The 57671-nt window shown below is 36.9% G+C and carries 52 protein-coding genes and 1 riboswitch (2 of these 53 running past the window's edge); of the genes, 27 read left to right on the top strand and 25 right to left on the bottom strand.

The window, feature by feature from the left end:
- Window positions 1-421, bottom strand: partial view of a UDP-glucose dehydrogenase family protein gene (locus MKO96_RS18020; RefSeq protein ID WP_240588273.1) — the 5' end (the start) only. The gene continues 950 nt to the left of window position 1, outside the view; 421 of the gene's 1371 nt are visible here — the first part of the coding sequence; it begins with the start codon at window positions 419-421; the stop codon falls past the left edge of the window.
- 589 nt (window positions 422-1010) lie between these two features.
- Here MKO96_RS18020 and MKO96_RS18015 point away from each other — a divergent pair.
- The 3 genes from MKO96_RS18015 to MKO96_RS18005 all read left to right on the top strand — a co-directional run bounded on the left by MKO96_RS18015 (window position 1011) and on the right by MKO96_RS18005 (window position 5809).
- A complete protein-coding gene (locus tag MKO96_RS18015) occupies window positions 1011-2084 on the top strand; it encodes a glycosyltransferase family 4 protein (protein WP_000378314.1) in 1074 nt (357 codons plus the stop codon).
- 207 nt (window positions 2085-2291) lie between these two features.
- Window positions 2292-3029 carry a polysaccharide deacetylase family protein gene (locus tag MKO96_RS18010; protein ID WP_087983137.1) on the top strand — a complete coding sequence of 246 codons (738 nt, stop codon included), beginning with the start codon at window positions 2292-2294 and terminating at the stop codon, window positions 3027-3029.
- 104 nt (window positions 3030-3133) lie between these two features.
- Window positions 3134-5809, top strand: a complete 2676-nt coding sequence (locus MKO96_RS18005) for a sigma-54-dependent transcriptional regulator (RefSeq protein WP_240588272.1) — start codon at window positions 3134-3136, stop codon at window positions 5807-5809.
- Window positions 5810-5909: 100 nt separating this feature from the next.
- On the opposite strand, the gene exsM is transcribed toward MKO96_RS18005, so the two are convergent.
- Complete coding sequence (gene exsM, locus MKO96_RS18000; RefSeq protein ID WP_240588271.1) at window positions 5910-6323, bottom strand: exosporium regulatory protein ExsM; 414 nt, start codon at window positions 6321-6323, stop codon at window positions 5910-5912.
- A 190-nt stretch (window positions 6324-6513) separates the two neighbouring features.
- Between exsM and MKO96_RS17995 the strand changes: the two genes are divergently transcribed.
- Window positions 6514-7695 (top strand): chromate transporter, encoded by a 1182-nt coding sequence (locus MKO96_RS17995; RefSeq protein WP_240588270.1) that lies wholly within the window; start codon window positions 6514-6516, stop codon window positions 7693-7695.
- Window positions 7696-7735: 40 nt separating this feature from the next.
- Here the strand turns inward: MKO96_RS17995 and chbG are convergent, their stop codons facing one another.
- The 5 genes from chbG to MKO96_RS17970 form a co-directional block, all read right to left on the bottom strand.
- Window positions 7736-8440, bottom strand: a complete 705-nt coding sequence (chbG, locus tag MKO96_RS17990; RefSeq protein ID WP_240588269.1) for a chitin disaccharide deacetylase — start codon at window positions 8438-8440, stop codon at window positions 7736-7738.
- Window positions 8441-8488: 48 nt separating this feature from the next.
- Window positions 8489-9814, bottom strand: a complete 1326-nt coding sequence (gene celF, locus MKO96_RS17985) for a 6-phospho-beta-glucosidase (protein WP_240588268.1) — start codon at window positions 9812-9814, stop codon at window positions 8489-8491.
- 3 nt (window positions 9815-9817) lie between these two features.
- Window positions 9818-10141 (bottom strand): PTS lactose/cellobiose transporter subunit IIA, encoded by a 324-nt coding sequence (locus MKO96_RS17980; protein ID WP_000989050.1) that lies wholly within the window; start codon window positions 10139-10141, stop codon window positions 9818-9820.
- Window positions 10142-10324: 183 nt separating this feature from the next.
- Window positions 10325-11632 (bottom strand): PTS cellobiose transporter subunit IIC, encoded by a 1308-nt coding sequence (gene celB / locus MKO96_RS17975; protein WP_240588267.1) that lies wholly within the window; start codon window positions 11630-11632, stop codon window positions 10325-10327.
- A 16-nt stretch (window positions 11633-11648) separates the two neighbouring features.
- On the bottom strand, window positions 11649-11951 hold the full coding sequence (locus MKO96_RS17970) for a PTS sugar transporter subunit IIB (RefSeq protein WP_001023569.1): 303 nt from the start codon (window positions 11949-11951) through the stop codon (window positions 11649-11651).
- Between the two features lie 426 nt (window positions 11952-12377).
- Here MKO96_RS17970 and MKO96_RS17965 point away from each other — a divergent pair, with 426 nt between their 5' ends.
- Complete coding sequence (locus MKO96_RS17965) at window positions 12378-13553, top strand: polyamine aminopropyltransferase (protein ID WP_240588266.1); 1176 nt, start codon at window positions 12378-12380, stop codon at window positions 13551-13553.
- Between the two features lie 18 nt (window positions 13554-13571).
- The gene (gene speD, locus MKO96_RS17960; RefSeq protein ID WP_240588265.1) at window positions 13572-13943 is read left to right on the top strand and encodes an adenosylmethionine decarboxylase; all 372 of its coding nucleotides are present in this window, start codon (window positions 13572-13574) and stop codon (window positions 13941-13943) included.
- 104 nt (window positions 13944-14047) lie between these two features.
- Here the strand turns inward: speD and MKO96_RS17955 are convergent, their stop codons facing one another.
- The 4 genes from MKO96_RS17955 to MKO96_RS17940 all read right to left on the bottom strand — a co-directional run bounded on the left by MKO96_RS17955 (window position 14048) and on the right by MKO96_RS17940 (window position 16122).
- Window positions 14048-14101 (bottom strand): hypothetical protein, encoded by a 54-nt coding sequence (locus MKO96_RS17955; RefSeq protein ID WP_240588383.1) that lies wholly within the window; start codon window positions 14099-14101, stop codon window positions 14048-14050.
- 75 nt (window positions 14102-14176) lie between these two features.
- A complete protein-coding gene (locus tag MKO96_RS17950; RefSeq protein ID WP_240588264.1) occupies window positions 14177-14494 on the bottom strand; it encodes a PTS sugar transporter subunit IIA in 318 nt (105 codons plus the stop codon).
- A 9-nt stretch (window positions 14495-14503) separates the two neighbouring features.
- Window positions 14504-15805 carry a PTS cellobiose transporter subunit IIC gene (gene celB, locus MKO96_RS17945; protein ID WP_240588263.1) on the bottom strand — a complete coding sequence of 434 codons (1302 nt, stop codon included), beginning with the start codon at window positions 15803-15805 and terminating at the stop codon, window positions 14504-14506.
- 14 nt (window positions 15806-15819) lie between these two features.
- A complete protein-coding gene (locus MKO96_RS17940) occupies window positions 15820-16122 on the bottom strand; it encodes a PTS sugar transporter subunit IIB (protein WP_240588262.1) in 303 nt (100 codons plus the stop codon).
- Window positions 16123-16344: 222 nt separating this feature from the next.
- Here MKO96_RS17940 and MKO96_RS17935 point away from each other — a divergent pair, with 222 nt between their 5' ends.
- The 3 genes from MKO96_RS17935 (at window position 16345) to MKO96_RS17925 (ending at window position 19327) form a co-directional block, all read left to right on the top strand.
- Window positions 16345-17562: a dicarboxylate/amino acid:cation symporter gene (locus MKO96_RS17935; protein ID WP_240588261.1), complete on the top strand. Its 1218-nt coding sequence runs from the start codon at window positions 16345-16347 to the stop codon at window positions 17560-17562.
- Window positions 17563-17746: 184 nt separating this feature from the next.
- Window positions 17747-18904: an acyltransferase gene (locus MKO96_RS17930; protein WP_240588260.1), complete on the top strand. Its 1158-nt coding sequence runs from the start codon at window positions 17747-17749 to the stop codon at window positions 18902-18904.
- 42 nt (window positions 18905-18946) lie between these two features.
- On the top strand, window positions 18947-19327 hold the full coding sequence (locus tag MKO96_RS17925) for a VOC family protein (protein WP_048542560.1): 381 nt from the start codon (window positions 18947-18949) through the stop codon (window positions 19325-19327).
- A gap of 39 nt (window positions 19328-19366) precedes the next feature.
- Here the strand turns inward: MKO96_RS17925 and MKO96_RS17920 are convergent, their stop codons facing one another.
- Window positions 19367-21367 carry a YhgE/Pip family protein gene (locus MKO96_RS17920; RefSeq protein WP_240588259.1) on the bottom strand — a complete coding sequence of 667 codons (2001 nt, stop codon included), beginning with the start codon at window positions 21365-21367 and terminating at the stop codon, window positions 19367-19369.
- 135 nt (window positions 21368-21502) lie between these two features.
- On the opposite strand from MKO96_RS17920, the gene MKO96_RS17915 reads away from it, so the two are divergent.
- A complete protein-coding gene (locus MKO96_RS17915; protein ID WP_240588258.1) occupies window positions 21503-22387 on the top strand; it encodes a LysR family transcriptional regulator in 885 nt (294 codons plus the stop codon).
- Between the two features lie 55 nt (window positions 22388-22442).
- Here the strand turns inward: MKO96_RS17915 and MKO96_RS17910 are convergent, their stop codons facing one another.
- Both MKO96_RS17910 and MKO96_RS17905 read right to left on the bottom strand, forming a co-directional pair.
- A complete protein-coding gene (locus MKO96_RS17910; protein ID WP_240588257.1) occupies window positions 22443-23528 on the bottom strand; it encodes a transcriptional regulator in 1086 nt (361 codons plus the stop codon).
- A gap of 91 nt (window positions 23529-23619) precedes the next feature.
- The gene (locus tag MKO96_RS17905; protein ID WP_000283173.1) at window positions 23620-23769 is read right to left on the bottom strand and encodes a hypothetical protein; all 150 of its coding nucleotides are present in this window, start codon (window positions 23767-23769) and stop codon (window positions 23620-23622) included.
- A 254-nt stretch (window positions 23770-24023) separates the two neighbouring features.
- On the opposite strand from MKO96_RS17905, the gene cydA reads away from it, so the two are divergent.
- From cydA to MKO96_RS17890, 3 genes are all read left to right on the top strand, one after another.
- Window positions 24024-25379 (top strand): cytochrome ubiquinol oxidase subunit I, encoded by a 1356-nt coding sequence (gene cydA, locus MKO96_RS17900; protein ID WP_240588256.1) that lies wholly within the window; start codon window positions 24024-24026, stop codon window positions 25377-25379.
- A complete protein-coding gene (locus MKO96_RS17895) occupies window positions 25372-26397 on the top strand; it encodes a cytochrome d ubiquinol oxidase subunit II (RefSeq protein ID WP_000544166.1) in 1026 nt (341 codons plus the stop codon). Before cydA ends, MKO96_RS17895 begins: the two co-directional genes overlap by 8 nt.
- Before the next feature lie 413 nt (window positions 26398-26810).
- On the top strand, window positions 26811-28169 hold the full coding sequence (locus MKO96_RS17890) for an arsenic transporter (RefSeq protein WP_240588255.1): 1359 nt from the start codon (window positions 26811-26813) through the stop codon (window positions 28167-28169).
- 101 nt (window positions 28170-28270) lie between these two features.
- On the opposite strand, the gene thiC is transcribed toward MKO96_RS17890, so the two are convergent.
- Window positions 28271-30031, bottom strand: a complete 1761-nt coding sequence (gene thiC / locus MKO96_RS17885; protein WP_240588254.1) for a phosphomethylpyrimidine synthase ThiC — start codon at window positions 30029-30031, stop codon at window positions 28271-28273.
- A 112-nt stretch (window positions 30032-30143) separates the two neighbouring features.
- Window positions 30144-30259: riboswitch (TPP riboswitch) on the bottom strand.
- Between the two features lie 71 nt (window positions 30260-30330).
- The gene (lldP, locus tag MKO96_RS17880) at window positions 30331-31992 is read right to left on the bottom strand and encodes an L-lactate permease (RefSeq protein WP_087983176.1); all 1662 of its coding nucleotides are present in this window, start codon (window positions 31990-31992) and stop codon (window positions 30331-30333) included.
- 284 nt (window positions 31993-32276) lie between these two features.
- Between lldP and MKO96_RS17875 the strand changes: the two genes are divergently transcribed.
- On the top strand, window positions 32277-32594 hold the full coding sequence (locus MKO96_RS17875; protein ID WP_240588253.1) for a magnetosome magnetite crystal formation protein family: 318 nt from the start codon (window positions 32277-32279) through the stop codon (window positions 32592-32594).
- Window positions 32595-32725: 131 nt separating this feature from the next.
- On the opposite strand, the gene MKO96_RS17870 is transcribed toward MKO96_RS17875, so the two are convergent.
- Window positions 32726-33217, bottom strand: coding sequence for a metal-binding protein (locus MKO96_RS17870; protein WP_087983181.1), 492 nt, complete (start codon window positions 33215-33217; stop codon window positions 32726-32728).
- Window positions 33218-33267: 50 nt separating this feature from the next.
- Window positions 33268-33633, bottom strand: a complete 366-nt coding sequence (locus MKO96_RS17865; protein WP_000435500.1) for a YkvA family protein — start codon at window positions 33631-33633, stop codon at window positions 33268-33270.
- Between the two features lie 545 nt (window positions 33634-34178).
- Between MKO96_RS17865 and MKO96_RS17860 the strand changes: the two genes are divergently transcribed.
- The 6 genes from MKO96_RS17860 (at window position 34179) to MKO96_RS17835 (ending at window position 43338) form a co-directional block, all read left to right on the top strand.
- The gene (locus MKO96_RS17860) at window positions 34179-36107 is read left to right on the top strand and encodes an LTA synthase family protein (RefSeq protein ID WP_240588252.1); all 1929 of its coding nucleotides are present in this window, start codon (window positions 34179-34181) and stop codon (window positions 36105-36107) included.
- A 504-nt stretch (window positions 36108-36611) separates the two neighbouring features.
- On the top strand, window positions 36612-37496 hold the full coding sequence (locus MKO96_RS17855; RefSeq protein ID WP_240588251.1) for a D-amino-acid transaminase: 885 nt from the start codon (window positions 36612-36614) through the stop codon (window positions 37494-37496).
- 210 nt (window positions 37497-37706) lie between these two features.
- Window positions 37707-39467 carry a C40 family peptidase gene (locus MKO96_RS17850; RefSeq protein WP_240588250.1) on the top strand — a complete coding sequence of 587 codons (1761 nt, stop codon included), beginning with the start codon at window positions 37707-37709 and terminating at the stop codon, window positions 39465-39467.
- 346 nt (window positions 39468-39813) lie between these two features.
- Window positions 39814-41025, top strand: coding sequence for a NupC/NupG family nucleoside CNT transporter (locus MKO96_RS17845; RefSeq protein WP_240588249.1), 1212 nt, complete (start codon window positions 39814-39816; stop codon window positions 41023-41025).
- Window positions 41026-41284: 259 nt separating this feature from the next.
- Window positions 41285-42040 (top strand): GGDEF domain-containing protein, encoded by a 756-nt coding sequence (locus MKO96_RS17840; RefSeq protein ID WP_240588248.1) that lies wholly within the window; start codon window positions 41285-41287, stop codon window positions 42038-42040.
- On the top strand, window positions 42037-43338 hold the full coding sequence (locus MKO96_RS17835) for a glycosyltransferase family 2 protein (RefSeq protein WP_240588247.1): 1302 nt from the start codon (window positions 42037-42039) through the stop codon (window positions 43336-43338). The genes MKO96_RS17840 and MKO96_RS17835 overlap by 4 nt, the downstream gene beginning before the upstream one ends.
- A gap of 193 nt (window positions 43339-43531) precedes the next feature.
- On the opposite strand, the gene MKO96_RS29410 is transcribed toward MKO96_RS17835, so the two are convergent.
- On the bottom strand, window positions 43532-43666 hold the full coding sequence (locus tag MKO96_RS29410) for a hypothetical protein (protein WP_000833067.1): 135 nt from the start codon (window positions 43664-43666) through the stop codon (window positions 43532-43534).
- A 284-nt stretch (window positions 43667-43950) separates the two neighbouring features.
- Window positions 43951-45465 carry a glycine betaine transporter OpuD gene (gene opuD, locus MKO96_RS17830; RefSeq protein ID WP_240588246.1) on the bottom strand — a complete coding sequence of 505 codons (1515 nt, stop codon included), beginning with the start codon at window positions 45463-45465 and terminating at the stop codon, window positions 43951-43953.
- A 664-nt stretch (window positions 45466-46129) separates the two neighbouring features.
- Between opuD and MKO96_RS17825 the strand changes: the two genes are divergently transcribed.
- Window positions 46130-47008: a cell wall-binding protein EntA gene (locus MKO96_RS17825; RefSeq protein WP_240588245.1), complete on the top strand. Its 879-nt coding sequence runs from the start codon at window positions 46130-46132 to the stop codon at window positions 47006-47008.
- Between the two features lie 79 nt (window positions 47009-47087).
- The gene (locus tag MKO96_RS17820; RefSeq protein ID WP_240588244.1) at window positions 47088-47390 is read left to right on the top strand and encodes a DUF3910 family protein; all 303 of its coding nucleotides are present in this window, start codon (window positions 47088-47090) and stop codon (window positions 47388-47390) included.
- Between the two features lie 99 nt (window positions 47391-47489).
- Here the strand turns inward: MKO96_RS17820 and MKO96_RS17815 are convergent, their stop codons facing one another.
- From MKO96_RS17815 to MKO96_RS17805, 3 genes are read right to left on the bottom strand one after another with little or no spacing between them, the layout of a single operon-like run.
- Window positions 47490-48869, bottom strand: a complete 1380-nt coding sequence (locus MKO96_RS17815; protein ID WP_240588243.1) for a zinc ribbon domain-containing protein — start codon at window positions 48867-48869, stop codon at window positions 47490-47492.
- Window positions 48870-48882: 13 nt separating this feature from the next.
- Complete coding sequence (locus tag MKO96_RS17810) at window positions 48883-50436, bottom strand: hypothetical protein (RefSeq protein ID WP_240588242.1); 1554 nt, start codon at window positions 50434-50436, stop codon at window positions 48883-48885.
- A gap of 5 nt (window positions 50437-50441) precedes the next feature.
- Window positions 50442-50930, bottom strand: coding sequence for a zinc ribbon domain-containing protein (locus MKO96_RS17805; protein WP_087983208.1), 489 nt, complete (start codon window positions 50928-50930; stop codon window positions 50442-50444).
- A 158-nt stretch (window positions 50931-51088) separates the two neighbouring features.
- On the opposite strand from MKO96_RS17805, the gene MKO96_RS17800 reads away from it, so the two are divergent.
- Together MKO96_RS17800 and MKO96_RS17795 are read left to right on the top strand one after the other, a co-directional pair.
- Window positions 51089-52708: an SWIM zinc finger family protein gene (locus MKO96_RS17800; RefSeq protein WP_240588241.1), complete on the top strand. Its 1620-nt coding sequence runs from the start codon at window positions 51089-51091 to the stop codon at window positions 52706-52708.
- On the top strand, window positions 52692-55448 hold the full coding sequence (locus MKO96_RS17795) for a DEAD/DEAH box helicase (protein ID WP_087983211.1): 2757 nt from the start codon (window positions 52692-52694) through the stop codon (window positions 55446-55448). The genes MKO96_RS17800 and MKO96_RS17795 overlap by 17 nt, the downstream gene beginning before the upstream one ends.
- Window positions 55449-55472: 24 nt before the next feature.
- Here the strand turns inward: MKO96_RS17795 and MKO96_RS17790 are convergent, their stop codons facing one another.
- Entirely contained in the window at window positions 55473-55958 is a 486-nt protein-coding gene (locus tag MKO96_RS17790) for a VanZ family protein (protein WP_087983213.1), read from the bottom strand.
- A 110-nt stretch (window positions 55959-56068) separates the two neighbouring features.
- Here MKO96_RS17790 and MKO96_RS17785 point away from each other — a divergent pair, with 110 nt between their 5' ends.
- Window positions 56069-56293, top strand: coding sequence for a DUF1659 domain-containing protein (locus tag MKO96_RS17785; RefSeq protein ID WP_137051161.1), 225 nt, complete (start codon window positions 56069-56071; stop codon window positions 56291-56293).
- A gap of 103 nt (window positions 56294-56396) precedes the next feature.
- Complete coding sequence (locus tag MKO96_RS17780) at window positions 56397-56612, top strand: DUF2922 domain-containing protein (protein ID WP_240588240.1); 216 nt, start codon at window positions 56397-56399, stop codon at window positions 56610-56612.
- Between the two features lie 19 nt (window positions 56613-56631).
- Here the strand turns inward: MKO96_RS17780 and MKO96_RS17775 are convergent, their stop codons facing one another.
- The gene (locus MKO96_RS17775) at window positions 56632-57030 is read right to left on the bottom strand and encodes a DUF4359 domain-containing protein (protein ID WP_000731403.1); all 399 of its coding nucleotides are present in this window, start codon (window positions 57028-57030) and stop codon (window positions 56632-56634) included.
- Between the two features lie 194 nt (window positions 57031-57224).
- On the opposite strand from MKO96_RS17775, the gene MKO96_RS17770 reads away from it, so the two are divergent.
- Window positions 57225-57671, top strand: partial view of a competence protein ComK gene (locus MKO96_RS17770; protein WP_001001399.1) — the 5' portion only. The gene runs 60 nt beyond the window's last position; only the first 447 of its 507 coding nucleotides appear in the window; it begins with the start codon at window positions 57225-57227; its stop codon lies off the right edge, out of view.

Here is a 57671-nt window from a genome sequence, read left to right as displayed (position 1 = left end):
TACCTACAGGAACCGTACTTTTCGTAACGACAATAATGTCATTCGTCGCATATGTTCCAATATCGTCACAAGCACTTCGAATATATGTTAAATCCGCTGTCCCATCTAATAAAGATGGCGTTCCAACTGCAATAAATATAAATTCTGCATCGTAAAATGCTTTTACTCTACTTGTTGTAAAAGTTAAACAATCATTCTCACATGCATCATTTATTAATTCATATAAACCCGCTTCATAAATAGGCAGATCTCCTTGCTTTATTCGTTCAATTTTCTCATCATTTATATCAAAACATGTGACTGAATGGCCTAACATTGCCAATCCTACTCCTGTAATTAATCCAACGTATCCGGTACCTATTATCGTAATTTTCATTTCCTTTTCGCACAGGAATATACAATAGAAAATATACGAATACATAGAATTCTCCCTGTGCTTCCCCCTCTCACATTAAAAATGAGAAAACTCTTTTACTTCTTTATTATATGAATTACTTTTCCCATTCTTTTTTAAGTTTTTGTAAAATTACATGTAAGAATATAAAATGAAACTTTATTCAGTAAGGGTCGTCCATCATCGACTAATTATTAGTTAAACCAATCAGGCTTTTACAGGAATTAAGATCCCCACCTAACTTCTTTTCTCCAACTGAATTTTGAGGTGTGAACCTTACTGCCCGTTCATGCGGATAAATTCCCACATTTTAACACGAAACTTACTCATTTCTACGTGTAACACTTATAATACTGAAATAAAAGTATTCACTATCGAAGAAAAAGAGAAAATGTCATATTCCAAAGCCCAATACGATTAACCTTCTCAAATGATTCAACATTCTGTATACAATTGTCATATATTCTATCCGCTTCCATTTACCACACAAAGAAAAAAAGATTGAATTCTAATCTTTTTGTGATACCATATGTTATGAGCCTGTAAATAAACATCATAATTTTCAGATAAATATATTAAAAAAAATTACGTTAGACTATAAAAGGGTGGGGTATTAATGGACTCACAAGTGATTTATGCCATCTTGGCATCTTTCATCACTGTACTCGTCGTTACTCCTTTAGTTATTAAGTTAGCTTTTAAAATAGGAGCAACAGATAAGCCAAACGCTCGTAAAGTGCATCAAAAGATTATGCCTCGTCTTGGCGGGTTAGCGATATTTATTGGTGTAGCTGTAGGATTTGTTGTCGGCGGCTTATACGAACAAAGAATGTTATCGATAACGCTAGGTGCGATTATCATTGTAATCATCGGTATTTTAGATGATATGTACGAGTTATCTGCGAAGGTAAAATTCGGTGGACAACTACTAGTTGCCATGATGATTGTAAAAAGCGGATTATTAGTGCAAGTATTATATATCCCAATCCTCGGGGATACTGAACTTGGATGGCTTGCCTATCCAATTACAGTATTTTGGATTGTAGGTATTACAAATGCAATCAACTTAATTGATGGCTTAGATGGGTTATCTGCTGGTATTTCATCTATCGTACTTGCAACGCTAGCATATATGGCCTTCACTAGCCCATGGGGCACTGGAGCCGCTATTATCTTACCACTAGCATTAATTACATTAGCAAGTACAATTGGATTTTTATTCTACAACTTCCATCCAGCAAAAATTTTCATGGGAGATACAGGCGCACTATTTTTAGGATACTGTATTTCTGTTATATCGTTACTTGGATTATACAAAAGTGTAACGTTATTCAGCTTTATCGTTCCAGTTATCATTTTAGGCGTACCTGTATTTGATACGACATTTGCAATTATCCGTCGTATCGTAAATAAAAAACCTATTTCAGCACCAGATAAATCGCATTTACATCACCGTTTACTTGCAATGGGCTTCTCTCATCGTAAAACGGTACTAATTATATACGCATTTGGTATTTTCTTTAGTGTAAATGCAATCATTTTCTCTAGTGCGACATTATGGTTATCCATTATTCTTCTTTTCGTTTTAATCTTCTTTACAGAAATCATTGCTGAAGTAATTGGGCTTGTACATGAACGTTACAAACCACTTATTTCCTTTTATAAAAAAGTGAAAAAACGCGAAGACTAATTGTAGTATAGCCTTTACAATTATGAAATATTCAAATAGCATCCTCTTATAAGAAAGAGGATGCTATTTTTTATTTTTTATTCCTCATTTCATATTTCCAAAATATAGTTTGTTTGAGAGTCCCACTATTGGAGAAAGATATACATAATAAGAAAAGGATTATATTTTCTTTTTTACATCTTGATTGTCAAACTGAGGGTGAATGTTATGATCAAGCGAGTATTTCAATACATTATTTTATTTTTAACGATTACTATGTACGCGTCATCTCATGCAGGAGCAACTACAATGACCCCTGCTGAACATCATCCAAATACTGAAACTACCTCTCCTATCAAAAAAATCGCGTACTTAACATTTGATGACGGACCAAACAAATATACTACGCAAATTTTAAACATCTTAAAAGAAAAGAACGGAAAAGCAACTTTCTTTGTTATTGGTGGAAAAGTGCCCCATTATAAAAAAACAATGCAACGATTAATTAAAGAAGGACATTATATCGGACTTCACAGTATGTCACACGATGTAAAACGCCTTTACACTGGCGATCCATCCGCTTTAATTACAGAGATGGAACAAACACAAAATATTGTTCAGCAAGTTACAAAATTAAATACACATCTCGTCCGTGTCCCGTATGGTAGCATGCCTTACTTAAAAAAGAATTACCGTGATGCACTTGTATCCGCCCAGTATAAAATGTGGGATTGGACAATCGATACATATGACTGGAAAAGCTATGACAATCCTTCTGCCATACTAGAAAGAGTACGTAATCAGAGCGATGAACAAGTCGAAGTGATTTTAATGCATGATTCGAGTGTAACTGTACAAATACTGCCTAAAGTAATTGATTACTTACAGTCACAAGGATACAAACTTCTTCCCTATAATCCATCTTCTCACCTCGAAGTGAACTTTTGGAAAGACACAAGATTGTAACAGCTTTAGTGCCTATTTGCTAAAGCTGTTTTATTTTTCTCTTCCCACCCTTCCCATTTTTGTGTAAAATTTTAAATAGTGATGAAGTTTCGAGGTGAATAGAAATGAAACGAATAGATCTCATTTTTAACGCAATACAAGAAGGCAATTATATAGAAGGTGTAACCGCATCAGAACTCGCTACCCTTCTACAACTAGATCGTGCCAATGTAAGTAGCGACTTAAACAAACTTGTAAAAGATAAACGTTTATTAAAAACAAATACGCGTCCTGTTCATTTTTATATAGAAACGAACGCTTCGTTGGAAACGCATTCAAAGGAAATGACTTCATTAGATACATTTGCAATTGAAAATACAAGCCTTAAAATCGCAATCGAAAAAGCGAAAGCTTCTATTCTCTATCCTCCAAACGGTATGCATACTTTACTGCTAGGAGAAACAGGAGTCGGAAAATCTATGTTCGCTTCTTTAATGCACGAATATGCAATTGAAGTTGAACAGCTTCCTAAAAATGCACCATTTATCGTCTTTAACTGTGCCGATTACGCAAATAATCCACAGCTACTACTGGGGCAGTTATTTGGGATTAAAAAAGGAGCTTATACAGGGGCAAGTGATCAAAAAGGGTTAATTGAAAAAGCACATGAAGGGATTCTTTTCTTAGATGAAGTACATCGCCTTCCTCCAGAGGGACAAGAAATGCTTTTCACCTTTATTGACCGCGGGGTATACCGCCGCCTTGGAGAAACAGAAAACGAGCGTAAAGCACAAGTATTAATCATTACTGCAACAACAGAAGAACCAAATTCATTTTTATTAAAAACATTTACAAGACGTATACCAATGACTGTTACGCTGCCACCACTTCGTGAGCGTACACATAAAGAACGATTTGCTTTACTGCAACTATTTTTCACAAATGAAGCAATCCGTCTGCGAAAGGAAATTCACGTTAGTCCGAATGCAATGCGCGCTTTCGTCTTTTACAATTGTCCCAATAACATCGGGCAATTAAAAACGGATGTACAAATTGCCTGTGCGAAAGCCTATTCTGACTTTGTGACAAAGAAACGTGATTCTGTCTATGTTTCAAGTACAGATTTACCTTGGTATATGAAAGAAGGGCTATTCATTGAAAGAAAGAGCCGTCATCTATATCAAATACCAAATGAAACATTTATATTTACAGGTGATGAAGGTTGGAGTAATCATAAAATAGAGAATGAAAAACGGTCTTCTATTTACGATTATATTGATTATAAATACGAAGAACTTCAAGCTCGCGGTATTGAAGAGGACGAATTAGAATTACTAATAGAAAATGATATTCAAAGCTTTTTCGTACAATATTTTAACCAAATATCTAAAAAAACAAGTCATGAAAATGTTTTTAAAATTGTGGATCGTAATATCGTTTCCGTATGTGAAAGAATTGCGGAACTTGCTGAAAAGCATTTATCTAAGACGTTTGATGAAAAAGTATTTCTCGCTTTAAGCCTACATGTACAGACAACTCTACAACGTTTGCAAGCTGGGAAACAAATTCATCACCCACAATTAAATCAAATTCGTACGAAATATAAAGACGCTTTTTCCGTAGCTATGCAATGCATTCAACTACTGGAGGACGAATTACAAATAACAATGCCTATTGATGAAGCAGGCTTTTTAACAATGTTCTTCGTTGTTGATCCAATTCCTGCCTCGCAAACAGAAGTAAAAGTATTAATATTAGCGCACGGCAACGGCATCGCAACAGAAATGGCAAACGTCGCAAACGAACTGCTCGGCATTGAGGAAGTAACCGGTATCGATATGCCGTTACATGAATCGCCGAAAGATTTCTTAGAGCGTGTGAAAGTGTATATGAAAACACTCCAAAATGTAAATGGACTTCTCTTACTCGTCGATATGGGCTCGCTCGCTTATATTGGTGATATATTAGAAACTGAGTTCAAAATTCCGGTACGTGTTCTTTCCATGACAAGCACTCCACATGCACTAGAAGCAGCTCGAAAAGCTCAACTTGGCTACTCGTTAGATGCATTATATGAAACAGTGAAGAACTTAACACCGTTTTACTTAAACGTACAAGAAGAAAAGAAAAAGCCACTATCACCAATGAAGTCTGTTATTTTAACAGCTTGTTTAACTGGGGAAGGCAGTGCTTTAGCTATTCAAAAAATGTTAGAGAACTATTTGCGATTTGACAAAGACTTAATTGAAATTATTCCGATTAGTATCGTCCATGAAAAAGATTTAACGAAAATGATTGAGAACATAAAAAAAGAGCGGAATATCATTTGTATCGTCACAAATTTCGATGTGCAGGTACCATGCTTAACATATCATTTCCAAGACATTGTAAACTACACAGCGATTCAGCCAATTCAAGAATTAATTACGTATGAAGAAACATATGCAAAAATGGCTGATATTCTGGAGCAACAAATGCAGCGGAACGACGGAGCATTACTTATTAAAACAATTCGTTACGCATTAAATACAATTCAAGAATTAATTTCCTTACAGCTAACTCCCGACAGCTTAATGGGTGTGATTCTGCATATGAGCTGTATGGTTGACCGTCTTCAAAAAGGAGAAAGCCTCCTCCCTCATCCAGATAAAGAGAAACGAAGACAAGATGAGTACTGGATGTATATGAAAGTGAAAAAAGCATTACAACCAATTGAAAATACATTTGAAATACAAATACCTGATGATGAAGTGTTTTATATCATGGACTTCTTCATTAAAAATCAGCCTGTAAAAAATTAATCGAAGCAGTTTTTTAAATATATCGATTTGCCGACAATAACCACTAAAATTTGTACCTTATAGAAAAAAAGGCTGTTCCAAAATATGGACAGCCTTTTTTCTACTTCTTTACTTTTCTGATTCTCCCCCTGATTTCGCCCTTCTTATTAGACTTTGTATAAACATTTACATATACATTCGCCTGAATGATTTCATGAAGTAAACTATCAAACGCTCTCCCCTGTAAAGGCCCTTCAAAATCCTCCACATTGACTACACCGGTCACGACTCCTTCATTTACACTAATACCTTGCTTTATTGGACCAAACAAATTTAAAACCACTGGACCTATTTGATCCGCTTTTCCTAAATGAATTTGGCATGCTGTAACTTTTTCGATGTTTTTCAATATGATCCGATATTGTAATTTCTTTAAATCATCACTAAATATAAACTCTGTTACACCATAAGCTTCTGTATTTACAGGAGGTATTTCCCTCTTCCCTGTTAACCTCGCAAAGAAATGTGTTGTCATACAGGCATTCTCCTTATATAAATTTCCCAGCACTACTTCTACTACTTTATGGTTTATACATAATCATTTATGACTTTTTCAAGTTTTAATTACGAAGAAAAGATTCACACAATCTTTACATTAGAATCGTTCCTTTTGCTTTACTATCTCTTGTATAATGCACATAGAAAAAACATTATAGGGGGTTCCTTTGAAAAACAACAATTACACTTTTCACACATTATTGGAGATTTTTCTCGTCTCATTTAAATTAGGACTTACTTCATTTGGTGGTCCTGTCGCCCATCTCAGCTATTTCCACCACGAATACATACAAAAAAGAAAATGGATGGATGAACGAAGCTATGGAGATTTAGTAGCACTATGTCAATTCCTTCCTGGTCCCGCTAGCAGTCAAGTCGGTATGGGAGTTGGATTATTAAGAGGCGGGGTATTAGGAGCTATTATTTCATGGATTGGATTCACTCTACCTTCTGTGCTTGTTTTAGTTTTCTTCGCCTCATTCCTTAATCAGTTCGATCTTGGAAGTGCTGGCTGGATTCATGGACTAAAACTTGTAGCCGTCGCTATTGTCGCTCATGCCATATGGGGAATGGCGCAAAAATTAACGCCAGACCGAAATCGTGCGACGATTGCTATTGTAACTGCCGCAATTGCCTTACTATGGCCAAGTAGCTGGACACAAGTCATTCTCATTATAGTATCTGGCTTTATCGGCTGGTTTTTATATCGTAACCAAGCAATTAGCCAATCTCAAAATATAAAAGTACCTATTTCAAAAACGATAGCAGTTTCTTGTCTCATCTTATTCTTCGGACTATTACTACTGCTACCAATATTAAGACCGTTCTCTTATTACATCGCTTTATTTGATAGTTTCTATCGCTCTGGTGCACTTGTATTTGGAGGCGGACACGTCGTGCTCCCCCTTCTTGAAGGTGAGTTCGTACAAAACGGAATGATGACGAAAGAACAGTTCCTAGCTGGATACGGATTAACACAAGCCGTACCAGGCCCACTATTTACATTCGCTTCTTATATAGGAGCTGTGTTAAACGGGACGCTTGGGGCAATACTCGCAACAATTGCGATCTTTCTTCCTGCTTTCTTGCTCGTTATTGGTGTTTTACCATTTTGGGACAGTGTGAGAAAAATCTCTTACATACAAGGCGCACTACTTGGAATCAATGCAGCCGTCGTCGGTATTTTATTAGCAGCTTTTTATGATCCTATTTGGACAAGCACAATTATGAACGCTGTAGATTTTGTTTTTGCATCTCTTCTATTTTGCTTGCTCGCTTTTTGGAAAACACCACCTTGGGTTATCGTTATACTTGGAGCCTTTGGCGGACACGTTCTATCCATTTTGTAAATAGAAAAAACGACGGCATTATGTAGCCGTCGTTTTTCTATTAAAACTTCACAAGATCTATTCCTTCAGGCAACTTACTCTCTGTTAAAATACGCAATTCTTTCACACGATCCATTACGTAAGAAGAACGCTTCACAAGCTCTGGGTCAATATAAGCTGGATGAACCATAATTTCTACCGTTTGTTCATCTTGTACTCTTTCTTTTAACTTCACAAAGTAATCTTCCGTCACACCATCCGCATAAAAGTCACTGTAAAACACGTCAGAAAACGGGCGTACTGCTCGCTCTTCCTCACAACGACGAATTGGAACATTATATGTAGCCGCTAACCTCTCAAGAACATCGTGCAAGATCGGTAATCCATGCACGTGATGATGACTATCTAAATGAGTTGGTTTTAATCCGTAAGATAGGAATTTCTCAATTTGAGCAGTCCATTCTCTCTCAACTTCTTCTGCATTTAGCTTCCCTTCCCATACGACGCTTTGTTTATGAAAAAATCCATCGCTATTTACAAGTGATGGTACGTCTCCGAGAAGAGGTTCCCCTGCCGTTAATACGAGATGTACGCCTACTCCGAGTAGGTTATATTCTTTTGCTAAGCGTACCGCATGCTCTGTTCCTGGCATATTCATCATCATCGTCGTTGAATTTACAAGTCCATTTATATGTCCATCGATAATGCCGTAATTTGTACCTTCTGTAAGACCAAAATCATCTGCGTTTACAATTAACTTAATCATCGTAATACCTCCTAATAGAATAAAAAAAGCGGGCTAAATAGCGCCGCTTTATTTCTCTACCTTTTTGAAGAACTGCGGAAGATATTCTTTATGTGCTTCCAACATTTCATCTAAAATTTGTTTTGCAACTTTATCTGATGGTACAAGTGGATTAATTGTCATAGCAAGCAGCGCTTTATGATAATCCCCTGTAATAGCAGCTTCAATTGTTGTGCGCTCAAATGATTTAATTTGTTGTACTAAACCGCGAACTGGTACGGGAAGATCTCCAACTGCAATTGGTTTTGGACCTTCTTTCGTAATAATACAGTTCACTTCAACAGCAGAGTCATGTGGCAAGCTTGCAATTGTTCCGTTGTTTCGTGTATTAACAGGCTGGATATCACCTTTATTATTGTAAATAGACGTAATTAAGCTACATGCTGCGTCACTATAATAAGCGCCCCCACGTTTTTCTAATTGTGGTGGTTTAATATCTAAATTCGGGTCTTTATATAACTCGAATAAATCATCTTCTAATTGTTTTACTACTTCTGCACGTGTACCTTTTTCAATTGAAGCTTCTTTCTCTTCTTCTAACATTTCACGTGTTTTGTAGTAATAACGATGGTATGGACATGGAATTGCACGAAGGCCGCGAATAAAGTCTGGTTCCCAGTTAAGCGCTGCGATATTTTCCATCGTAATTTGCTTTTCTGGATCTGTTACAAGCTCTAACACACGATCCATTACACTTACGCCATCTAAGTATACATCTAGTCCGTATACCATATGATTTAAACCTGCAAAATCAACGTGTACACGACTTGCATCTACTTCAAGTAATCTTGCAAGACCCATGCGGATTCCGATTGGAACGTTACATAGACCAACTACTCTTTGAATATTTGTATAACGAAGGACAGCTTCTGTTACCATACCAGCTGGGTTCGCGAAGTTAATTAACCATGCATTCGGACAAAGCTCCTCCATATCCTTACAAATATCTAAAATAACAGGAATCGTTCTCAGCGCTTTGAATAAACCACCAGGACCATTCGTTTCCTGACCGATTACATCATATTTTAATGGGATTGCTTCATCTTTTGCACGAGCTTCTAATAAACCTACGCGAAGCTGCGTTGTTACGAAGTCAGCACCTTTTAACGCTTCACGACGATCAAGTGTTAAATGTACCTCGATTGGTAAACCAGATTTTTTCACCATACGTTTCGCTAAGTTACCAACGATTTCTAACTTTTCTTTTCCTGCCTCAATATCTACTAACCAAATTTCACGAACAGGAAGCTCATCATAACGCTTAATAAATCCTTCAATTAACTCTGGTGTATAACTAGATCCACCGCCGATTGTAGCAATTTTAATTCCAGTCATGCTTTATTCCCCTTTCGCTTCTAACTTTTTATAAAGGTCAATAAATTCTGCTGCTAATTCTTTTACTGTAATCGCATTCATTAAATGATCTTGTGCGTGAATTAAAAGAACACTAATCTCTGTTTTTTCTCCTCTTGCTTCTGATTGTATGAGCTCTGTTTGGAAATGATGCGCTTCATTAATCGCTTCTTTCGCCTTTACCATCGCTTCATCAGCCTCTGCCATTTTCCCCTGTTTGGCAAATTGAAGTGCCTCCATTGCAAAGCTTCGTGCATTACCACTATTTAAAATTAATTGGAATGGAATTTGTTCTGCTGTAGTCATCATAATTACCGCCCTCTCTATTATGGCTCAACCGATTTAAATACCTCTTCAGTTTGAACATTTCTATTACATTATTATTTTATGAATGATAGTTTGGTGTTCTTGTAGATGGGTCTCATCTTTTTGAACATGATATAAAGGTAATTGTTCTCACAGATAACGTTATCTGTGAGAACAATTACTATGTTACATAGGTACAGAGTTGTTATTTCCTTGTGCTGCTGCTTTTTCAGTACGAACAACAGAACGGTCAGATAATACAACGAATGGATAGTAGATTACCATCGCAATTACAAAGTTGAATAACTGTAGAATTGCACCTGAAAGATGTCCACCTGTTACAAGATAACCACTAATAATTGGTGGTGTTGCCCATGGGATCATCACAACTGTTTTTGGTACCCAACCAATAGATATAGCTGTATAAGAAGTAATTACTAACACAATTGGTGTTACGATAAACGGTAAGAATAAAATTGGGTTTAAAATAATTGGTGTACCAAAGATTACTGGTTCGTTAATGTTAAATGCACCAGGTCCAATTGATAAGCGAGATACACCACGTAATTGTGCACTTTTTGCTACGAGTAATACCACTACTAAGAATGCTAATGTCGCACCAGAACCACCAAGGTATACGAAAGTATCAAAGAATGGTTTTGTAATAATATTTGGAACATCAAATGCAGATGTACCACCTTTGAATAAATTCATATTTTTCTCTAATGCCGGTAAGTATAATGGCTCAATAATACCACCAACGATATTTGGCCCATGTAAACCGAAGAACCAAAGAAGATGAACAAGGATTACAATGATAATTGCACTTGGTAATGTCCCTGCTAAACTTTGCAGTGGTGATTGAATCGTATTAAAAATAAATTCATGAACACTTGTACCAGCTAATTTCACTGCTAATTGAATACCTGCAACTACTGTTAAGATAACAAATGCTGGAACTATAGCTGCGAAAGATCTTAAAACTGCTGGCGGTACTCCATCAGGCATTTTAAAAGTAATGTTTCTTTGTACAAAGAAACGGAATACCTCAGTAACAAGGAGTGCCACGATAATTGCTACGAATAGCCCTTGTGCCCCTGTCCAAGCTAAGTTCAATCCGCCTTCTTTCGGTGTTGTTGGCGTAAGAATAATTAACGCACCAAATGAAATAATACCTGCTGACAAACCATCAACGCCGTAAGATTTTGCTAAGTTATAACTTGTTGTAAATGCTATGATTAGTGCTAAAATTGCGAAAGAACCAGTCCACATTCCACCGCCAACTTGTTTCCACGTTTCACCAAACAAACCTTTCATGAACTCTTGGAAAGCTTCAGACGGAAAACCATTAATTAGTGATGCCAGTGCACCAACTAAAATAAGTGGCATAACTGCAATAAATCCATCACGGATCGCAGCTAAGTGACGTTGCGATCCGATTTTACCAGCGACAGGAACAATATATTTCTCCATGAATGCAATAAACTTTTGCATTTCGCTTCCCCCCTAATTATTTTTTAAGTGTTAACGCGTGATCTAAAACTGCTTCTCCATTCATCATGCCGTAGTGCATTGGATTGATAACGTCGATTCCAACGTTTCTCTCATCAGCAAGCGTTTTCATTGAAGAAAGCATGTAACGAACTTGTGGTCCTAGTAATAATACATCTGCTTGATCGATATTTGTTTTTACTGCATCCCCAGATACAGCCCAAATCTTTCCTTCTAGACCGCGAGCTTTTGCAGCCGCTTCCATTTTTGTAACTAGTAAACTTGTAGACATCCCTGCTGAGCAACATAATAAAATATTCATTTGAAAATCCCCCTTGTGTAGTATAAAAAATTTATGTTTATTTATTTTTCTTTACGCTATTTATTATTGCAATTAGCGTGCCAACTTTTTAAAACCACTAAAATCAGCACTTTTTCGACTGTTTTCTTTGTGTGTTAACGCTTTCAATTAGTGTGTCACCAAAAAACCACACAGTGTGTTATAAAACAACACGCTTTTAACACATAACTGTATGAAAATAGATTAGTGTTTAGTTGTCTAGTTGTGTTTAAAACAAAAAAACAGTATTTTTTTTAAAAAGCGTAAAAATATAATGAAAAAATATGATATTTCAACTCAAATCAAAAACAAATACCTATTCAAGATACTCGTCTAGTTATTGTCCAGTCAAACTCTATTAAATTACATAGAATAGAAGAAAATAAAGTATTTTAAAAGGGGATTCCAATGCCAAAACATAGAAAAAAGAATAGAATGAAGATTTATAGAATACAGGTTCCAAATAAATGGTATAAACAAGAAGAGGATTCTGAATTAAATTCCAACACGGATGCACTAGATCAACAGGACACTGAAGATAAACAGGACAAACAAGACAAACAAGATAAACACGACAAACCAGGTAAACCAGAAAGACCTGATAAACAAGACAGACCTGACGAACCAGCTAAACCTGATGAGCATGACAAGCAAGTACAATCGGAAAATGTAAGCATAGTACCCTCAGATTCACACGGCTTAGATGTATGGGATGAAATTTCCCTAAAAGAAATACAAACTGGTGAACATACAAGTTTATTTGAAAAAAAAAGTAATTATCAAAACATTAATTTACTCCAAGTAAGCGACATTCGTCTATATTTGGATAAGCAACTACAATTTAGTTCCGTCGATGAGCAAATCTATCATGAAGCACTTGTTCATCCAATTATGGCAAAGGTAATAGATCCAAAACGCGTTCTCATCTTAGGCGGTGGCGATGGTCTTGCTTTAAGAGAGGTTTTAAAATATGAAACGGTTTTACATGTAGACCTTGTCGACTTAGACGAAGAAATGATTACAATGGCTCGCAATGTCCCAGAATTAGTTTCTTTAAACCAACGTGCATTTTTTGATGAGCGTGTAAATGTACATGTATGTGACGCAAAAGAATTTCTGAACTCTCCTTCCTCTTTATATGATGTAATTATTATTGATTTTCCTGATCCAGCGACGGAATTATTAAGTACTTTATATACAAGTGAACTATTTGCTCGTATAGCTACGTTTTTAACAGAAGATGGTGCATTCGTCTCTCAATCTAATTCACCTGCTGATGCACCTCTTGTATATTGGGGTATCGGTAACACAATTGAACATGCCGGATTAACTGTGAAAAGTTATCATACAATCGTCCCTTCTTTCGGAACTGACTGGGGATTTCATATCGCTGCTAACTCCTCCTTTGTACTCGATCAAATTGAGCAATTATATGTTGTGCCAACTCCTCGAACATTACCTTCTCTTCTTGCTCCTTTGTTTCAATTTAAAGAAGAACATTTAGAGCAACGTAATAATGCCGTTTTAAATTCAGAATCTAACCTTACCCTACATCATTGCTATCAAAAAGAGATGCAGTTTTGACCAGGAGGGTATGAACGTATGGAATATTCTACGTTTGGGCGTCATATAATAGTAGATTTATGGGGCGTAGATTTTTCTCTATTAAATGATATCTATTTTTTAGAGCATCATTTAATTGATGCTGCGAATCGCTCTGGTGCTCATGTTTTACATGTAAGTAACAAAGAATTCCATCCATATGGAGTGACGGTATTACTTTTATTATCAGAAAGCCATCTCTCTATTCACACTTATCCTGAAAAGAAGTTTGCAGCAATTGATTGTTATACTTGTGGCACATCTGTTGATCCTCAAGAAGCCATTGATTCTATAATAAGCGTTTTAAAACCAGAACGTATGCATATAAAAAAATTAATTCGTGGTGTAGGAGAATTTATTACTATCGATTAATTACCATTCCCATTTTCCACGAAGAAGGAGGCTTGTTAATATGAAAATACCATCAGTGGAGCTCATAACACTCCACTGATGGTACGCACACATACATAGTTTATTCATCTTAATTGATGATTTAGTTTTGTGATTTTTCGTTTCCAATATAACGTCATCGTAAACCATATAACGACGTAAGTAATAATGAAAGTATCTTTACAAAACATAAAAAAACCTTGCATACGCAAGGTTCATTCCGATACTGACATCTTCTTATATAATTCTACAAATTCACTCGCTAATTCCTTCACCGTAATTGCATTCATTAAATGATCTTGCGCGTGCACCATCAGAAGGGTAACTTCGGTCTTTTCACCACCAGCTTCTTTCTGTATGAGCTCCGTTTGTACACGGTGCGCCTCTTTTAATTCCTCTAACGCTTCTTGTAATTTCGCTTCTGCTTCTGTAAATTCTCCACGCTTTGCGCAATCAATTGCTTCCATTGAACAACTTCTCGCATTTCCCCCATGCAAAATTAAGTGAAAAGCCTTCGTTTCTATCGTATCCATTTTAGTTCTTTACTCCCCCTTTTCTTCCGCTAACTTTTGTTTATCCCATATTTTTAAGAACGGTAAATAAATGAAGAATGCTAGTGCAAAGTTAATGAGTTGCAAAATAACACCTGAAATTTTTCCGCCGGATCCTAAATATCCACTAAACAGAATCGGTGTCGTCCAAGGTACAGCTGCTCCACTCGGACGGGCAACTAACCCCCATTCCATCGCAAAGTAAGAAACAATCGTTAATACAACCGGAACTACTATAAATGGAATTAGTAACAATGGGTTCATGACAATTGGCATACCGAAAGTCACCATTTCATTAATATTAAATATACCAGGTGCAATTGACAATCTACTTAAACTTTTTAATTGCTGACTTCGTGCAAACAATAACATTCCAATAACTAAAGCAAGTGTCGCACCAGATCCGCCCATATAAATCCATAAATCAAAAAACTGTGCGGTGATCGTATTCGGTACATCTTGACCCGCTTGAAAAGCAACTCGGTTTTGATCCATTAACGACAACCAAACTGGACTCATTACACCACCAACAATAGTAGCTCCATGAATTCCACATGACCAAAGAACATGAACGAGAATAACAGCTATTATTGCGCCCCAAAGACTAGCACCAAGTACACTAAGTGGTTCCTGTAAAATTTGCCCCACAATATTATGGATACTGCCAAAAGAAGTATTTTCTATAATTAAGCGTAAAATCCAAATAACCGTTACAACAATAAATCCTGGAACAAGCGCGGCAAATGAACGTATCACAGCTGGCGGAACTGTCTCTGGCATCTTTATAATTATCTTTTTTTGTACAATAAACCGATAAAGTTCAGTAGATATAAGTGCAATAATCATTGCTACAAATAACCCTTGGCTTCCCATTAACGCAGCTGGGATAGCACCTTCTACAAGTACACTCTCTTTTGTACTTGGTATAATATATGCAACTTGAAATGGCGTCGCAAGTAAAAACGTCACAAGCGATAATGCCCCGGATGCTAAAGCGTCCACTTTATAATATTCTCCAAGTCTGTAAGCGATTCCAAAAACAGCTATTAAAGCCATTATATTAAAAGTTGCACTAACTGGATACCCCAAAGCCCTCTGCCAATTCTCCCCAAACAAACCTGCCATAAAATCATTATAACCTGGTATTGGTAAAGCACTAATGATGAGGAAAAATGATCCTATAATTAAGAAAGGCATCGTCAATACAAGTCCATCACGAATTGCTAGCAAATGCCTCTGTTCTGCAACCTTTCCCGCTACTGGCATTACATATTTCTCTAAAAACCGTATCATCTATCCCACTCTCCTCATGGTTTCATTGACAAAGCTGCTTGTAAGATAGCTTCTCCATTACAAAGCCCGTAATGGACAGATTGAATGACATCAACAGGTACTCCCTTCTCCTTACATAACTCTTTCATTTTCGGTAATAAATAACGTACTTGCGGTCCAAGCAAAAGCACATCCGCAGTATCAATATGATTTCGCACTTCTGAACCTGATACCGCCCAAATCTTTACCTCTATCCCTTTTGCCTCTGCTGCTTTCTCCATTTTTGTAACAATCAAACTGGAAGACATTCCCGCTGCACAGCAAAGTAAAATATTCATCTCGCTCCCCTCCCCCTTTTTCCAAACCTAAGTTACGGTGCATCCTTGCCACCACTAGGTTACAAATATATATGTCTAGATTTCCTGCTGTATGCCGAGCTTAAAAACAAAAATTTCTCGATTTTCACGCTATTCCATCTATCGGTATTTTCCTAGTAAAGAGGGCTCTAACTCGCTATAATAATTCAGTATGATTTTTTTAATTGATAGGAGGATATATTTATGAAGGCATATCGCTTTCCGCTTATTTTATTATCTTCTATCCTAATTGGTGGTTTCATTGGTTATTTCATGGGTGCCGATGCCGTTGCTTTAAAGCCGCTTGGTGACATTTTCTTAAACTTAATGTTTACGATTGTTGTACCTTTAGTGTTCTTTAGCATCGCGTCATCTATTGCTAATATGGATGGATTAAAACGTTTCGGTAAAATTATGTCTAGTATGGCTGGAACTTTCTTATTTACAAGTATTTTAGCTGCTATTTTTATGATTATTGTCGTGAAAGTATTCCCGCCAGCACAAGGTGTTGTATTAGAACTAACGCAGCCCGATAAAGCTGAAAAAGCTGTTAGTGTTGCAGATCAAATCGTCGGTATTGTAACAGTATCTGACTTCTCGAAGTTACTATCTCGTGAAAATATGTTAGCTCTTATTTTCTTCTCTATCTTAATGGGGGTTGCAACTTCAGCAGTTGGTGAAAAAGGAAAACCATTCGCTGCATTTTTACAAGCTGGTGCAGAAATTTCAATGAAAGTTGTATCTTTCATTATGTACTACGCTCCAATCGGACTTGCTGCTTACTTCGCGGCATTAGTTGGTGAATTCGGACCACAACTTCTTGGAACTTACTTCCGAGCAGCAATGGTATACTATCCAGCGTCTCTAATTTACTTCTTTGTATTCTTCACATTCTATGCATACCTTGCGGGTCGCAAACAAGGTGTACAAATTTTTTGGAAGAACATGGTATCTCCTACAGTTACATCACTAGCAACTTGTAGTAGTGCTGCTAGTATTCCAGCGAACTTGGAAGCAACGAAGAAAATGGGTATCTCTTCTGACGTTCGTGAAACAGTTGTCCTTCTTGGATCTACACTTCATAAAGACGGATCTGTTTTAGGTGGCGTACTAAAAATTGCTTTCTTATTCGGTATTTTCAACATGGAATTCGAAGGACCGAAAACATTAGCAATTGCACTTGTTGTTTCTCTATTAGTAGGAACAGTAATGGGCGCTATTCCAGGTGGTGGTATGATTGGTGAAATGTTAATCGTTTCTCTATACGGCTTCCCGCCAGAAGCATTGCCAATTATCGCAGCAATTAGTACAATCATTGATCCTCCTGCAACAGTGTTAAACGTAACAGCAGATAACGCTTGTGCCGTAATGACAGCTCGCCTTGTAGAAGGTAAGAACTGGATCAAAAACAAATTTGCTTAATAAATAGAAAGAGGATGCTCCTAACAAGCATCCTCTTTTTTGTTGTGATAGATATATTCAAAAATCGTTGATAGCATTTCATTCATTGCTCCCCGCCACAAATTTGTTAAAATCTTCACAAATATTCCACACCTATTATCCATTCTCCGTACTATAATCATGTATGGAGAAGGAGATGTACCTAATGACACAAAGCGCACCAGAATTTAAAGTTTTGCAAAGCATTGCATTCCTTGCTGTCGTTTTGCAAAGTTCCTTATTATATACAATGAATCAAGGAAATGTCTTACTTGAGCAATCCCTCATTATGGGCATGCTATTCAACCTTGCAAAATTTTCAGCACCTGCATTCATATTTATCGTCGGCTTTCATTTAATTCGGCAATATACGAAGCAACTAGCCTACACAGAATATATTTATGAAAAAGCCGCACATTTACTCATTCCTTATTTCTTCTGGTCTATTCTTTACTTATTAACAACAAACGATATGATTACACTACAAAGCGGAATCAAAAGTTTATTACTCGGAACAGCCGCGCCCCATCTTTGGTACGTGATTATGATGTTCCAAATTCACTTATTGTTCCCTTTGCTGTGCACACTATTTTATTGGTTTCAAAAACGAACAGAAAATAAAAAAGACATATATAAATATATGACCATCTTTGCTTGTCTATATTTCCTCTTAATGTGGTATTCTTCCCACTACATTTTTAATGGAGAGAAATTGACTAGCTCAACCATTTTACATTATACAGATCGTTCCTTCTTCTTCTACTCATTCTATTTCGTCATGGGAGGAATCGCTGCTGTCGCACTAAAAACTTGGCGTTTATTTGTCATGAAACATATCCCGCTTATAACAATGTTATTTTTCGTCTTATTTTTATTTATCAATTATGAGTTATTTAGTTTTTACGGAGCAAACTCTATTCATTTAACCGTTTCAACTTATTTAAAACCGTCTATGTTTTTATATATCGTATGCGAAATTATTATACTTTACGTGCTGTCTATTACAATCGTACAACGACGAGGTTTCTTATATAAAGCATTACGATTTATTGGGAGTTACACGTATGGTGCTTATTTAGCTCATTTTTTCTTCTTGCAACTATGTACAAAATTTCTTTCTTTATTCACACTGCAAGAAAACACAATATTATATAGCCTATTATTATTCACAATAACGGCCACAATCTCAATTTCAGCAATGGTCATTTGCAGTACACTACCAGTTCATACGTGGATTACAGGACCTTCTCCTACGAAAAATGTGAAATGGGCTAAGATTGTACTTCGAAAAAATCACGAAAAGGTATTCAAACCATATCTTTGATATAATAGAATTCCATACAAGAAAAGAAAGTAGGACACACCTATGATTAATCAAATTGGACAAATTATGTTATATGTAAATAATCAAGATGAAGCAGTACAATTTTGGACTGAGACAGTAGGATTCCAAATTATTGCAGAAGAAAATAACGGACAAGGCTTTCGCTGGATTGAAATTGCACCAACGAAAGAAGGAGGCACAAGCATCGTCCTTCACGATAAAGCGTTAATTGCGAAGATGCAACCTGAATTAAACTTACATACGCCTTCACTTATGTTCTTCTCTAATAACTTAGATCAACTGTATAAAGATCTTTCTGAGAAAAACGTTACAGTTGGACAAGTTGTAGATTTACCTACAGGTAGAGCATTCAACTTTGCTGATAATGAAAACAATTACTTTGCGGTAATGGAGCGTAAATAAAAAAGAAGCTATCCTAAAAAACGGATAGCTTCTTTCATTTTAAGAAACTTGTTCTGCATTCGTTTCCCTATGTTGTATATGACTCGTAATCCAAGCAATTCCGCCAGCAACAACGAGATAGCATAACAATATTAAAATTTGCATTTGTAATTGTGACCAATCTCCTAAAGAGATAACATCTTGTAATCCTCTAAGAGAATGGGACATTGGGAGAAACTGTCCAATTTTACTAAGAACAGCTATATTTAATTCTCCTGGGAAAGTACCCCCGCTCGTCGCTAATTGCAGGACGAGAAGCGTTACTGCTAAGAACTTTCCAACAAGACCAAATACTGTTACTAACATAAGAATAAATGTCATGAACGTAAAGGAAATAACGATACTAGATAAAACAAAGAGTGGCACACTTGCAACTTCTAATTTCATAACTCCTAGCACAGCCACATCCACAAGTAATGCTTGAATAAGTCCAATTACATATACCAATCCTAGTTTATTAATAAAATGTACTGTTCCGCTTACCTTCATATTTTGTCTACGGCCAAGAGGTAAAATATTCGATGCCATAATTCCGCCAACATAAAATGCCAGTGATAAAAAGTATGGTGCAATGCCTGAGCCGTAGTTAGGCACATCAGAAACTGTCGACTTCACTAATTGAACCGGCTCTGAGAACATCGTATTACGTGCATCATCATTGCGAACATCCGCTATCTTCTCTGCGCCCTCTCCTAATTTCGTAGAAAGTTCTTTCGCACCATCATCAAGTTTAACAAGTCCGTCCGCTAACTTATCAGCACCATGATTCAGCTCTGTTCCGCCAATCGCAAGGTGATTTACACCTTCTTGTAATGTTGTAAATCCATTTCCCCACTTCGTAAATCCATTAGCTACATTCGCAGCACCATCTGCTATCTTTTTCGTTCCAACAGTAGCTTCGCTTAACTTGACTCCGAATGTATTCATACCTTCTTCAATCTTATTCTGACCGTCAGCAAGCTTCTTCGCACCTTGTGTCAATTGTTGTTGGCTATTATTTAAAGTGTTTGTTGCTTTAGCTAATCCGTTAGAAGTAGCAATGATCTTTTGAAAAGCAGGGTCTTGCTGCACTTCTGGGTGACTTTTCACGTACTCTTCTAATTGTTGTTTTACACTATTTGCTGCATTGTCCGCTTTCACTTGCCCTTCAGCAAGTTTCTCACTTCCATTCACCCATTCATTTGTACCAGCACTTAATTCACTAACCCCTGATTGTAAATTTTTTTCACCTTGAGCTAATAACGCCATACCACTATGAAGTGAGGTTGCCCCTTCACTCAGCTCATTTGCGCCGCCGCTTAAGGCAGATTGGCTAGAAGCAAGTTTTTCACTTCCCTCTTTCACTGTTGATGCCCCGTCACTTAAACGATGAATACCATCTGCAAGCTGATTCGCCCCATTTTTTGCATCTGTCGTTCCTTCATGCAGCTTCTCAGCACCATCACTTGCATCACTCAATCCTTGTGCCAAATCTTGAAACTTAGAAAAGACACCTTCTGTATAAGATTTCGTAATACTATTTGAAATTTTTGTTTTCATATTTTCAACAGCTGTCGTTCCGATTTGAGCTGCTACAAAGTTTTTACCCGGATTTACTTTGTACTGAAGCTGCGCTGGCTCTGGTTTCTCATCCATAAGTGTACTTACCTTTTTAGAGAAATCCTCTGGAATCGTAACGACCATATAATACTTATCTTCTTTTAACCCTTCATCAGCATTTTTTTCTGATACGAAATGAAAAGCTAGTTCCTTATTCTCTTTTAAATTTTTGACAAAATCGTCTCCTGCATGAATTGTTTTTTCATCCATCGCAGCACCCTTATCTAAATTTACAATCGCAACAGGTAATTTATCTAATCGTCCGTATGGATCCCAATATCCAGCTAAAAAGAATCCTGAATAAATTAAAGGAACGATTAATAAAAAAATTAAAGCGATACGTCCATGTTTATGATGCCACATCGCTTTCCAATCTTTAAATATAAGTAGAATTCCCTTCATGAAACATACTCCTTCTCCTAATTTAACACCATTAGAATGGTTTAACAGATTTACTATACACGCCCATTTTCATACTGTATAATACATCTTTAATTATCAATTCATTCCTTTTGGTCTATAGAAAGGAGAGTCAAAATGGAACTTCTTCAACTAAAATACTTTCAGACAGTCGCACGATTAGAACATATGACAAAAGCCGCTGAAGAACTGCATATCGCACAACCTTCGCTCAGCAAAACAATCGCTAGATTAGAAAAGGACTTAGGCGTCCCATTGTTTGATCGCCAAGGTCGACAGATTACGTTAAACTCTTTTGGAAAAGTATTTTTAAAACGCGTAGAGCGCATTTTTCATGAATTAAGTGAAGGCGAACGAGAAATTAAAGATTTAGCTGAATTACAACAAGGCTCTATTACACTGGCAGTTTCTATTCCGAGAATATTACCAGAACTACTCGGTTCTTTTTTACTAGAGCATCCTAACGTTCGATTCCAACAATTTCTCGCATCTACTCCTTCTATGAAGCGACAACTAGATAATATAGAAATTGACTTTTGCATTTCTTCTGTGCCGATTGAAGGCGAGGAAATTATGTGGGAACCACTTATTACAGAAGAAATTTTCTTAGTTGTCCCTTCAGGCCATCGTTTATCAGGACGTGAAAGTATCCATCTGCATGAGGTAAAAGACGAACCATTTATTAGTATGAACACTGGTTACGGGTTTCGGCACTTAACGGATGAATTTTGCAAGGAAGCTGGCTTCACTCCACATATCGCTTTTGAAGTAGATGAACCAACCGTGATTAGTGACCTTATTAAGCAAGGTCTCGGCATCGCCTTTGTCCCAAGTTTAACTTTATTAAAAAACTCTACTTTAGCATTAAATAAGTTACGTATTATTGAACCCAATTGCGAGAGAACTATCGGATTAAGTTGGTCGAAGAAACGCTACTTATCAAAAACCGCTCAGCAATTCCGTAAATTCGTAATTGACTACTTCTCCAATATTAGAACGTAAAATTATATCGACTTAGTAAAAAATAAAAGGTGCCATCTCCAGAGGATGGCACCTTCTATTTCTTACTCTTCTCCAATTCCATTTCCGCTAAAAGCGGCAATACGTTATCGAAAATATGCGTATTATTATTTTCGCCTGTTACGTATCCACCGTAATATCTACTAAATATATTGTCATTTCGGAATGTGGCCATATGATCATATAATTCCTTTGCAAACTTTGTATCACCTGTTTGTAGTACGTACAAGATTGTTAGTCCGTATGCGGCTGGCGACTCATAATTCACAGTTTGTTTTCCCGTTTCTAAATTGTAACGACCGTATAGCTTTCCATCCTCCTGGAACTTCTTCTTGATAAATTCCAAATAAGCATCTGATGAAAGGCCACCTAGACTTCGATGATATGCAACGTATGATTGGTCAATAAGATTTACTTCTTTATCGTACGTAAATGTACCATCTTCTTTATACTCTTTTGGGAATGCCCAGCCATGCCTTGGATAATCCGCTAAAAATTGAACGACTTCCTGATATTGCTGAGCAGAAACTTTTCCGTACTTTTTCATATACGAGAATGCATGTGGATTTATGTATGATGTAGTTGCAAAATTATTTTGTTTACCTGCATCTGCATCATAATAATCAACGTAATAATTATTTTTCTTATTATAACGAATTACAGCATCACTCAATTGATCTGCCAAGTTTTTATAACGCTCTTCCTTGTACATTTCATAAGCACGATATAATTGTTCTATAATACGAAGATCATCTATAAGTGCATTTGTAGCTGACTGCATTTCTCCCTTTTCAGAGATTTTCCATATAACAATATGATCCTTATGTACAAAGCTATTTTGAATAACCTTAACTTGTTCATCGAATAACGCTTGATCGTCTTTATCCAATGTATATTGTAGCCATAGTCCTGCTGATTCCGATAAAGCTTCACGGCCTTTCGCTTCACCCGTACCTGCCTTTGTATCCGCTAAACGATATGTGGCAAGCGTCCCATTTTCATTCACCATATGTCTTAAAATAAAATGTTCTGTACGGTTTCCTTGTATAGCTGACCAAAATACAATGCCCCCTAAAGCGATTAAGAGAATAACTCCAATCCCTATATATAAACGTTTCCGCAATCTTTTCACCTCCCTAATAAGGCTAGCCTTAATTTTACCAGAACATACGTAAAATTAAAAAAGACAATCTATTAGATTGTCTCCCGTGCCTCTATCCCTCACAAGCCTCTTTAGAAGGTCTATATAGCGATGCCACAAGTCGATCATATTCACGACGCGTAATCTCTTTATTATACAGCTTCAATAATAAATCTCTATGCTCTTTTGAAAATGCCATCTTTTTAATGACTTCAGGATACATAAAACATCCTCTCCATTTCACATAAACTTCTTCACCCCGAAAAACAGAACTTATGTTCGCATAAAAGATTATAAAATATTCCTTACTAAAAAACAAACAAAATATTATTAAAAATTAACTTCTTTCTATTTAAAATATTCAAACATTATATTACCATATCCACTTTTTAAATACATATATATTTTTGGTAGTTTTTTTGAATAAATCTTCCAATTCAATCAGAAAATAATGGCAAAAAGAAGAGGAGTTTACATATGGATACGGTAACATTAGCAAGAGCATTTTTTGGTTCTTCATTAGCATTCCACATTATCTTTGCAACACTTGGTGTCGGACTTTCATTGATGATTTTTATAAGTGAAATACTCTTTCACTGGAAGAAAGATTCCGATTACGCCATTATGGCGAAAAGGTGGACGAAGGCGTTTGCCATCCTTCTCGGTGTAGCAATTCCAACTGGAACAATCGTTGGTGTGCAAATCTCACTTCTTTGGCCTGGTTTTGCCAAAATTGTTGGACAGGTTATTTCTGTTCCCTTTCAAATTGAGATTTTCGCCTTCTTTTTAGAGGCGTTGTTCATGTCTATTTATGTATATGCAGCTGACAAACTACCTCCATTCATGAGATTAATCTCGCTATTCTTCGTCATGATTGGTGCCACGGCATCTGCCGTGCTTATTACATCAGCAAATACATGGATGAATACACCCGCAGGCTTTTCAATGGGGCCAGATGGATCAGTTTTTAACGTTGATCCATGGAAAGCTTTCTTTAACCCGAGTTTTGGTACAAGCGCATTCCACGTTGTGATTACAGCCTATACAACTGGAGCTGCCGTCATTGCCTCTATCGCTGGATTTAAATTATTAAAGAAGAACTTAAGTAAACGTGAAATTGCTTATCATAAAAAGGGACTACTGTTAGGACTCGTCGTGACATTTATTACAGGTGCTACGATGTGGCTTTCGGGACACGAATCGGCGATTGCCTTACATAAGCATTCCCCTGAAAAACTTGCATCTGCTGAAGCTTTATTTGAAACGACATCACATGCACCGTTATCAATTGGCGGAGTTGTAGATCCTAACACACTTGAACTAAACTATGCACTAGAAATTCCGAACATGCTTAGCCTACTAGTAGGACTCGACCCTAGCACCGTCGTAAAAGGACTAAAGGAATTTCCACAAGAAACATGGCCACCATTTTACACACATACACTATTCAACTTAATGGTCGGCACCGCTGCCTTTACTTTTGCAGTTGCAGCAATCGCCCTCTTATATTGGTACTTTGTTTACCGAAAAAAAGGTGCAGAATTACCGAAGTGGCTTCTTTGGGGAGCTGCCGCATGTGGACCAATTATGATGCTCGGTATTGAATTCGGGTGGATTTTTAGCTGTAGTGGTCGTCAACCGTGGACCATTTATGGTATGCAACGGACAGTCGACGCTTCTACACGCGCTGATTTTGTCGGTCCTTTATTTATTCTATTCATCATTTTATATATTGGACTCGGCATTTTAACAGTTTTTGTACTACGGACATTCTTTAAGAAACATCCGCTTACAAATGATTTACATCACGAAGGAGGCGATTCCCGTGCATGAGGAAAGTATTGCAATCATCATCTTATGGGCTCTTATTTTCGTATACAGTATATTAGGGTCCATCGATTTTGGAGCAGGTTTTTGGGGCATGGTATACGCAAAACATCCAACGCTCGCTGCCAAGCTTGCCAATCGATACTTATCACCAACTTGGGAAGTAACAAATACATTTCTCGTCTTTGTCGTTGTCGCTTTTCTCGGTTTCTTTCCGAAAGCTGCTTTCACCCTTGCGACAGTGATGTTCGTGCCAGTTATGTTAATTTTAATACTCATTGCAATTCGCAGTACATTCATGGTATTTGCTTACTCTCTGCCAAAATATCAATTCCTCCTTCGGGTAATTTCAGGTATTACTGGGCTCTTGATTCCAGCCTTATTAATTACCGTTTTACCCGTTACAGAGGGGGCTTATATTACAATGTCTGAAGGAAAAGAAGTACTCTTGTATGGAAAACTTCTTTCTAGCCCGGTTATCTACTGCTATATGCTCTTTGGGCTAACTTCGGAACTATTTCTCTCCTCTCTCTTTCTTGCTGATTTTGCGAGAGAGCAAGGTTCAGAAGATTCGTATAGAATTTATAGAAGAAACGCTATCATCCTTGGTCCTGCAACACTCGTTACGGCGATTATCGCCCTCGTTGTAATGGATCCGGAAACACACTGGCTTATGCAAGGACTAATAAAGCAATTCCCATGGTTTACAGTTTCTATCGTTTTATTCGTTATTGGGTACTCTTCTCTTTGGTGGACAAACAAGAAGTATGGCACACTAGGATACCCTCGCATTGCCGTTTTAGCAGTCGTCGCTCAATATGCATTTGCAAGTTACGCTTACGGTGTCGCGCATTTACCATATATTATTTATCCTGATGTAACTGTATTTACAAGCTTTACAACGACAGAAACATTCTATGCATTGCTTATTCTATACGCAATTGGAATCGCAATTTTACTACCAGGATTTATTTTCTTCTGGAATTTATTCTTGAAGGATCGAACTTTTTTGAAGGAAAAATAATATAGTCAGGGGAGTCTGTTCCAAAAGGAATTTTGGAACAGACTCCTTTTGTCATGTTTTGTCGATAAGTCGATATATTTTAAAAATCGCTAATATATTTTGAGTTGCGCTGATATATTTTAAGTTGCGCCGATATATCTCCATAATCGCTGATATATTTTAAGTTGCACCAATATATCTCCATAATCGCCCATATAAATTTCATTTACTATCTTACTGCCAATCTAATTTATAGACGCCTCTCCCAATAGTTATTTCACTAGTAGTGACACTTGTCCTTTAGCTTGAAAAACACATATTCACTTCATTCCATTATATGCCTAGTTCTTCTTATTTTTTGCTGAATATACTACCAATACAGACCTTGAGACAAGCTACATTGGTTTAAGGAAAAGTAGAAAGGTAGGTAAAATATGAGCATTGAAATATGGATTACTATTATTGTATTCTTCTTAACAATGATTGTTGTCTTTTGGCGACCCCGTGGTTTAAATGAGGCGTGGCCGGCAGCAATTGGTGCTGGCATTATCCTGATTACTGGACTTGTATCAAAGCCAGACGTCATGGACATTATTAGTAAAATTGGCGGTGCCTCCATAACAATATTAGCGACCATCGTTATGGCGGTTATATTAGAAAGCTTCGGCTTCTTCCACTGGTCCGCAGCAAAACTTGCAAACTTAGCAAAGGGCTCCGGTCGCCGTTTATACTGGTATATTCAATTATTATGTTTTCTTATGACTCTTTTATTTAATAACGACGGTAGTATTTTAATTACAACTCCAATCCTAATTTTATTACTGAGAAACCTTAAATTAAAACCTCATCAACAAATCCCTTATTTATTAAGTGGTGCTTTAATCGCCACTGCCTCTAGTGCACCCATTGGTGTAAGTAATATCGTAAACTTAATCGCATTAAATATTGTGAATATGACTCTTTATATGCATACTGCTATGATGTTTGTACCTGCAACATTAGGATTATTGTTTATGTCATGGCTTATGTACACAGTTTTAAAGAAAAAACTACCAGAGAAATTACCTGTTTCTTCATATGATATCGAAGAAATGTTCTTCACGAAAAACTTCCATCCGTTAAAAGGAAAAAATTCTGTTGATACGAAACAAAAACGTACAAAATTCATGCTAAAAGTATTAGGTTTCGTCTTCCTTATGCGCTGTCTACTTTTCGTTGCATCCTTCTTATCCATCCCAATCGAAATTGTTGCTGTACTCGGTTCACTCGTTCTTCTCATCTGGAGATGGTACTACTTACGAACAAACCCAGTCGATATTTTGAAAAAGACACCGTGGCACATTTTAATTTTCGCATTCTCTATGTATGTAATTATTTACGGACTTCACAATGCAGGGTTAACAGCGGCGCTTGTAAGTTGGCTCGAACCAGTTGTAAGTCAGCATCTACTCTATGCTAGCTTTGCAATGGGCGGACTTGTATCTATCCTCTCTAACATCTTCAATAATCACCCTGCACTTATGATTGGTACCATTACGTTAACAGAAATGGGCCTAGATCCAGTCACATTAAAAACTATCTATCTCGCAAATATCATTGGTAGTGACATCGGTTCACTATTATTACCAATCGGTACGCTAGCTTCCCTCATTTGGATGTATATCCTAAGACAAAACAAAATTAAAGTGAAATGGAAAGATTATTTAAGCGTATCTCTCATCGTAATCCCACTCACAACAGCCGTCACATTATTTCTCTTATACTACTGGGTACAATTATTCTTTGCCTTATAGACAATAGAAGCTCCCTTTGCTACCGTCTTAGCAAAGGGGGCTTCTTCTATATTTAAGTTAGGTACTACAGTGTGATCAATCAAGTAAAGAGGTGTAACGTATTATTGGTATAAATGACTACCAGTGTCTTTAAATTCTTTCGCTTTCTCTTTCATCCCTTTTTCAATTGCTTCTGTCGTTTCTAAATCATTGTCTTTCGCATATTCACGAATATCATGTGAAATTCTCATACTACAAAACTTCGGTCCACACATTGAACAGAAATGAGCCGTTTTCGCACCTTCTGCTGGTAGTGTTTCATCGTGATATTCCATCGCACGTTCAGGGTCTAAAGATAAATTAAATTGGTCGCGCCAACGGAATTCAAAGCGAGCTTTTGAAAGTGCATCATCACGCTGATGAGCCGTTTTGTGCCCTTTCGCAAGATCAGCTGCATGTGCAGCGATTTTGTACGTAATAACCCCCGTGCGAACATCATCTTTATTCGGTAAACCTAAATGTTCTTTCGGCGTTACATAACAAAGCATCGCCGTTCCAAACCAGCCAATCATCGCTGCTCCAATTGCCGATGTAATATGGTCATAACCCGGTGCAATATCTGTTGTTAACGGCCCAAGTGTATAGAACGGCGCGCCCTGACAAATATCAAGCTCTTTCTCCATATTCTCTTTAATTAAATGCATCGGTACATGCCCAGGTCCTTCAATCATCACTTGCACATCATGCTTCCAAGCAATCTTCGTTAATTCACCAAGTGTTTCAAGCTCAGAAAACTGTGCTTCGTCATTTGCATCTGCAATCGAACCTGGACGTAATCCATCTCCAAGAGAGAACGAAACATCGTATTGCTTCATAATTTCACAAATCTCTTCAAAGTGAGTATATAGGAAGTTTTCTTTATGATGGAATAAACACCACTGCGCCATAATTGAACCACCGCGTGAAACAATACCTGTCATACGCTTTGCAGTAATTGGAATGTAACGAAGTAATACGCCCGCGTGAATCGTGAAGTAATCAACGCCTTGCTCCGCCTGCTCAATTAACGTATCACGATACACTTCCCACGTTAAATCCTCTGCAATTCCGTTTACTTTTTCAAGCGCTTGATAAATTGGCACAGTTCCAACTGGTACCGGAGCATTACGAATAATCCACTCACGTGTTGTATGAATGTTTTTACCTGTAGATAAATCCATAATCGTATCTGCACCCCAGCGAGTCGCCCACGTCATCTTCTCTACTTCTTCTGCAATAGAAGACGATACAGCAGAGTTTCCGATATTTGCATTTACCTTCACGTGAAAATTACGTCCAATTATCATCGGTTCCGCTTCAGGATGGTTAATGTTCGCCGGCAAAATCGCACGACCTTCTGCAATCTCCTTACGAACAAATTCAGGCTCTACCCCTTCACGAATCGCAACATATTCCATCTCAGACGTAATAATGCCATTACGTGCATAATGCATTTGCGTAACATTTGCACCATGCCTTGCTCTAAGCGGCTGGCGATCCATTTGCGGGAAAACAGGCGTATGTTTCGAAGCCACTTTCACACCGTCATCCTCTGGTTTCACTTCGCGCCCTTCGTATGCTTCTACATCTCCGCGCTCCAGGATCCAAGAGTGGCGCGGCGCCTGCAACCCCTTTTCCAGTTCCACTTTATGCGCAGGATCTGTATAAGGACCGCTCGTATCATATACACGAATTGGCGGATTCGGAATACCGTTCGTTTCGCTTTGTTCAATCTCGCGCATCGGCACTTTCATACCCGCGCGTGGTCCATCTACATACACTTTCTTACTTCCTGGTAAACTCGATTTCAATTCAATTTGCTCAGCTGAAACAGACTGTTTCATAACCTTTGTTGCCCCCCTGTTCGTGACAAGGACGAGATATGGCCAGCGCATGCCAAAATAAAAAGAGCCAGGTCCATAAAAGAATAAGGACCTGGCTCATAAAGACATAATTATGTAAAGCCGTTAACTTCCCTACGCTGGTACGAGCCAGATCAGGTCCAAAGGGTTAAGAAGTTCACACGCTTCTCTCTCAGCCTACGCATACGTTAGGCACCCCTAGTTTATCACTGATTTAATTTTCAATACTTTCTCATCATACACTATAATCTGAAAAATGAAAAGTTTATTTCTTTTGTTGCTTACGGAATCATCCACGTTAAATAATAAGCCTGCACATATGTCATAATCCCAACAATAGTAACGAAGAATAAACTATGCTTCAATGTAAAGCGGAACAAATCTGACTCTTTCCCAGCAAGTCCAACCGCTGCACAAGCAATCGCAATTGATTGCGGAGAAATCATTTTACCTGTTACACCGCCCGTTGTATTTGCTGCAACAAGAAGCACTTCAGATACACCGACTTGCTGCGCTGTAATTGCTTGTAAATTCGAGAACAGTGCGTTCGCTGACGTATCTGATCCTGTTAAGAATACGCCAATCCATCCTAAGAATGGTGAGAAGAACGGGAATAATCCGCCAGTTCCTGCAAGTGCTAACGCTAATGTAGAAGATAGACCAGAATAGTTTGCGATAAATGCGAATCCTAATACGAATCCAATAGATAGAATTGGCATTTTTAGTTCATTTAACGTTTCTTTAAATGTTGCTACTGCATCTTTTGCACTCATTTTCAAAATAAAGATAGAAATGATACAAGCAATTAAAATTGCTGTTCCAGTCGCTGATAAAATATCTAATTTCAAGATTGCTTCATAAGGTGTTGGTTTATTTACAATTGGCTCTGCTTTCATTACTAAATTGTGCAAGCTTGGAACTTCAAATTTAAATACGAGACTTTCTAAAGCGCCGCCCGGAGCGAATAATGCTTTAAAGAAACTTTGGCTCCAAATGACTACCATCACAGTTAAAATAATGAACGGAGACCATGCTTTTACTACTTTTCCTACCGTTAGTTTCGGCATAGATGTCGCCGTCGTCGTTGCTGCTACTTCACTATTCGCTTGCTTAGTTTGATAAATTTCTTTCGGCTGCCAAACTTTTAAGAATAGCGATAAACTTACTAAACTTACAAGTGCTGACGTAATATCAGGAAGTTCTGGCCCTAAAAACGTCGCTGTAATAAACTGTGTAATTGCAAATGAACTACCTGCTACAAATAAAGCAGGCCACGTTTGTTTTACTCCTTTAAAGCCATCCATTAAAAATACGATAAAGAACGGAACAAATAATGATAAGAACGGTAATTGATGTCCAGCCATTTGTCCAATTTTATGTGGATCAATACCTGTTACTTGTCCAGCAACTGTAATCGGAATTCCCATCGCTCCGAACGCTACTGGTGCCGTATTTGCGATTAAACACAGACCCGCTGCATATAAAGGATTTAACCCAAGACCTGCAAGAAGTGCTGCCGTAATCGCTACTGGTGCACCAAATCCTGCTGCCCCTTCCAAAAATGCTCCAAATGAAAAACCGATTAAAATAACGAGTAAACGATGGTCATTCGTAATGGATAATACAGATGCACGAATCACATCGAATTGACCTGTTTTCACAGATATTTTATATAAAAATACCGACATAATGATAATCCAAGCAATTGGCCATAGTCCATATAAGAAACCATATCCCGTCGCTGCCATCGCCATCGTGAACGGCATCTTATAAGCGAATAACGCAACTAAAATTGTAAGTACAACTGTAATAAATCCTGCCACATACCCCTTCATGCGGAAAACTGCTAAAGCTAAGAAAAAAAAGATAATCGGAATAAGTGCGACCACTGCCGAAATCCAAATGTTTCCGAACGGATCATAAACTTGTGTCCATGTGTTCATTGTTCTCTCCCCCTAAAGAATCCCCTTTTAAATAGAATAACCTCATCAATAGACTATCAGGTCATCATACCTTTAAGCCTAAAATAAAAAAACGCCAAAGAAAACGTTTTCATTAATTTTATCACAACAATTTTCATTAAAAAAGATTTTTTTGAAAATTTTATTATTTATCATAGAAATCTTACAAAAACGTCACGTTCTTGTAATGTTCATCGATAGGAAGCTCGCTACATTTCCTGCATAATAAAGGTATAACAACGAATATTATTTATGAGGTGATATATATGAACGGAAACAAAATATTAGCAGCTTTATCATACTTTAGTATATTATTTGCCCCTATCTTATTCCCTATTATTGTGTGGATTGTGGGCGATTCTGAAACAAAACCACACGCAAAACGAGCTCTATGGACACACATCATTCCAAGCATCGCGTCATTTATTGGATTTATTATTCTAGGAATTATGGGTATCGGATCGGATCAACCAGACGTAACACTTGGCATTGGAGCAATGATTGTCTTATGTATTTGCGGCATTATTAGCTTATACTACTTCATTTGGAACATCGTAAAAGGTATTAAAGTACTGAAAGCTTAATTTTAAACAAACGTTTGATTAAAAAGACACTATCGCATGATGATAAATGAAATTTCATCGGCGATACGACAAGAGTGAACGACTTATTAATAAGAAAAAACCGTCCCAAAATACCTTTTGGGACGGTTTTTTTATCTTCTGCGTTTCTTCTTTTTTCTCATCATTTTCTTGCGGCGCGTATTCACTTTATCCGCTATAATGTGAAGCGTGCTTGCCACAACAATTCCCATTATGAACGTTACAATTTCAACCTCATGTTTCTTCGCAATTTCTATTAAATTCCCGTCAAACGCGATTATATTTAATAGGAATAAAAACGGAGAAAATACAATTAACATGTATGCAATACGAATCACATCACCAAGTATAATTGTATGTGTAAAGAAGGATCGATGCGGCATGACCTTCTTATACGGATACCAAAATATACGTAGGAACCCCCATTTATTATACGCATTACTATATGTATCTAAATCCGGCGTTAAAAATGAAGTACCTACTAAAAAGCCAATTGCAAAAGTTAATAAAAAATCCAAGTTTGTTAATCCATACGAAAAGAGCATAAACAAAACAACCGGAAGGGATATTAAGTTTATTTTCGTATGCGTTCTTCCTGATGGCATAATGCACTTCCTCGCTTACGTTCGCCCCGTCACCATATGACAGTTCTCACCTATTGATCTAATTTCTGATCGATAAAGGATGTGTCTATATCCGAACCAAACCATTCTGCCAACTTCACTCGTGCCTTATCTTTCACCTCTTCATTGACGTATAACGACGCTTGTAATAGCGCAGCCATTAACGCCCCTAAATCATCTGTATAACCAACTCCAGCAATGAAATCTGGGATGGCATCAATTGGTGCAATAAAATAAGCAAGTGCTCCAATCACAATAATTTTCACTCGCTTTGGAACATCAGGTCTTTGCAAAACATAAAACAATAATAAGCTTGCATAAATGACCGACTGTCCTGCTTGCTTTGCAACATGTTTTGCTTTCTTCCAAAACGCTTCAACTGAAAATTTTTGTTCCATGTAAAAGCCTCCCTATTTTTTTAAAGAAATAAGCTACAATATGTTATCAGTAAAAGTTCATCAAAATTACACATAATCTATCAATGAACTTTCATTGTAACAAACAAACTAAAAAAGAACAAGTGTTCGTTAATTTTTACATACTTCCCTTCATATAATAGGTTTCTAGATAACCACTCACCCATTTTCATTTCTTATTTCTCAACAAGAAAATTTTCACTTTCACTTAACATTCTGCTCTACCTTTGTTATATTTTCTAGTTGACGGACATATAAACGAATGTTAAAGTTTTCTCTGGTAGTGACAAATCTTATACAAAAAATGTAAAATGTTATAGTGTTTCTCAGAAATGAATTTTGTTGTATAATACAGAAATGACGTTATGCTTATGAGCAGCACAAGAAACCAAAAGGGTATGCATAGTTATAGTCGTATATGGGTGAATATAGAACCTCTAATTATGGCCAAGAAAACTATGTATTTTTTATTTTAGCATTTTTCGCTCCAAAATCGACCAAGCCTGATAGAGAAAGGGTGGAAATAAATGAAAGAAACCTTGAAATCACAATTTCAAAATGTGCGTTTCACTGTATTCGTAGCTTTAGCCTTATGGTTGAAGACATACCTTATTACACGCACAAGCTTTGATTTAAAACTTGAATCTTTCATGCAAGAATTCATTTTATTCCTTAGCCCATTAGCAGCATCATTACTGCTTGTTGGTCTTGCATTATTTGCAAAAGGGAAAAAACGTAACTATATAGCACTTGGAATTAGTTTTGTTTTAACAATCGTTCTTGTTGGTAACGTAATGTTCTACGGATTCTACAATGACTTCGTTACTTTACCAGTACTGGGACAAACATCTAACTTCGGAAGTTTAGGTTCTAGTGTGAAAGAATTGTTTAACTACAAAATTATCCTTGCATTTGCTGATATTATCGTATTCTTCATTTTATTGAAGAAGATGAAGAATTTTGCACCGACAGAACGTGTAGCACGCCCAATGCGTTCCCTATACTTCGTGTCAACAGTTGCTATTTTCTTCGCAAACTTAGGACTTGCAGAAGCTGAGCGTCCTGAACTATTAACACGTTCATTCGACCGCGTTATGCTTGTTAAAAACTTAGGTTTATATGTACACCAAGTGTATGATCTTGGCTTACAAGCAAAATCAAGTTCACAAAAAGCTTTTGCTGACGGTAGTAAATTACAGGAAACAGAGAACTATGTAAAAACAACGCAAAGCAAACCAGATCCAAATATGTTTGGTACTGCAAAAGGGAAAAACGTAATTGTCGTCTCTCTTGAGTCATTACAAACATTCTTAATTGGTGCAACAGTTAACGGACAAGAAGTTACACCATTCTTAAACCAATTTACGAAAGAAAGTTATTACTTTGATAACTTCTTCCATCAAACTGGGCAAGGAAAAACATCTGATGCTGAATTCTTAGTAGATACTTCCATGTATCCATTAGATCGTGGTGCGGTATTCTTCACACACGGTAATAACGAATATACAGCAACTCCAGAAATTTTACGTGAGCAAGGATACCACACATCAGTATTCCACGCGAACAACGCAACGTTCTGGAACCGTAACATTATGTATCCGGCACTTGGTTATGACCGTTACTACAACGAGCTTGACTACAAGATTACGCCAGAAACGAAATTAAATTGGGGATTAAAAGATATCGAATACTTCGATCAATCTATCGATATGTTAAAAGAAGTGAAGCAACCGTTCTACACTCGCTTCCTTACGTTAACAAACCATTACCCATTCACTTATGATGAAAGCACAAAATTAATCGATGAATACAATTCTGGTGATGGCGTATTTGACCGTTACATGGTAACTGCTCGCTATTTAGACGAAGCAATGAAACACTTTATTGAGCGTCTAAAAGCAGAAGGTATTTACGACAACTCAGTCATCGTATTCTACGGTGATCACTACGGTATTTCTGAAAACCATAACCGTGCAATGGCACAGTTCTTAGGAAAAGAAGAAATCACTGCATTTGACCATATGAACTTACAAAAAACACCGATGTTTATTCACGTTCCAGGTCAAAAAGAAGGTAAAACAATTTCGAAACCAACTGGTGAAATTGACATTAAACCAACAATTCTAAACTTACTTGGTGTAGATTCTACGAATCAAGTTCAATTCGGTCATGATGTATTCTCACCAGAAAATAAAGGATTTGTTGTTCTTCGTGACGGTAGCTTCGTTACAGATAAGTACATGTACACGAACAGTACATTCTACGACCGTAAAACTGGCGAAGTTGTACAATTACCAAAAGAAGAATCTCAACCACTCATTGATCGTGCCCAAAATGAATTGAACATGTCTGACAAAATCATTGAAGGTGACTTACTTCGCTTCTCTGAAAGTAATAAGACCAAAACTGGTGAAGTAAAGACAGCTATTAAAGAAGAAAAGAAGAGCGCTGAGTAATCTCAGCCTCTTTTTTTTATATTTCTCCATATAATCACTTATATTCATTCACTTTAACATTACATAACCTTTACCAAATATTCACATGGAATTAACGAAACATCTCTATAATAAAATATGTAAACGAGGTTCTATATATTTCTTATCTCTCATCTTTACTAAGGTCCCTTAAAGAAATATGTGAATCGTTTATTTCTACTTTCTTATAATTGTCTTTCAATATGTTTTGTTTCCATACACAAAACATTCAATAAGACGATGTCCCTATGAAAGATAGCTACCCTCCTTGTGCAGCATTCCATAAGAATGTTGCTTTTTTTTATTCAAAAGCAGGATTCTTATTTCTTATTTTCGAATTTGTATATACAAAATGCTATAAATCAACACTACTTCTCTACCATTTACAAATACATATACGTCATATGTAAAGAGTTACCCACATAAAAATTACTATAGGGATTTTTATGAATTAAAGTTTCACTTTACTTATGCACTTACGAAAGGATGGGACGAAAATTGGCATATGAAAGATTTGTACTTTGGAATGATGCAGTTATTGATACAATGAAACAAAAAACGTACATAGATCTTGAAGAAAGAGGCTTGCAGTTTGGGGATGGTGTCTACGAGGTTATTCGCCTATATAAAGGAAACTTTCACTTATTAGATCCGCATATCACAAGATTATATCGCTCCATGGAAGAAATAGAATTAACACTCTCTTTCTCAAAAGCAGAACTTATTACCCTACTTTATAAACTAATTGAAAATAATAATTTCTACGAAGATGGAACGATTTATTTACAAGTATCTCGCGGTGTACAAGCTCGTACCCACACATTCTCATATGACGTCCCTCCCACAATCTATGCCTATATTACGAAGAAAGAAAGACCAGCGTTATGGATTGAATATGGTGTACGTGCTATATCAGAACCAGATACGCGCTGGCTACGCTGTGATATCAAATCATTAAATTTATTACCCAATGTATTAGCCGCTACGAAAGCTGAACGCAAAGGTTGTAAAGAGGCTCTTTTCGTACGGAATGGTACTGTAACTGAGGGAAGCTGTTCTAATTTCTTTCTCATAAAAAACGGAACTCTCTACACACATCCAGCCAATCACCTTATTTTAAATGGCATCATTCGTCAGTATGTCCTTTCTTTAGCGAAAACTCTTCGCATTCCGGTAAAAGAAGAACTGTTTAGCATTCGCGATGTTTATCAAGCGGATGAATGTTTCTTTACAGGAACGACGATTGAAATTTTGCCGATGACTCACCTTGATGGAACTGCCATCCAAGATGGTCAAGTTGGTCCTATCACAAAAATTCTGCAAAGATCATTTTCTCAAAGCTTGTTACAATCCAATATGTCATCTTCTTAAACACGTATAATTTCTATCCTTTTTGCATTCAATATATGTATTTAAATGGAAATCAAGGTATAGATTTATGCCTTGATTTTTTTTTGTAATCTTTTTGTCATATTCAGATTACCGCATAAGTCTTGACAGTAATCGACATGCTCTTTAGAATTTTTAACAGTTGGTAAATATTTCTTCACTACATTACAGACAGAAAGGAATCGACAAATTATGAAAAAATACCTTGCCGGTCTTGCGGCAGTGTCTGTAGCAGGAGGAGCAGCACCTACACTTGATAGTGTTCAAGCTGCCCCTGAACAAAATACACAAAAAGCTGCTACAACTGTCCAAGCTTCAGCATCAAACAGCTCATCTTATACGGTAAACACTAGCGTATTACATGTTCGTGCAGGATCAAGCACTTCTCACGATATCATCTCGCGTGTTTATAACGGTCAATCATTAAATGTGATTGGCGAAGAAAATGGTTGGTTCAAAATTAACATTAATGGAAAAACAGGATTTGTTAGTGGCGAATTTGTATCAAAAAATGGAGCAAGCAATTCTAATGTAAGTACAACAGGTGGAAACAATAAAGTTACTGCTGATGTATTACGTGTACGTACAGCTCCAAACACTTCTAGTTCTGTTTCAGGACGTGTATATGAAGGACAAGCTTTAAACGTAATTGGTCAAGAAAATGGTTGGGTGAAAATCAATCATAATGGGCAAGTTGGTTATGTAAGTAGCGAGTTCGTATCTGGCGTTTCTTCTAATGCAGGTTCTTCAAACAACAATACGAATAATAACAACCAAGAATCTGTAAAACCAGCAAGCGGAAACTATACAGTAAATGTATCTTCCCTTCGTGTTCGTACAGGTCCTAGCACTTCTCATACAACTGTAGCTTCTGTTACAAAAGGACAAGTCGTACAAGTTGTTGGCGAAGTTCAAGATTGGTTCAAAATCAATTATGCAGGACAAACAGCTTACGTAAGCAAAGACTACGTAACAAAAGGCGGTTCTAACGACAACGTTACACAAGGAAACAACCAAGATAACAAACAAGAACAAAATAATAATGTAACCGTTCAAACTGGTGGTACTTACGTTGTTAACGCAACATCTCTACGCGTTCGTACAGGTCCTGCTGCTTACCATAGTGTAATTGGTGGCGTGTTAAATGGCACTACATTAAACGTAGTTGGATCTGAAAACGGTTGGTTTAAAGTAAACTATCAAGGAAAAACAGGCTTCGTTAGTAGCGAATTTGTTAAGTTCGTTAAAGGTGGCACTGCTACTCCTGAACAACCGAAGCAACCTGAGCAACCAAAACAACCTGATCAAGGTGCAATTGGTGACTACTATATTAACGCTTCTGCATTAAACGTACGTAGCGGCGAAGGTACAAATTATAGAATCATAGGCGCACTTCCACAAGGACAGAAGGTTCAAGTAATCTCTGAAAACTCTGGATGGAGCAAAATTAACTATAACGGTCAAAATGGTTACATCGGAACACGTTACCTTTCTAAAACACCAGTTGGTGGCGCAGTAGATAATAAGCCTAACGACAACCAAAATAACAACCAAAATAACAATCAAAACAATAATACAGGTAATACTAGTGGTGATAGTTCTTCCATACTTGCATATGCAAAAGGAATGCAAGGCGTACCGTACGTTTGGGGCGGAACTTCTGCTAACGGTGTGGACTGCAGTGGCTACATCTACCACGTATTTAAGAAATTTGGTCATAACATTAGCCGTCAAAGTGTTGCGGGATATTGGGGTAGCCTACCACAAACTTCAAATCCACAACCAGGTGACTTAATTTATTTCAAAGACACTTATAAAGCAGGTCCTTCTCATATGGGTATTTACCTTGGAGGCGGATCATTTATCCAAGCCGGAGATAAAGGTGTAGCAATCGCTTCATTAAGTAACTCTTATTGGAAGAGTCATTTCTTAGGATACACGAAAGCACCTTAATTAATAGTTTCAAAGCCTTCTAGATTACTAGAAGGCTTTTTTTAGTATATGTCACCTATATCCCCTAAAAAATAATGTATCTATTTCCCTATTTCATACACCATATTCCACAAAAACAACCCATAACGTTATCATAATGTATATATTTACATAAAAAACATAACCTATTTCATGTGTATTTATTTTATATGTGTTTTTTCAAAGAATTTTCTTTTTATTTAAACTTTTCGTTAGACGTTTGACCTCCGATGTCCATTATGATAAGTTACTTAAGATGTTATATTCGTAAACGTATAGACAACTGGTTTATACACTTTTTTTACTATGAGGAAGGAGCATACACTGCATGAATCTTTTATGGGGAATTGGCGGCGTGATTGGAGTATTAGCAATTGCTTTTTTACTATCTTCCAACCGCAAAGCTATTAATTGGCGCACAATTTTAATCGCGCTAGCATTACAAATGTCATTTTCATTTATCGTATTACGATGGGATGCCGGAAAAGCAGGTTTAAAATACGCTGCTGATGGTGTTCAAGGATTAATTAATTTTTCTTACGAGGGAATTAAGTTCGTTGCTGGGGATTTAGTCAACGCAAAAGGCCCTTGGGGATTTGTCTTCTTTATTCAAGCACTACTTCCAATCGTATTTATTAGTTCATTAGTAGCAATCTTATATCATTTCGGTATTATGCAGAGATTTGTTAGTGTCGTTGGTGGCGCATTAAGTAAACTTCTTGGAACTTCTAAAGCAGAAAGTTTAAACTCAGTAACAACTGTATTTTTAGGACAAACTGAAGCTCCAATCTTAATCAAACCTTACTTAGCACGTTTAACAAATAGTGAATTCTTCACTATTATGGTAAGCGGTATGACAGCTGTTGCCGGATCAGTTCTTGTCGGCTATGCAGCAATGGGTATTCCGTTAGAACACTTATTAGCAGCAGCAATTATGGCAGCTCCATCAAGTTTATTAATTGCGAAATTAATTATGCCAGAAACAGAAGAAGTAGATAATAACGTTGAACTTTCTACAGAACGTGAAGATGCAAACGTTATCGATGCAGCTGCACGTGGTGCATCTGAAGGTATGCAACTTGTTATTAACGTAGCAGCAATGTTAATGGCTTTCATCGCATTAATCGCTTTATTAAATGGTCTATTAGGATTAATTGGCTCTCTGTTCCATATTAAACTTAGCCTTGATTTAATCTTCGGCTACTTACTATCACCATTTGCAATCTTAATTGGGGTTTCTCCAGGTGAAGCGATACAAGCAGCAAGCTTTATCGGTCAAAAACTTGCAATCAACGAATTCGTTGCATATGCAAACTTAGGACCACACATGGCAGAATTCTCTGCAAAAACAAACTTAATTTTAACATTCGCAATCTGTGGATTCGCAAACTTCTCTTCTATCGCAATTCAATTAGGTGTAACAGGAACGTTAGCTCCTACTCGCCGTAAACAAATTGCACAATTAGGGATTAAAGCAGTTATCGCTGGTACATTAGCGAACTTCTTAAATGCAGCAGTTGCAGGTATGATGTTCCTATAAAATGATGTAAAGTCTCCTCTTTCTAAAGAGGGGACTTTTTATTATTATGTTTGCTTTTTTGTATATATTAAATACTTTATGCCGAAATATAAGAACATTATGATACAATAATTAGTAAGTCTGTTTATTTTTTCTTACCAAAGAGGGATACTACTTATTGTTGCTCTCTCAAAAAGAATCTAGTCATCCGGTCTATTTCTTAATAATTGCGCATACTACAAGTATCCTTGCATGAATTATCTTTAAGGAGGAAAGCTTTGTGAAAAATAACTTCTATAAAGTCCTCTCTATGTGGGTTTTACAAATTTTATTTTATTTTACAACTGTACATGTAACGCAATATGAGCATGCTCTCATTTTTACAATTATATATGTAATGGTTAATGTACTATTTCTATTTTTGCCTGATAAGACTGCATTTGTTCTCTTCATATTAGGAACCATTGTTTCGGTGTTCTACCTATTCTACCAAGCATGGCTTTACTTATGGAGCACATCAGAACAATGGCAATACATTATTACTCACTTCCTAATGGCAGCAAACTTCTTCATCGTATATATCTCAACTCATTTATTAAAGAAGGTTATTCATGAAAATCAAGAATTAACCGAACGTGTGAGAATATTAGAACAATACATTGGAGAATCAAAATTATTAACAAGACAAGAATTCGAAAGACGACAAGCATTATTAATCACTGCAATGAATCGTCGTAATGAAACAGGTATTATTATTTACTTTGATTTCAATTCCTTTAGTAAATATACAAAGGAAAGTGTTATGAACCGTGTAGCTTCATTATTAGTTGAAACGATAAGAGATGACTTTGATCTTGCTGCTGAATACGATAATAATAAGCTCGTTATTTTATTACAAAACACAAATGAAGCCGGTGCTGACATTGTAATGAATCGTCTAAAGCCAAAAATGGAGCAATGGCTTGCTGCTGAAGCGATCCAAGATATAAAAATTTCACGCGAGCAAATTGGGAACAAAGGACAGACGTTATTATGATGACACTCGTTATACTTCTTTTATTCCTTCTATTTTGTGTACTTGTGTTTTGGATTAGCATCACATTTTCGATTAAGTATATACTTATCTTTACAGCCTTTCTATTCTCTGGCTTACTCGTTTACTATTCTTTCTTAACACTCGCAGGTTTAGTTCACCGAAATAGTAAACGAAAAGATCGTACGCTAGAACATTATCCAAGCGTCGACATTTTAATACCAGCCCACAATGAAGGGGTCGTTATTAAAGATACTTTAGAGGCGATGGCGAAGATTGAATATCCAGGTAAACTAACTGTTTATTTATTAAACGATAACTCTCAAGATGAGACACCTGAAATTGGTGACGATTTTGACAAAGCTTATGCTCATATTCGTCACATTCGTGTTCCGGCAGGTGAACCAAAAGGGAAATCGCGTGTATTAAACTATGGTCTTAGTATTTCAGATGGTGAATACTTCTGTGTTTATGATGCGGATAACCAGCCTGAACCACATGCACTGCGAATGCTTGTAGAGCACGCTGAAACAACCGAGGATGCTGTTGGAGCTGTTGGTCACGTTCGTACTGTAAATGAAAACAGAAACTGGCTAACACGAATGATTTCATTAGAATTTCAAATCTTCCAGCTCCTTATGCAATCAGGACGCTGGTTACTATTTCAAACCGGTTCACTAACTGGAACAAACATGCTTCTTCGCCGCTCTGCATTAGAAGAGCTTGGCGGTTATGACCCGTATGCAATTGCAGAAGACGCTGAATTAACATTACGAATTACACAAAAAGGCTATCTCTTACCAATCGTTCCAGAATCGATTACATGGGAACAAGAACCTGAGCATTTAAAAATCCTTATTAAGCAGCGTACACGTTGGCTCCAAGGGAACTTGTACATTTTAGAAAAAATGTTTTCTTCCTTAAGTTTCTTTAAAGGAAAACTTCTCGTCCATTCCTTACAACAAGTTTTAGTGTATGTTGTATTTTGGCTATTCTTAATCATTTCGAACGTTTGGTTTGTAATTGGGTTACTCGGGATATTCCAAATCCAATATAGCATTCCGCTACTATTTATGTGGTATGTCGCATATATTACATATGTTTCTCAATTATTTAGTGCCCAGAGTGTGGAACGAACCTTTACACCAACTAATATTTTTATTAGTGTTATCATGTACTTTACGTACGCACAGCTCTTTACGTACTTATTCATTCGCAGCTTAATTTTATACTTACGTGCAAAGAGCAAGAAACAAGTCATTGGCTGGGATAAAACAGTTCGATTCAAAAAAGAAAAGTAAAACTTTAATCAGTGGGAGTTCTCCCACTGATTTTTATTTACAAAATAAAAATCAGCACAGAGCGCCGTATGCTCTGTGCTGATTTATTGCCGTATAAATTATATATATCAGACAATACCCCTTAGCTGAAAGTAATTTCACGTCCATCCCCCAACGAACGATTGACCTTCATTTATATACGAAAAAGTGATTGCTATTTTTGTAGAACCAATTGCTTCTCTTGCTGTTCTTTGCGCGTTTCAGTCTTAGGTTCCGTGCTTTCTTGGACACTACGATGTGCCACACGTTTCAAACAAATATGCTTCCACTTTCTTTCGTAACGTTTCATTATTCTAGATGTCCCCCTTGAATGCGCTTTAAAACTATTTGAAATCGCTTACAGGAAATAATATAGCACATATACATAAACGTGACAACACATTTCCGACAATTTTTTGTCAAAAATATGAATAGAATTTACAAATTATCGTAATTTGTCGAAACGTATCGATTTTTCTTTATATAAAAGGCATACTACTTATATAGTAAAGTATTTTATTTCCCTTACTTGTGTTTAAATTCCTTCTATATAAAAAAGAGCTGATACATAATCAGCCCTTTTTCCTTCTATTATTAATGACGCTTCATACGTCCTTCTTTTTGTAACTCTTTAAATAATGCCGCCATCATAAAGAAAATAACGAAAACGAATGGGAATGCGGCAATGATAGCTGCCGTTTGCAGTGCTTCTAATCCACCAACATATAATAGAGTAGAAGCTATCGCTGCTAAAACGATACCCCAAACCATTTTAATGCGGTTCGGCGGATTTAAACTACCATGTGTCGTTAACATCCCTAAAACAAATGTCGCAGAATCTGCTGATGTAATGAAGAATGTTGCAATAAGTAGAATACCTAATACTGATAAGGCTGATCCAAAGCTTCCCATCTGATCAAACATAGCGAACAATCCTACTTCAGTCCCCATCTCTTTAATTTTTTCAAAGATATGTGCATCGCCGAACAACTCCATATGAATACCCGTCCCGCCGAAAACAGAGAACCAAAGCGCACCGATTACAGTCGGTACGAGTAACACACCGATAACAAACTCACGAATCGTACGTCCTCGTGAAACACGGGCAATAAACGTACCTACGAATGGTGACCATGCAATCCACCATGCCCAATAGAAAATTGTCCACGACTGAATCCATTGGTTTCCACCTTCATCTAATGGACTTAAGCGGAAGCTCATGCTTGGCAATTCCTGAATATAAGAACCGATTGTTGAAGTGAAGTAATTCATAATAAAGTTTGTTGGACCTGCAAATAATACAATGATCATAAGTGCAAACGCCAAAATAATGTTCGTATTACTTAAATATTTTATTCCTTTATCAAGACCTGTCTGCGCAGATAACATGAAAAGAACTGTTACGATTGCAATAATAACTAACTGTGTTGTTAATGAATTCGGGATAGATGTTAAATAACTAACACCACCGGCAATTTGTTTTGCACCAAGGCCTAATGACGTCGCCACTCCAAACACAGTTGCGAAAACAGCTAACACATCAAATGAATGAGCAATACGTCCATGTTCCCCGCCTTTGAATAACGGACCTACTGTCGCACTAATTGTACTTGCTTTTCCTTTTCTAAAAGTAAAGTAAGCAATACATAGCGCTACAAATGCATATAATCCCCACGGATGTAATCCCCAATGGAAAAATGAAAAACGTAGTGCAAGACGCGCACTTTCCTCAGTTGCACCTTCTCCAAACGGAGGTGCGTACAAATGGTTTAATGGTTCGGCAACGCCCCAGAAAACTAAGCCGATACCCATACCAGCGCTAAATAGCATAGCAAACCATGTCATATAACTATAATCAGGTTCGTCATCATCTTTACCTAAACGAATAGAACCGTACTTCGAAACAATTAAAAAGATAGACACACCTAAAATAATAGAAACAGAAATAATATAGAACCATCCAAACTTACTAACCAATACCGTTTGAATCGCAGTCGTTACATTTCCTAGGCTACCTTTTCCAATAATAGATTCGGGAATAATCCCCCAAATTGTAAATGCAATACATAATGTTAATGAAACGATGAATGTTTTTGTCAGTTTCCTCATCAAATCCCCCTTCGTAGGTTTCACTTTTGTAAATAACATAAATTCCGATATGTAAAATCGGATAGAAAACTATAATTTTACGGTGATTTTCTTACTTTCACCTTCACCAACTAGAATTCTTATGGACAGCCTTACCTTCCGTATAATCTTTTTACTCTGCAAGAGCTATTAGATCGAAATACTGCTGTCAAATTGTGCGAGAAAAATGCGGATGGGAATGTGTTTTCCCAAAAAAGGATGTGTTACAGATGTAAAAAAGGGCATTTTTCTTCCTTGCAACCCTTTCTGTTTGTAACAATTATGCGGTTTTTTTGCTAGTATATAGCACGTGTTTATAGTTTCACAAACGAAATGTTTATGTTTATATAACTATATTACCCATAAAACGGTAAAATACTCAAGGAATGTAACCGTTTAGTAAACATCATGTAACACTCCTGTAATATTTTTATTTACGCCGAAAAAAATATGTTGTATTAAATATTTTGAATATAAGTAGAAACCTACTAATCATAAAGAATGAAAACCGCTTTCTTATATTTTTTGTTATATTACAGGATGTTAACGACTGATTACGAATGGTTTGTAATTGTGTGTTTTCCCCAAATCCGAAAAAATCTGTTGCTATAATGAGGACACGAAAACAAACGCAATGGAGGCTATCATGAAAAAATTAATTGGAATAGCAACAGCAGCAGTTTTTGGTCTTGGGATTTTCACATCATCTGCTAATGCAGAAACTGTTGTAACAACAGACGTACTAAACGTACGCGAAAACCCTACTACGGAATCAAAAGTTGTCGGTAAATTACTAAACGGGAATAAAATAGATGTTCAAAATACAGAGAACGGATGGTCAAAAATCACTTTAGATGGTAAAGACGCATTCGTAAGTACAGAGTTTACAAAAAGCATCTACTACGTAACAGCTAACGTATTAAACGTACGTGCTGAAGCGAACACAAACTCAGAAATTCTTGGAACGTTGAAGAAAGACGATATGATCGAAACAACGAACCAAGTACAAAATGAGTGGTTACAATTTGAATATAACGGGAAAACAGCTTATGTTCACGTTCCTTTCTTAACAGGTACAGCACCTGTTATCGAGAAACAAGAACAAGCTGCTCCTGCTAAAACTGTAGCACCAGCTAAAGCGCAAGCACCTGCAGCACAAGCAAAACCAGCTGCTAAGCCTGCTGTGAAAGCTGCTGAGACTAGCACACCTTCTGGTGGTCGTGAGTTAACAGTTGTAGCTACGGCATATACAGCTCACCCAAGCGAAAACGGTGGCACATACGGCGGCCGTGTATTAACTGCAATGGGTCATGACTTAACAGCGAACCCAAACATGAAAATGATCGCTGTTGACCCGAAAGTAATCCCATTAGGATCTAAAGTATGGGTAGAAGGTTACGGAGAAGCTATCGCTGGAGATACTGGCGGTGCAATTAAAGGTAACCGTATCGACATCCTACTTGGATCAGATAGCGCTGCTCAAAAATGGGGACGCAAAACTGTTAAAGTGAAAATTTTAAAATAAACAATGACTGATAAAGCCGGTTCTCTTTGTTGAGAGCTGGCTTTTATTTTTTTATAATAACTATAAGGAGGTTATGTTCATGAATGTACAAGCAAAAGTAGACTGGATCGGTACACCAAAACCGTATATATATAAAGATGAAGTAACATACGACGCTACTTCCATTGACTTTTCACTCGCTGGCGATGACAATCGATATAAATTAATTGTGCTCAGCTTTGAAGGAAATACACATTACAAAATTGTCCAATATGGAGTCAAACCTGGCTCACAAAAGCCATTTCCTATCGATATTCCATTCGAACAAAACATGTTACCAATTATAGAAAAAATATTACATGATCCATATGTGCAAGCGATATTAAAGGAAACGCGCTCATAATTGTAAAAAAGGGATATCAATTTACCGGCAAAAATTCACAAAAGAAGTAAACTATAAAAAAGAGGTTGTTCAACAATATTGAACAACCTCTCTCTTTTATTAATGCGTCGGACCAGATACTTCCTCTGATTTCAACGTATTATTGGCACCCAGAGAATGATATAGCACCTTTCCATTTCCATTAACAATAACAATATGGTCATTATTAAAGCTTTTGAACTTTACAGACCCATCACCGTAACGAATATGGTACTCTTCGTATGTCGTTACTTTATATTTCGTAGCACTTTGACGTTCTACATTACGAACATCCATCGTTAATAAGTCTTCTGTAATTCCTTTTTTGTGTAGATACTGTATATAATCACGGTCTTCCTTGTACGATTTCCCGCTCTTATCATAATCATTTTCAATTAAACTAAAATCATTTAACGAAATCGCACGTACGTTATTATAAATGTGATTTCGTACAAAATCACCAACTGCCGAACTAGAAGCTTCTTTCGGGAATTTTAAGTAATATGTACTTTGGTCTCCCACTTTCATACTTTCAGATTTAATTACACCGTATTCAGCGGTTTTTTCTAAATGTACCTCTACTGTTTCATCTGTCGGTACAGGACCAAGTTTATAACTTCCGCGGCTCAACTTCCCGCGCTTCTTACCATTTACAAATACAGTTGCATCATTTTCATCAGAAGAAATCGTTACATAATTTCCTTCCATTGATAATTTAACATCCACTTTCGCCTCTTTTTCATCTACCAAGTCCACTTCTTTTTCTGATTCTAACTCAGTTAATTCCGTCTTCGCTTTTGCCTTTACAACGTAAGAACCAGGGAAATATGGACCAACTTCTTTTGAATTTTTATCATTTGATAACTCTATCTCTTTCTTATCGTTCACATATATTTCGGCATTTTTCGCAGTTGTGCTTACATTCATATAATAAGATTTCATGTTAAGTTTATACTTCGGATATAAGAACCATTCTTTCCCGTCTTCTATAATTTGACCATCTTTAAATGATGCTTTATCGCTTGCTAGTTTTTGATCCACTGTCTCTCTTTGTAAATAAGATAGCAGTTCTTTATTATAAGAAGGATTTTCTTTTAAATAACGAATGTACCCCTTAATATCTTCAGCTTTAATTTTCAAGCTCGGATCATCTACTTTTACAAACTCATCAATTGCATTCGCATCTTTCTTTTGGAATGCTTCAATCATAACATTGACCTGTTTTTCTTTTGAAAATTTACTTGCACCGAATTTATACGCGCCAAACAATATAGCAAAGATAACAACAAAACCTATAAGTAACACTATATTTTTCTTACTTTTCACTGGCTTTATTTCTCGTTGTACTTCCGAACGAGAAGAAGCTGTTTGATCAGCAATGACTTCTACCTTACTTCCACACTCAGGACAAAAGTTCAAATGATCCGCAACTTGTTTATTACATTTCCCACAAAACTTCAAATGGCTCTCCCCCTTATTTTTTTCCTAACTTCATACCGGCGAATGTTAATGCGTAAGAAAGAAGAAAACTACCTACTATTAAATACATCGTGCTACTTTGAATAGAAAACAATGGTCCGGAAATCCCCGCAAATTCCTTCATAACTTCTTTACTTCCCGAAGCCTCAATATGAATTTTGGCCAACCCATTTACACAAAGCATCATCACAGTATAAACCGCACTAAACACAGCGATAGTTACGTACATATTTTTCATCGGATATTGAGCCAATTTCATTCCAGCTCTAAATAATAAAATACATGGTAATAAAATTAATAATCCCCACCAGTGCATATAGGAATCGAAGTCATCAATTTCTGTTACTCGTTTAAGATTAGCTCCGTTAGCAATTTCCAGATCTTTTAATGACGTACCATTTATTGATATTCCTGACGTATAAGATAAATGCAATGGACCTTTTTCCATTGAATATCTTCTCATTTCTTTATCCATATCTCCCCATTCAATTGCTGTTGGAGCAAAGTGAGCCATATTCCACATGTATGGTGTTGCTTCTAACGAAATTAATGTTTTATATGTTTTCTCAGGAAAATCAATTGGTCCCACTGACTTTGAACTGCTAAATAAAATTGTAATAAGTATAATACCAAATGTAATAAGCAATCCTTTTAATACAGTTACTACACTATAATAAATAGATGCTGCATAAGGAACACTTCGACTAATAGAAGATAATAGACGGTGTGGCCCTGCTTGAATGCACATACCAATAAAGGTAAATAATAAACCAAATATAATGCCATACAATAAACTAACAACATGAGAATAACCAACATCGATTGTCATCGATTGATAGAATTGAGAAATTGTCGTAGAAGAACTTGCGATAAAGCTTACAATACACAAGAAAATCCCATATACAATACCTATGATACTTGATGTTATTACCTTCTCACGCCAAACAGCAGAAGGGTTGCTTCTCTCTACAAAGAATCCAATTCCACCTAATATAAGTGCCGGAATAGTTAATAAGATAAACAATGGGAAATGAAGGATAAATGACATCGTGTATGCCCCGCTCCCACTAACTTCAAGGCCTATTAAATGATACATTAAAATTAATGGTGCTATGCCGATGAAAGATTGATTAACTGTAGCCATATTCAGCATACCGTTCATATTTGTAAGCATCGTTCTCACTAGGTCGTTAATCGCCGCATCGACAATTAAGCTACCAATCAAACCGGCGATAAACATACATACGATTGCAAGCCCACCACCAAGTAAGCCTTTTTTTAAACTGCTTCCAGATGAACTTACATGTAATTGCAAATCTTCGTCTGGTAATCTCGTTTTCATTTCTTTTTTCATAATACCTAATAAGGAATCCCCGCATTTCTCACAATACGTAGCAGTTCCTTTACTTTCCACTCCACAAGTTCGGCAATACTTTGAGTCTTTCGGTGCTAACGTAACTTCACTTTCTACACTACCTGTACTTGATCCATCATGCGAACAATAATTCGCAACATCCGACTGTTCTAAACCACAAGTTTTACAATACATGTTCCTCACTCCTTACTTTGCTTCATACCACAAACAGGACAGAATGTAGCCTCTGTTGCAATTTGTTCATCACATGAAGTACATGATCCATTTTCAGCATTTTTTGATTGAAGGAGTAACTCATTTTCTTTCCCGCACTGTCCACAAAATTTATCATTTAATGATAATGGGCCGCCACAGCTACACTGCCCTTTCTGTCCTTGATTCTGTAAATTAGCAATTTGCTTACGTGTGTTATAAATAGCAACATCCAGCTCTTGTACTGGTTCTATAATATTTTTTAACACATCTACTCGAACTTCATCATTACGGAGTTGCATATATGCCGTTTGACCAAGTTCAAGCAAAATTTCAGTTTTCGCTTGTAGTTTCTCTTGCGTAATTTTCTTTAATTGCGCAACCTCCTGAGCTATTTGTAATTTCATCTTTCCTTGCTCGATTCCCTCTTGCAATTTGTTCATACCGTTACCAAACTTCGCTTGTAAATCTGACAAATCATTTCTCCTCCTATGCATATATAGTAATATGCAAAATTAACATTATATATATTACCATGATTTTCAATTTATGTAATCCAAATTTCATTTTTTCTGTTTTGAGCATTTTTTGTTTATAATGGTAAAGGAAAGAAATATGTGTACGGAGGAATATTATGCTGCAACACTCAATTACGAAAGATGAAATTATGATGATTGCGAATGAGTTCGTTCAAGGACTAGATCCACAGCAAACAGCTGATCAGGAACATGTCGCTACAGCTCGGCACCTATATCGTAGTGGTGTTGTCTACAACGTTGACTTTGATGGTTATACGCTATCAGGAACTGTAGATGCTGCAGGCAGCGTATATAGCGTCCATATCCCGATTCGTAACGTCGCTGAAAGCTATTGCGATTGCTTTGCACCAACGCAATGTGAGCATATGCTCGCTGTTTTACTATCTGCAGCATCTAGTTTCGGGCAAGTAGGAGATGTATTAACTTTATTTAAAAATAATACGAAACCTTCCCTTCCTCCTATTCGAACTGCAAGACAAGTATTGCAATCATCAGCTTTTGAAGAAACAGATTATAAAAGTTGGCAATCATATTTTGACAACGAATATGAATCATTTAAAAAAGAACAAGCTCGGCTTACTTATAAACAAATGTATTTTCTTATGAGTATTTTTACAGACTTCTATACGAAACTCGAGCGGAAAGCTCCGCGTATCGTTGCGATACATGAGTTGTTCAGGCTACACGCTGCGCTTTATTGCTTTCAAAAATTATTAGAAGAAATTCAGGACTTCGAAGCAAATAAAACGTATTCTTATCACCAGCCTGTTAACGTCGTTCGCTTATTTGTAGATAAAGTGGAATCCATCGTTCGGGACTTACAATCAGAAGCGATTCCTTCAGAGTCTGAAGCAATTTTGCAAGAAACAGCTCGTCTCGTTCACGAAGTATTCTTCTCCACCGACGCCTATACGCAAGAAAGATTTTTTATTTATCGTCACATATGGAGTGAACTCTTACACAATAAAGAGAAACTGCAAGAAGAAGAAAAGCGAATCGATACGAAAATCAATCCACTTTCCAAAGCATTAGCATCTTCTCACCTACTCTTTTTAAATGACGAAGACCTATTAGCGATGGACTTACTAAAAAAACAGCCTGCTTCTGTTGTAAGTCTGTACTTCTATTGGTTAGAAGAGCTATTAAATACAATGCAGTGGGATCGTGCGAAAAACTGGCTTTCCTTTACGTATAAACAAGTGAAGAAAACGATACATGAGCAAGAAAATACGGTTTTCATAAAAGATATCGTTCGCTTATTTGTCATCATGTACGAAACGTATGCAACCCATACAAATGAACAAGCTGGACTCGAAATGATTTTGCAAGAGCTATTACCATATAGTTTCGCAAACTATGAACAATACGTACTCGCGAAAAAGCAATATCGTACATGGGCAGAACTTCAGCTCTTACATGGGTTTGAAGCAATTGAACTTTTGAAAGAGCCGCTGAAAGATATTGAAAAGGAAGCACCAGAAGCAGCCCTTCCTCTTTATCACCTTGCCGCTACCGAGGCCATTGAAGAGCGAAACCGCAAATCATATAGACGTGCAGTTCGTTACTTAAAGAAATTACGTACATTATATAAACGATTAAAGCGCACTGATGAATGGGATGCTTTCATTATTCACATCGCAAATTTACATTCACGTCTGCGTGCACTACAAGAGGAATTACGGAAAGGAAAATTAATCGATGATCAATCAAACTGAAGTAACAATTAGGCTCCAGCACGTTAGTCAAGGTTGGTTCCTTTGGGGAGAAAATGACAGCGGTACTCCATTATCCGTAACAAGTTGGAAACGAAATGCCTTTACGTGGCACTCCACTTCCTTCTACGGTACGTTTCTAAAAGAAGCGACCTTTGAAGGAAAACAAGGTGTTATGCTAACAAACGCACAAGCATTTGAATACATCGCTAATAAACCGATGAACTCCTTTGCCCATATTCAAATGAATGGCCCTATTACAGCACTTACGAAAGATGCGAACGAATTATGGGATGCCTTCACAAGCGGTAGCTTCGTACCTGATATGGAGCGTTGGTCTCAGCAACCATCTTGGAAAGTGCAAAATACCCCAATCGAAGATGACACCTTGGCATCTCTTTTCTCGGCCGCGGTAAATGAAAGCATATTACAAGATAACCGTTCAAACGATGGGTGGGAAGATGCCAAGAGACTTTATGAACATTACGACTTTACGAAAAGACAATTGGATGCAGCACTACATGAAGAAGATTGGCTTCGAAAAATTGGTTACATTGAAGATGACCTTCCCTTTACAATCGGACTACGGCTACAAGAGCCGCAAGAAGAATTTGAAATGTGGAAGCTTGAGACAATTGTTACACCAAAGCGCGGGGCACATCGCATATATGTATATGAAAGCATCGATTCTTTGCCAAAACGATGGCACGATTATGAAGAACGTATTCTTGAAACACAAGAAGGATTCAGTAAGCTCGTACCGTGGTTAAAAGAAGGCGACACATTCCGAAGTGAGCTCTTTGAAACAGAAGCGTGGAACTTCTTAACAGAAGCAAGTAACGAATTACTCGCTGCAGGTATTACGATTTTACTGCCATCCTGGTGGCAAAACTTAAAAGCGACAAAACCAAAATTACGTGTGCAGCTGAAGCAAAATGCCACGCAAACGCAATCTTTCTTCGGCATGAATACACTCGTTAACTTTGACTGGCGCATTTCAACGAACGGTATTGATTTATCCGAAAGCGAATTTTTCGAACTCGTTGAACAAAACAAACGGTTATTCAATATAAATGGTCAATGGATGAGACTGGATCCAGCCTTTATTGAAGAAGTACGAAAGCTTATGAACCGTGCCGATAAATATGGACTAGAAATGAAAGATGTCCTTCAGCAACATTTATCAAACACTGCTGAAGCAGAAATTGTAGAAGAAGATAGTCCGTTTACCGATATTGAAATCGAACTAGATGGATATTATGAAGAGCTATTCCAAAAACTATTGCACATTGGAGATATTCCAAAAGTAGATGTCCCTTCTGCACTAAACGCAACACTCCGTCCGTATCAACAACATGGCATTGAGTGGTTATTATATTTAAGAAAGCTTGGATTCGGAGCATTATTAGCTGACGACATGGGACTTGGAAAAAGCATTCAAACGATCACTTACTTACTATATATAAAAGAGAACAATCTCCAAACAGGACCTGCCTTAATCGTCGCACCGACATCTGTTCTTGGAAATTGGCAAAAAGAATTTGAGCGTTTCGCACCAAATTTACGTGTTCAGTTACATTATGGAAGTAACCGAGCGAAAGGCGAATCATTTAAAGATTTCCTTCAATCAGCAGATGTTGTATTAACATCTTATGCATTAGCTCAGCTTGATGAAGAAGAACTTAGTACGTTATGCTGGGATGCTGTTATTTTGGATGAAGCACAAAATATTAAAAACCCACATACAAAGCAGTCGAAAGCAGTACGAAACTTGCCAGCAAATCACAAAATCGCTTTAACCGGTACACCGATGGAAAACCGACTTGCCGAGCTTTGGTCTATTTTTGACTTCATTAATCACGGATATCTCGGCAGCTTAGGACAATTCCAGCGCCGCTTCGTCTCACCGATTGAAAAGGACCGTGACGAAGGAAAAATCCAACAAGTTCAACGTTTTATCTCGCCGTTTTTACTGCGTCGTACGAAGAAAGATCAAACCGTCGCATTAAACTTGCCTGATAAACAAGAACAGAAAGCTTACTGCCCACTTACTGGTGAACAAGCTTCCTTATACGAACAACTTGTTCAAGATACATTGCAAAATGTAGAAGGATTAAGCGGGATTGAAAGACGCGGATTTATATTACTAATGCTGAACAAGCTCAAACAAATTTGTAATCACCCCGCTCTTTATTTAAAAGAAACAGAACCAAAAGATATCATCGAACGTTCCATGAAAACGAACACGCTAATGGAACTAATTGAAAATATAAAAGATCAAAATGAGAGTTGTTTAATCTTCACACAATACATCGGTATGGGGAACATGCTAAAAAATGTGTTAGAAGAACATTTCGGTCAGCGCGTCCTCTTCTTAAACGGTAGTGTACCGAAGAAAGAACGTGACAAAATGATCGAGCAGTTCCAAAACGGAACGTATGACATTTTCATCTTATCGTTAAAAGCAGGTGGAACGGGCTTAAACTTAACCGCTGCCAACCATGTCATTCACTACGACCGTTGGTGGAATCCAGCTGTAGAAAACCAAGCAACAGACCGCGCATATCGTATTGGTCAAAAACGCTTCGTTCACGTTCATAAACTTATTACAACGGGGACACTCGAAGAGAAAATTGATGAAATGTTAGAAAGAAAACAATCATTAAACAACGCCGTCATTACAACCGATAGTTGGATGACCGAACTATCTACAGATGAACTAAAAGAATTACTTGGTGTATAAACAAAAGGAGCTAACCTCAAAAGATTAGCTCCTTTTTCTATTCCAAAACCAATTGCTTATTATAATTCCTGTTAATCCACCGCATGTATCCAGTAATGAATCTTGCCACATCGGTGTACGATCTCCCGTAGTCCATTGATGAATTTCGTCAAATGTTGCATATCCCGCAACGAATAGAAGAGCGTATAGGAAGCACCTTTTTCTCGAATAACCCGATCTATGAAAAGCATAATACGTCAATGAACCGAGCATAAAGAACACCATAAAATGAGCACCTTTACGAAGGAAAAACTCAATAAATCCGCCTACACCTTTATTTGCAATGCTAACAGGTGTACCACCGCCATAATCAATAGATACCCATGAAAAATGCTCTTTCACAAACTCAACATTTACATATTGTTCAATATCCGAGCGCATATCCTGCTTTTTATATGGTTGTGCCGAGGAATAGAAAATCAACCCCATCCATAGTAAAACAGGAATCCAAAATAACCATCTACGTTTCATTCTTCCGAAGCCCCTTTCTTAATCTTTTAAGAGTACCAAAAAAAAGAATAAATTTCACGCCAAAACATGACATTTGCACCCTATTTATAAAGTGAAAGGGGGTGATAAACATGGCAGTCGAAACAATCGTAATGGACTTAACTTTACGTCTTGTCTTAAACAATGGATTAGATAAAAACGGAAAAACAGTTTTCAAAAACAAACAATTTAAGCGTGTTAAAACAAATGCAAACTTAGAGCAAGTACAAAACGTAGCACGTGCTCTTGCTTCTTTACAAGCATCACCGCTTCACGCTATACAGCTTGTTAGCACATCAGATCTTTCTACCCTATAAGGTTAAAATTTACTCAGGTGGTGTTCATCCACCGCTAAGTATGAACCAACACCAATCACCTGCCCGCAATATAGCGGGATAAATAAAAAGGAGGAAATAACATATGCAAGTACTAGAATTAATTTTCGCGAAAGAAGATGGAAAAACAGTTGTTTTTTCTATCGAGAAACCGATCACACCCGTCGATGCACAAGTCGTAAATCAAGTAATGGATACCATTCTTGCCTCATCTGTATTTTCATCAATTAATGAAAATACCCGAAAAAAAGGAGCCCGTCTCGTAGAAAAGAATATATCTGAAGTTCCAATTAACTTATAAACAAAAAGACGAATCTGCATCATTTTGCAGATTCGTCTTTTTTCTTCGGCATTTCAATCGGAATAAAGATTTTTGAAAAACCGACGCATACATATTTATAGTGTTCTCCGCCTATATCAAACTCGGTCGTATATGTTGAGAAGAAAATATAATCATTTCGCTTTGTATAATTCTCGATTAATAATCCAACTTGTGGCTCAACATATTTTTTCGCCAACTTCTTACCAGCCGATGCTAAATCGCCAAGGAGACCCTCTTCATTTTCCTTTTGAACTTCGTCTAGCTTCTTACTTACATCATTACGTTTCATAAACTGCTTCGCTGCCCAATCCGTATATTCACCTTTACTCGGATTACTATTTGCTAAATATACTAGAAGCACGACAACTAGAGCCATAATAATATACTTTTTCTTCATACTATCTCACCGCCTACTCTTTTCTATTTTCATATATATGTACAAGCGATGCAAATTAGAAAGACTAACATCTATTGATTGTAAACGAATAGCCAAAATTTACAATATGAAACGGAATATTAACAATTAATTTACTTAATTCGTATATAATTATATTTGGTATTACTATCATTTATAAGGGAGGAATCAAATTTATGAATGAAGAAAATGATATTATTATTTCTAATTCTACAATGATGCTGGAACCTTACAAGCACCCTTATTATCAAACAAAAATTATCGAAAGTAGCGGAAACCATCTTTACTCCTGTCAAACCGCTCTCCAACTCATCAAGCAATCTTGTCTAACCAATGTTCACTCTACTTATCAAGGCAGACGTAATGCAGTCCAAACAAACTTTAAATTTAAACAAAATGTCCCAATTCCGATTAATCATCGAGAATATATTTGTGCTTTCCCGACAGAATCTCCTTCTTCTCCAAACTGCATATGGCTATTTTATAACCATATAGATGACATAGAATTTTTCAAAAAAAGTAAAAAAGCTAACATTCATTTCTCTAATGGCACTACTACAACAATACATATCAGTCCCCATAAGTTAAAACAGCAATTATTAAAAGCTGGATACGTATTATCA

Source organism: Bacillus sp. ES1-5 (assembly GCF_022487605.1).
GTDB classification, from domain to species: Bacteria; Bacillota; Bacilli; order Bacillales; family Bacillaceae_G; genus Bacillus_A; species Bacillus_A wiedmannii.
This window is presented reverse-complemented; position numbering and strand designations above follow the sequence as displayed.

Coding starts and splice junctions, on each gene's coding strand:
- MKO96_RS18015 (WP_000378314.1), top strand. CDS start 1,011: ATGGACTCACAAGTGATTTATGCCATCTTGGCATCTTTCATCACTGTA.
- MKO96_RS18010 (WP_087983137.1), top strand. CDS start 2,292: ATGATCAAGCGAGTATTTCAATACATTATTTTATTTTTAACGATTACT.
- MKO96_RS18005 (WP_240588272.1), top strand. CDS start 3,134: ATGAAACGAATAGATCTCATTTTTAACGCAATACAAGAAGGCAATTAT.
- exsM (WP_240588271.1), bottom strand. CDS start 6,323: ATGACAACACATTTCTTTGCGAGGTTAACAGGGAAGAGGGAAATACCT.
- chbG (WP_240588269.1), bottom strand. CDS start 8,440: ATGATTAAGTTAATTGTAAACGCAGATGATTTTGGTCTTACAGAAGGT.
- celF (WP_240588268.1), bottom strand. CDS start 9,814: ATGACTGGAATTAAAATTGCTACAATCGGCGGTGGATCTAGTTATACA.
- MKO96_RS17980 (WP_000989050.1), bottom strand. CDS start 10,141: ATGATGACTACAGCAGAACAAATTCCATTCCAATTAATTTTAAATAGT.
- celB (WP_240588267.1), bottom strand. CDS start 11,632: ATGCAAAAGTTTATTGCATTCATGGAGAAATATATTGTTCCTGTCGCT.
- MKO96_RS17970 (WP_001023569.1), bottom strand. CDS start 11,951: ATGAATATTTTATTATGTTGCTCAGCAGGGATGTCTACAAGTTTACTA.
- MKO96_RS17965 (WP_240588266.1), top strand. CDS start 12,378: ATGCCAAAACATAGAAAAAAGAATAGAATGAAGATTTATAGAATACAG.
- speD (WP_240588265.1), top strand. CDS start 13,572: ATGGAATATTCTACGTTTGGGCGTCATATAATAGTAGATTTATGGGGC.
- MKO96_RS17950 (WP_240588264.1), bottom strand. CDS start 14,494: ATGGATACGATAGAAACGAAGGCTTTTCACTTAATTTTGCATGGGGGA.
- celB (WP_240588263.1), bottom strand. CDS start 15,805: ATGATACGGTTTTTAGAGAAATATGTAATGCCAGTAGCGGGAAAGGTT.
- MKO96_RS17940 (WP_240588262.1), bottom strand. CDS start 16,122: ATGAATATTTTACTTTGCTGTGCAGCGGGAATGTCTTCCAGTTTGATT.
- MKO96_RS17935 (WP_240588261.1), top strand. CDS start 16,345: ATGAAGGCATATCGCTTTCCGCTTATTTTATTATCTTCTATCCTAATT.
- MKO96_RS17930 (WP_240588260.1), top strand. CDS start 17,747: ATGACACAAAGCGCACCAGAATTTAAAGTTTTGCAAAGCATTGCATTC.
- MKO96_RS17925 (WP_048542560.1), top strand. CDS start 18,947: ATGATTAATCAAATTGGACAAATTATGTTATATGTAAATAATCAAGAT.
- MKO96_RS17920 (WP_240588259.1), bottom strand. CDS start 21,367: ATGAAGGGAATTCTACTTATATTTAAAGATTGGAAAGCGATGTGGCAT.
- MKO96_RS17915 (WP_240588258.1), top strand. CDS start 21,503: ATGGAACTTCTTCAACTAAAATACTTTCAGACAGTCGCACGATTAGAA.
- MKO96_RS17905 (WP_000283173.1), bottom strand. CDS start 23,769: ATGTATCCTGAAGTCATTAAAAAGATGGCATTTTCAAAAGAGCATAGA.
- cydA (WP_240588256.1), top strand. CDS start 24,024: ATGGATACGGTAACATTAGCAAGAGCATTTTTTGGTTCTTCATTAGCA.
- MKO96_RS17890 (WP_240588255.1), top strand. CDS start 26,811: ATGAGCATTGAAATATGGATTACTATTATTGTATTCTTCTTAACAATG.
- thiC (WP_240588254.1), bottom strand. CDS start 30,031: ATGAAACAGTCTGTTTCAGCTGAGCAAATTGAATTGAAATCGAGTTTA.
- lldP (WP_087983176.1), bottom strand. CDS start 31,992: ATGAACACATGGACACAAGTTTATGATCCGTTCGGAAACATTTGGATT.
- MKO96_RS17875 (WP_240588253.1), top strand. CDS start 32,277: ATGAACGGAAACAAAATATTAGCAGCTTTATCATACTTTAGTATATTA.
- MKO96_RS17870 (WP_087983181.1), bottom strand. CDS start 33,217: ATGCCATCAGGAAGAACGCATACGAAAATAAACTTAATATCCCTTCCG.
- MKO96_RS17865 (WP_000435500.1), bottom strand. CDS start 33,633: ATGGAACAAAAATTTTCAGTTGAAGCGTTTTGGAAGAAAGCAAAACAT.
- MKO96_RS17860 (WP_240588252.1), top strand. CDS start 34,179: ATGAAAGAAACCTTGAAATCACAATTTCAAAATGTGCGTTTCACTGTA.
- MKO96_RS17855 (WP_240588251.1), top strand. CDS start 36,612: ATGGGACGAAAATTGGCATATGAAAGATTTGTACTTTGGAATGATGCA.
- MKO96_RS17850 (WP_240588250.1), top strand. CDS start 37,707: ATGAAAAAATACCTTGCCGGTCTTGCGGCAGTGTCTGTAGCAGGAGGA.
- MKO96_RS17845 (WP_240588249.1), top strand. CDS start 39,814: ATGAATCTTTTATGGGGAATTGGCGGCGTGATTGGAGTATTAGCAATT.
- MKO96_RS17835 (WP_240588247.1), top strand. CDS start 42,037: ATGATGACACTCGTTATACTTCTTTTATTCCTTCTATTTTGTGTACTT.
- MKO96_RS29410 (WP_000833067.1), bottom strand. CDS start 43,666: ATGAAACGTTACGAAAGAAAGTGGAAGCATATTTGTTTGAAACGTGTG.
- opuD (WP_240588246.1), bottom strand. CDS start 45,465: ATGAGGAAACTGACAAAAACATTCATCGTTTCATTAACATTATGTATT.
- MKO96_RS17825 (WP_240588245.1), top strand. CDS start 46,130: ATGAAAAAATTAATTGGAATAGCAACAGCAGCAGTTTTTGGTCTTGGG.
- MKO96_RS17820 (WP_240588244.1), top strand. CDS start 47,088: ATGAATGTACAAGCAAAAGTAGACTGGATCGGTACACCAAAACCGTAT.
- MKO96_RS17810 (WP_240588242.1), bottom strand. CDS start 50,436: ATGTATTGTAAAACTTGTGGTTTAGAACAGTCGGATGTTGCGAATTAT.
- MKO96_RS17800 (WP_240588241.1), top strand. CDS start 51,089: ATGCTGCAACACTCAATTACGAAAGATGAAATTATGATGATTGCGAAT.
- MKO96_RS17795 (WP_087983211.1), top strand. CDS start 52,692: ATGATCAATCAAACTGAAGTAACAATTAGGCTCCAGCACGTTAGTCAA.
- MKO96_RS17790 (WP_087983213.1), bottom strand. CDS start 55,958: ATGAAACGTAGATGGTTATTTTGGATTCCTGTTTTACTATGGATGGGG.
- MKO96_RS17785 (WP_137051161.1), top strand. CDS start 56,069: ATGGCAGTCGAAACAATCGTAATGGACTTAACTTTACGTCTTGTCTTA.
- MKO96_RS17780 (WP_240588240.1), top strand. CDS start 56,397: ATGCAAGTACTAGAATTAATTTTCGCGAAAGAAGATGGAAAAACAGTT.
- MKO96_RS17775 (WP_000731403.1), bottom strand. CDS start 57,030: ATGAAGAAAAAGTATATTATTATGGCTCTAGTTGTCGTGCTTCTAGTA.